53 protein-coding genes and 1 pseudogene (1 of these 54 cut by a window edge) are annotated in these 55,759 nt (G+C 70.9%); 23 read left to right on the top strand and 31 right to left on the bottom strand.

Annotated features, from left to right (window positions below):
* The 3 genes from IG86_RS45190 to IG86_RS0132410 form a co-directional block, all read right to left on the bottom strand.
* Positions 1 to 135: the 5' end (the start) of a DUF4190 domain-containing protein gene (locus IG86_RS45190; protein WP_030901733.1), read on the bottom strand. 1,101 nt of this gene lie to the left of the window's left edge; the window shows 135 of its 1,236 coding nt (coding positions 1-135); it begins with the start codon at positions 133 to 135; its stop codon lies off the left edge, out of view.
* 113 nt (positions 136 to 248) lie between these two features.
* Positions 249 to 1,841 (bottom strand): multicopper oxidase family protein, encoded by a 1,593-nt coding sequence (locus IG86_RS0132415; protein ID WP_030832391.1) that lies wholly within the window; start codon positions 1,839 to 1,841, stop codon positions 249 to 251.
* Positions 1,842 to 1,954: 113 nt separating this feature from the next.
* The gene (locus tag IG86_RS0132410) at positions 1,955 to 2,356 is read right to left on the bottom strand and encodes a hypothetical protein (protein WP_030901730.1); all 402 of its coding nucleotides are present in this window, start codon (positions 2,354 to 2,356) and stop codon (positions 1,955 to 1,957) included.
* Positions 2,357 to 2,428: 72 nt separating this feature from the next.
* Between IG86_RS0132410 and IG86_RS0132405 the strand changes: the two genes are divergently transcribed.
* A complete protein-coding gene (locus IG86_RS0132405) occupies positions 2,429 to 3,130 on the top strand; it encodes a DUF998 domain-containing protein (RefSeq protein WP_037943409.1) in 702 nt (233 codons plus the stop codon).
* Positions 3,127 to 4,023 carry an alpha/beta fold hydrolase gene (locus IG86_RS0132400; protein ID WP_051785541.1) on the top strand — a complete coding sequence of 299 codons (897 nt, stop codon included), beginning with the start codon at positions 3,127 to 3,129 and terminating at the stop codon, positions 4,021 to 4,023. The genes IG86_RS0132405 and IG86_RS0132400 overlap by 4 nt, the downstream gene beginning before the upstream one ends.
* Positions 4,024 to 4,087: 64 nt before the next feature.
* Here the strand turns inward: IG86_RS0132400 and IG86_RS0132395 are convergent, their stop codons facing one another.
* The 4 genes from IG86_RS0132395 to IG86_RS39300 form a co-directional block, all read right to left on the bottom strand.
* Positions 4,088 to 4,507, bottom strand: a complete 420-nt coding sequence (locus IG86_RS0132395; protein WP_030832380.1) for a CBS domain-containing protein — start codon at positions 4,505 to 4,507, stop codon at positions 4,088 to 4,090.
* A 178-nt stretch (positions 4,508 to 4,685) separates the two neighbouring features.
* Positions 4,686 to 5,363: a DUF305 domain-containing protein gene (locus tag IG86_RS0132390; RefSeq protein WP_030901722.1), complete on the bottom strand. Its 678-nt coding sequence runs from the start codon at positions 5,361 to 5,363 to the stop codon at positions 4,686 to 4,688.
* Positions 5,360 to 6,061, bottom strand: coding sequence for a DUF3105 domain-containing protein (locus IG86_RS0132385; protein WP_030901719.1), 702 nt, complete (start codon positions 6,059 to 6,061; stop codon positions 5,360 to 5,362). The genes IG86_RS0132390 and IG86_RS0132385 overlap by 4 nt, the downstream gene beginning before the upstream one ends.
* A gap of 56 nt (positions 6,062 to 6,117) precedes the next feature.
* Positions 6,118 to 6,531 (bottom strand): hypothetical protein, encoded by a 414-nt coding sequence (locus IG86_RS39300; RefSeq protein ID WP_037943407.1) that lies wholly within the window; start codon positions 6,529 to 6,531, stop codon positions 6,118 to 6,120.
* A gap of 172 nt (positions 6,532 to 6,703) precedes the next feature.
* On the opposite strand from IG86_RS39300, the gene IG86_RS0132375 reads away from it, so the two are divergent.
* Positions 6,704 to 8,065 carry a glutamine synthetase family protein gene (locus tag IG86_RS0132375; protein ID WP_030659205.1) on the top strand — a complete coding sequence of 454 codons (1,362 nt, stop codon included), beginning with the start codon at positions 6,704 to 6,706 and terminating at the stop codon, positions 8,063 to 8,065.
* A gap of 75 nt (positions 8,066 to 8,140) precedes the next feature.
* Here IG86_RS0132375 and IG86_RS0132370 read toward each other — a convergent pair whose 3' ends face one another.
* The 13 genes from IG86_RS0132370 to IG86_RS0132310 form a co-directional block, all read right to left on the bottom strand.
* The gene (locus IG86_RS0132370; RefSeq protein ID WP_037943405.1) at positions 8,141 to 9,406 is read right to left on the bottom strand and encodes a tyrosine-type recombinase/integrase; all 1,266 of its coding nucleotides are present in this window, start codon (positions 9,404 to 9,406) and stop codon (positions 8,141 to 8,143) included.
* A 71-nt stretch (positions 9,407 to 9,477) separates the two neighbouring features.
* Positions 9,478 to 9,714 carry a helix-turn-helix transcriptional regulator gene (locus tag IG86_RS0132365; protein ID WP_030901711.1) on the bottom strand — a complete coding sequence of 79 codons (237 nt, stop codon included), beginning with the start codon at positions 9,712 to 9,714 and terminating at the stop codon, positions 9,478 to 9,480.
* A 193-nt stretch (positions 9,715 to 9,907) separates the two neighbouring features.
* A complete protein-coding gene (locus IG86_RS0132360) occupies positions 9,908 to 11,083 on the bottom strand; it encodes a DUF3631 domain-containing protein (RefSeq protein WP_051785540.1) in 1,176 nt (391 codons plus the stop codon).
* A 191-nt stretch (positions 11,084 to 11,274) separates the two neighbouring features.
* On the bottom strand, positions 11,275 to 12,204 hold the full coding sequence (locus IG86_RS0132355) for a bifunctional DNA primase/polymerase (protein ID WP_030901706.1): 930 nt from the start codon (positions 12,202 to 12,204) through the stop codon (positions 11,275 to 11,277).
* Positions 12,201 to 12,929, bottom strand: coding sequence for a DNA cytosine methyltransferase (locus IG86_RS0132350; protein ID WP_030901703.1), 729 nt, complete (start codon positions 12,927 to 12,929; stop codon positions 12,201 to 12,203). Before IG86_RS0132350 ends, IG86_RS0132355 begins: the two co-directional genes overlap by 4 nt.
* A gap of 81 nt (positions 12,930 to 13,010) precedes the next feature.
* The gene (locus IG86_RS0132345; protein ID WP_385872892.1) at positions 13,011 to 13,475 is read right to left on the bottom strand and encodes a hypothetical protein; all 465 of its coding nucleotides are present in this window, start codon (positions 13,473 to 13,475) and stop codon (positions 13,011 to 13,013) included.
* 197 nt (positions 13,476 to 13,672) lie between these two features.
* Positions 13,673 to 15,742, bottom strand: a complete 2,070-nt coding sequence (gene traB, locus IG86_RS0132340) for a plasmid transfer protein TraB (protein WP_051785539.1) — start codon at positions 15,740 to 15,742, stop codon at positions 13,673 to 13,675.
* Positions 15,743 to 15,771: 29 nt separating this feature from the next.
* Complete coding sequence (traA, locus tag IG86_RS43300; RefSeq protein ID WP_157854950.1) at positions 15,772 to 16,416, bottom strand: plasmid transfer protein TraA; 645 nt, start codon at positions 16,414 to 16,416, stop codon at positions 15,772 to 15,774.
* Positions 16,416 to 16,940, bottom strand: coding sequence for a hypothetical protein (locus tag IG86_RS0132330; protein WP_030901689.1), 525 nt, complete (start codon positions 16,938 to 16,940; stop codon positions 16,416 to 16,418). Before IG86_RS0132330 ends, traA begins: the two co-directional genes overlap by 1 nt.
* A 12-nt stretch (positions 16,941 to 16,952) precedes the next feature.
* Positions 16,953 to 17,309, bottom strand: coding sequence for an RRQRL motif-containing zinc-binding protein (locus IG86_RS0132325; protein ID WP_030901685.1), 357 nt, complete (start codon positions 17,307 to 17,309; stop codon positions 16,953 to 16,955).
* Positions 17,309 to 18,304, bottom strand: coding sequence for a hypothetical protein (locus IG86_RS0132320; protein WP_030901683.1), 996 nt, complete (start codon positions 18,302 to 18,304; stop codon positions 17,309 to 17,311). Before IG86_RS0132320 ends, IG86_RS0132325 begins: the two co-directional genes overlap by 1 nt.
* Positions 18,301 to 18,642 (bottom strand): hypothetical protein, encoded by a 342-nt coding sequence (locus IG86_RS0132315; protein ID WP_030901680.1) that lies wholly within the window; start codon positions 18,640 to 18,642, stop codon positions 18,301 to 18,303. The genes IG86_RS0132320 and IG86_RS0132315 overlap by 4 nt, the downstream gene beginning before the upstream one ends.
* Positions 18,642 to 18,917, bottom strand: a complete 276-nt coding sequence (locus tag IG86_RS0132310) for a DUF6284 family protein (RefSeq protein ID WP_030901678.1) — start codon at positions 18,915 to 18,917, stop codon at positions 18,642 to 18,644. The genes IG86_RS0132315 and IG86_RS0132310 overlap by 1 nt, the downstream gene beginning before the upstream one ends.
* Positions 18,918 to 19,618: 701 nt before the next feature.
* Between IG86_RS0132310 and IG86_RS0132305 the strand changes: the two genes are divergently transcribed.
* Both IG86_RS0132305 and IG86_RS0132300 read left to right on the top strand, forming a co-directional pair.
* Positions 19,619 to 20,359 (top strand): helix-turn-helix domain-containing protein, encoded by a 741-nt coding sequence (locus IG86_RS0132305; RefSeq protein WP_030901675.1) that lies wholly within the window; start codon positions 19,619 to 19,621, stop codon positions 20,357 to 20,359.
* A 2-nt stretch (positions 20,360 to 20,361) separates the two neighbouring features.
* Positions 20,362 to 20,835 (top strand): NUDIX domain-containing protein, encoded by a 474-nt coding sequence (locus IG86_RS0132300; RefSeq protein WP_030901673.1) that lies wholly within the window; start codon positions 20,362 to 20,364, stop codon positions 20,833 to 20,835.
* On the opposite strand, the gene IG86_RS0132295 is transcribed toward IG86_RS0132300, so the two are convergent.
* The 3 genes from IG86_RS0132295 to IG86_RS0132285 form a co-directional block, all read right to left on the bottom strand.
* Positions 20,828 to 21,391: an HD domain-containing protein gene (locus IG86_RS0132295; protein WP_030901670.1), complete on the bottom strand. Its 564-nt coding sequence runs from the start codon at positions 21,389 to 21,391 to the stop codon at positions 20,828 to 20,830. The two genes, IG86_RS0132300 and IG86_RS0132295, sit on opposite strands and share 8 nt — an antisense overlap.
* Positions 21,392 to 21,417: 26 nt before the next feature.
* Entirely contained in the window at positions 21,418 to 21,855 is a 438-nt protein-coding gene (locus IG86_RS0132290) for a GntR family transcriptional regulator (protein WP_030901669.1), read from the bottom strand.
* A 468-nt stretch (positions 21,856 to 22,323) separates the two neighbouring features.
* Positions 22,324 to 23,805, bottom strand: a complete 1,482-nt coding sequence (locus IG86_RS0132285; protein ID WP_157854949.1) for a DUF262 domain-containing protein — start codon at positions 23,803 to 23,805, stop codon at positions 22,324 to 22,326.
* Between the two features lie 300 nt (positions 23,806 to 24,105).
* Here IG86_RS0132285 and IG86_RS0132280 point away from each other — a divergent pair, with 300 nt between their 5' ends.
* The 6 genes and pseudogenes from IG86_RS0132280 to IG86_RS0132255 all read left to right on the top strand — a co-directional run bounded on the left by IG86_RS0132280 (position 24,106) and on the right by IG86_RS0132255 (position 28,295).
* On the top strand, positions 24,106 to 25,407 hold the full coding sequence (locus tag IG86_RS0132280) for a restriction endonuclease (protein ID WP_030901663.1): 1,302 nt from the start codon (positions 24,106 to 24,108) through the stop codon (positions 25,405 to 25,407).
* Between the two features lie 134 nt (positions 25,408 to 25,541).
* Positions 25,542 to 25,829, top strand: a complete 288-nt coding sequence (locus IG86_RS0132275; RefSeq protein ID WP_244306195.1) for an Imm32 family immunity protein — start codon at positions 25,542 to 25,544, stop codon at positions 25,827 to 25,829.
* A gap of 214 nt (positions 25,830 to 26,043) precedes the next feature.
* A pseudogene (locus IG86_RS0132270) lies at positions 26,044 to 26,130 on the top strand (glutamine synthetase); the annotation flags it as partial.
* A 120-nt stretch (positions 26,131 to 26,250) separates the two neighbouring features.
* Entirely contained in the window at positions 26,251 to 27,075 is an 825-nt protein-coding gene (locus IG86_RS0132265; protein WP_030832370.1) for an arylamine N-acetyltransferase family protein, read from the top strand.
* A 136-nt stretch (positions 27,076 to 27,211) separates the two neighbouring features.
* Complete coding sequence (locus IG86_RS0132260; RefSeq protein ID WP_234316227.1) at positions 27,212 to 27,466, top strand: hypothetical protein; 255 nt, start codon at positions 27,212 to 27,214, stop codon at positions 27,464 to 27,466.
* Between the two features lie 163 nt (positions 27,467 to 27,629).
* A complete protein-coding gene (locus IG86_RS0132255; protein ID WP_037943402.1) occupies positions 27,630 to 28,295 on the top strand; it encodes a hypothetical protein in 666 nt (221 codons plus the stop codon).
* Positions 28,296 to 28,299: 4 nt separating this feature from the next.
* Here IG86_RS0132255 and IG86_RS0132250 read toward each other — a convergent pair whose 3' ends face one another.
* Together IG86_RS0132250 and IG86_RS44775 are read right to left on the bottom strand one after the other, a co-directional pair.
* Positions 28,300 to 30,369: a PIG-L family deacetylase gene (locus IG86_RS0132250; protein WP_030832363.1), complete on the bottom strand. Its 2,070-nt coding sequence runs from the start codon at positions 30,367 to 30,369 to the stop codon at positions 28,300 to 28,302.
* Positions 30,370 to 30,678: 309 nt separating this feature from the next.
* Positions 30,679 to 33,825, bottom strand: a complete 3,147-nt coding sequence (locus IG86_RS44775; RefSeq protein WP_051785537.1) for a PIG-L family deacetylase — start codon at positions 33,823 to 33,825, stop codon at positions 30,679 to 30,681.
* A gap of 191 nt (positions 33,826 to 34,016) precedes the next feature.
* Here IG86_RS44775 and IG86_RS0132240 point away from each other — a divergent pair, with 191 nt between their 5' ends.
* Entirely contained in the window at positions 34,017 to 37,031 is a 3,015-nt protein-coding gene (locus IG86_RS0132240; protein WP_030901647.1) for a bifunctional [glutamine synthetase] adenylyltransferase/[glutamine synthetase]-adenylyl-L-tyrosine phosphorylase, read from the top strand.
* 66 nt (positions 37,032 to 37,097) lie between these two features.
* On the opposite strand, the gene IG86_RS0132235 is transcribed toward IG86_RS0132240, so the two are convergent.
* Complete coding sequence (locus IG86_RS0132235) at positions 37,098 to 37,877, bottom strand: CAP domain-containing protein (RefSeq protein ID WP_030901644.1); 780 nt, start codon at positions 37,875 to 37,877, stop codon at positions 37,098 to 37,100.
* Positions 37,878 to 38,485: 608 nt separating this feature from the next.
* Here IG86_RS0132235 and IG86_RS0132230 point away from each other — a divergent pair.
* Positions 38,486 to 39,055, top strand: a complete 570-nt coding sequence (locus tag IG86_RS0132230; protein ID WP_030901641.1) for a hypothetical protein — start codon at positions 38,486 to 38,488, stop codon at positions 39,053 to 39,055.
* 8 nt (positions 39,056 to 39,063) lie between these two features.
* On the opposite strand, the gene IG86_RS0132225 is transcribed toward IG86_RS0132230, so the two are convergent.
* Together IG86_RS0132225 and IG86_RS0132220 are read right to left on the bottom strand one after the other, a co-directional pair.
* A complete protein-coding gene (locus IG86_RS0132225) occupies positions 39,064 to 39,918 on the bottom strand; it encodes a hypothetical protein (protein WP_030901639.1) in 855 nt (284 codons plus the stop codon).
* 204 nt (positions 39,919 to 40,122) lie between these two features.
* On the bottom strand, positions 40,123 to 40,605 hold the full coding sequence (locus IG86_RS0132220; RefSeq protein ID WP_051785536.1) for an ATP-binding protein: 483 nt from the start codon (positions 40,603 to 40,605) through the stop codon (positions 40,123 to 40,125).
* Positions 40,606 to 40,697: 92 nt separating this feature from the next.
* On the opposite strand from IG86_RS0132220, the gene IG86_RS0132215 reads away from it, so the two are divergent.
* From IG86_RS0132215 to IG86_RS0132195, 5 genes are all read left to right on the top strand, one after another.
* Positions 40,698 to 41,546, top strand: a complete 849-nt coding sequence (locus tag IG86_RS0132215) for a helix-turn-helix domain-containing protein (protein ID WP_030832342.1) — start codon at positions 40,698 to 40,700, stop codon at positions 41,544 to 41,546.
* A complete protein-coding gene (locus IG86_RS0132210; RefSeq protein ID WP_030832339.1) occupies positions 41,543 to 41,746 on the top strand; it encodes a DUF397 domain-containing protein in 204 nt (67 codons plus the stop codon). The genes IG86_RS0132215 and IG86_RS0132210 overlap by 4 nt, the downstream gene beginning before the upstream one ends.
* A complete protein-coding gene (locus IG86_RS0132205) occupies positions 41,743 to 42,831 on the top strand; it encodes a hypothetical protein (protein WP_030901633.1) in 1,089 nt (362 codons plus the stop codon). The genes IG86_RS0132210 and IG86_RS0132205 overlap by 4 nt, the downstream gene beginning before the upstream one ends.
* Complete coding sequence (locus IG86_RS0132200) at positions 42,819 to 43,328, top strand: GNAT family N-acetyltransferase (RefSeq protein ID WP_030901630.1); 510 nt, start codon at positions 42,819 to 42,821, stop codon at positions 43,326 to 43,328. Before IG86_RS0132205 ends, IG86_RS0132200 begins: the two co-directional genes overlap by 13 nt.
* A 147-nt stretch (positions 43,329 to 43,475) precedes the next feature.
* Positions 43,476 to 45,548, top strand: a complete 2,073-nt coding sequence (locus tag IG86_RS0132195) for a phosphocholine-specific phospholipase C (RefSeq protein WP_030901627.1) — start codon at positions 43,476 to 43,478, stop codon at positions 45,546 to 45,548.
* Positions 45,549 to 45,634: 86 nt separating this feature from the next.
* On the opposite strand, the gene IG86_RS0132190 is transcribed toward IG86_RS0132195, so the two are convergent.
* The 3 genes from IG86_RS0132190 to IG86_RS41760 form a co-directional block, all read right to left on the bottom strand.
* Positions 45,635 to 46,525 (bottom strand): phosphatase PAP2 family protein, encoded by an 891-nt coding sequence (locus IG86_RS0132190; protein ID WP_037849691.1) that lies wholly within the window; start codon positions 46,523 to 46,525, stop codon positions 45,635 to 45,637.
* Between the two features lie 74 nt (positions 46,526 to 46,599).
* A complete protein-coding gene (locus tag IG86_RS0132185; RefSeq protein ID WP_030659145.1) occupies positions 46,600 to 47,640 on the bottom strand; it encodes a LacI family DNA-binding transcriptional regulator in 1,041 nt (346 codons plus the stop codon).
* Between the two features lie 26 nt (positions 47,641 to 47,666).
* The gene (locus IG86_RS41760) at positions 47,667 to 49,706 is read right to left on the bottom strand and encodes a glycoside hydrolase family 13 protein (protein ID WP_051785535.1); all 2,040 of its coding nucleotides are present in this window, start codon (positions 49,704 to 49,706) and stop codon (positions 47,667 to 47,669) included.
* A gap of 222 nt (positions 49,707 to 49,928) precedes the next feature.
* On the opposite strand from IG86_RS41760, the gene IG86_RS0132175 reads away from it, so the two are divergent.
* The 5 genes from IG86_RS0132175 to IG86_RS0132155 are packed head-to-tail and all read left to right on the top strand — an operon-like array spanning position 49,929 to position 55,750.
* Entirely contained in the window at positions 49,929 to 51,200 is a 1,272-nt protein-coding gene (locus tag IG86_RS0132175) for an extracellular solute-binding protein (RefSeq protein ID WP_030832323.1), read from the top strand.
* A gap of 7 nt (positions 51,201 to 51,207) precedes the next feature.
* Positions 51,208 to 52,263: a carbohydrate ABC transporter permease gene (locus IG86_RS0132170; RefSeq protein ID WP_030832320.1), complete on the top strand. Its 1,056-nt coding sequence runs from the start codon at positions 51,208 to 51,210 to the stop codon at positions 52,261 to 52,263.
* Positions 52,264 to 52,265: 2 nt separating this feature from the next.
* Positions 52,266 to 53,108, top strand: coding sequence for a sugar ABC transporter permease (locus IG86_RS0132165; protein ID WP_030659138.1), 843 nt, complete (start codon positions 52,266 to 52,268; stop codon positions 53,106 to 53,108).
* 51 nt (positions 53,109 to 53,159) lie between these two features.
* Positions 53,160 to 54,749 (top strand): glycoside hydrolase family 13 protein, encoded by a 1,590-nt coding sequence (locus tag IG86_RS0132160; RefSeq protein ID WP_030901617.1) that lies wholly within the window; start codon positions 53,160 to 53,162, stop codon positions 54,747 to 54,749.
* Positions 54,734 to 55,750 (top strand): LacI family DNA-binding transcriptional regulator, encoded by a 1,017-nt coding sequence (locus IG86_RS0132155; protein WP_037849688.1) that lies wholly within the window; start codon positions 54,734 to 54,736, stop codon positions 55,748 to 55,750. Before IG86_RS0132160 ends, IG86_RS0132155 begins: the two co-directional genes overlap by 16 nt.
* The last annotated feature ends 9 nt before the right edge of the window (positions 55,751 to 55,759 follow it).

Genomic DNA, 55,759 nt, shown 5'->3' with positions numbered 1-55,759 from the left:
TGCGGCGGCGGGGGTCTTCTCGAGCGAGAGCGGCTGCGCGGGCGCCGGTATCGGGGCCGCCTCGGGAGCGGGCGTGCCCGCCGGTTCCGTCGGCGGGCCGGTGGGGGTGCTGGGCGGGTTCGGCGGGGTGGTCATACCGGCGGAAGCGTCCTTTGTCGCGGCTGTCGTGATCAGAGCAAGGGTGCCATGCCGGTGACGAACGCCCTTCCGAATTCGCGCCCGGCCCCGGGCCGCTCCGGGGGCCGCCCCTACAGCTGGTAGCCGATCACCGTCATCATCCCGGACTCCGAGTGGTAGACGTTGTGGCAGTGCGCCATCCACAGCCCCGGGTTGTCGGCGTCGAAGTCCGCCGTCAGCCGCCCGCCCGGCAGGATGACGGCGGTGTCCTTGCGCGCCCCGCCGGGCGCCGTGCCCACGGCGAAGGTGTGCCCGTGCAGGTGCACCGGATGCCACATCGGCGTCGCGTTGCGGAACTCCAGCCGGACCCGCTCGCCCGCCTTGACCGGGTGCCGCTGGTCCGGCGTGTACGGGGTGCCGTCGAAGGCCCAGTTGTAGCGGGTCATGGAGCCGGTCAGCCGGATCTGCACCGTACGGTCCGGCTCGCGCGGGGCCAGTACGGCCTCCCCTGCGGCCCGCAGCGAGTCCGCCGTCAGCGGCCGTGCCTGAAGCTCGGCCGGCCGGGTCGCCGCCGTGGGCGCCGTGCCCGAACCGGTGCGCAGTACCGCGAGCGCCGACCCGTCCTTGCCCTCCGCCAGCGCGGTGAGCGGGAACACCCCGTCCTGGGCGGTGACCAGGACGTCGTAGCGCTCGCCCATGCCCAGCAGCAGCGAACCGGTCGTCGTGTGCTCGACCGGGAAGCCGTCGGTGTGGGTGACCGTCAGTTCGTGGCCGCCGAGCGCGATCCGGAAGGCGGTGTCCCCGCCGGCGTTGACGATCCGCAGCCTGATCCGGTCCCCGGCGCGGGCGGTGAAGACGGACGGGTCCTCCGGCACCCGCCCGTTGACCAGGTAGTGCGGGTAGACGACGTCGCCCGCGTCCTTGCCGAGGACGTCGCTCTCGCCGCCCATGTGGACGTACTTGCGCCCGTGGGCGCCGCCCGCGCTCTGCGCGCTCATGCCCTTGCGGAGTTCGGCGAGTACGGCGTCCGGGGTGGCGCCGTCCACCCCGTCGATCCAGTCGTCGAGGACCACCACCCACTCTTTGTCGTAGGAGAGCGGCTCCTTCGGGTCCTCGACGATCAGGGGGGCGTACAGGCCGCGGTCCTGCTGGACCCCGGTGTGCGGATGGAACCAGTACGTCCCCGGGTGCGCGACGGCGAACTTGTACGCGAAGGACCCGCCGGGGGCGATGTCCCGCTGGGTCAGCCCCGGAACCCCGTCCATGTCGTTGCGCAGCGCGAGGCCGTGCCAGTGCATGGAGGTCGCCTCGGGGAGGTTGTTGGCCAGGGTGAGGGAGAGGGTGCCGCCGGCGGTGGCGCGGACCTCCTGGCCGGGCAGCCTGTCGCCGTACGCCCAGGAGCGCACCGTGCGTCCGCCGCCGAGGTCGAGCGTCGTGGCGGTCGCGGTGACCTTGACCTCGGTGACCGGGCCGGTGGCCCTGCGGGCGGCCTCGGCGGCCCGGACCTCGGGCCCGGCCGGGTCGACGTACCCCGCGGGCCCGTCGGCCTTCGAGCCGCCGTGATGCATGGGGCCGGAGCCGGAGCCCTGGGCGGAGCCGTGACCGTGGCCCGTACGGGAGCCCGCGGCGGAGCCCTCGGATCCGGAGCAGGCGGCGAGCAGCCCGGAGCCTACGGCGGCCGCGGCGGCGCCGAGCACGGCGCGGCGGGTGGGGAGACAGCGCAAGGGAGCACCTCGGGGGTGTGGTGTGACGGGTTCACGGGCGCGGTTCGGCGTCACCCCGCGCGGAAGACCGGGCGCGAGAAGGTGAAGGGGGCTGCGGCGACGCCGGGGCCCGCCTATATCCGCAGTACCGCCGGCCGCAGGAGCAGATCGCGGGCAGCGGTCGCCGCGGGCGCGGCGGGGCGGCCGGACCCGGGGCACGCACCGGCCTCGGACAGCGCCGCCCGGGCGGCCTGCGCCGGCTCCGGAACCGGTTCCTGGGCCGGCCCCCGCGTCTGCGGCGGGGCAGCCGGAGTGTGGTGAGCACCACCGCGCACAGCCGCACCGGGAGCCCCGGCCGAGGCAACGCACCGGCTCGCCGACACGTCCTCCATGGCGTGGGACTCAGTCGGACGGCCCGGGGACAGCACGGTGACGGCGCCCAGCAGCAGCCCGCCCAGCAGCAGCGCGGCGAGCGGCAGCGCGGCGAGCGGCAGGAGCCGGGACCCCGGGGCGGCTCGCTGAGCACTGCGCGTCATGGCCGGAACCCTACCCGGGGTGGGTATCCGATCGGAGGAACGACCCCGGGCTTGCCTAGGATTAGTCGCACTATGTCCCCACATGGGCTCACCACGCGCACCGCCTGGCCGGTCGCCCTCCTGATCGGCCTCGCCGGCGCGGCCTACACCGCTTGGGTGCTCGAAGTCGTCCTCTCCACGGGCCTCAACCCCATCGAGACGTACGTCAGCGAACTCGCCGCCCAGGACCAGCCGCTCGGCGGCCTCTTCCGGGCCACCGACTTCACCGCCGGGCTGCTCGCCTTCGCCGGCGGCCTGCTGGCCCTGGTACGGCTGCTGAAGTACGCCGAGTCCCGCCGCCTCTGGGCGGTCGTCGGCTGGGCCGGGGTCACCCTCTTCGGCGCGGCCACCGCGGCCGACGCCTGGCTCCCGCTGAGCTGCACCCCCACCGCGGACCCCGAATGCGCCGCCCGCGAGACCGCCGGACTCGTGCCCGCCACCCACCAGGCCCACGCCGTCAGCAGCACCCTCGCCATGACCGGGGCCCTCGTGGGGCTGGTGGCCCTGACCGTCGCCGCCCGCCGCTACGGCTGGTTCGCCCCGCTCGCCCGCTACGGGCCCGCGCTGGTCGCCATGGAGCTGCTCGCCACCGCCTGGACCCTGTCCGCCATCGCGATGTTCACCGCCGGACGCGGCACCTGGGCCCTGGGCGCCGGTCAGCGGCTCCAGGTCCTGCTCGTGGCAATCTGGCTGGGTCTGCTCGCCCACTCCGTCCACAAGGAACGCCGCACATGACCGTGCACGAGCCGCCGCACCCCGGAAGCGGAGGAACGGGCCTGTTCGTCCGCGTCGACGGTGTTCCGCTGCACGTCCTCGTCGAGGGCCGGGGCCCCGTCTGCGTCCTGAGCGCCGGACTGGCCATGGCCTGGTTCGACTGGGACGCGGTCGCCGCGCTGCTCGCCGCCGAAGGGCGTACCGTCGTCCGCTTCGACCGCCCCGGACACGGCCTCAGCGGCCCGTTCACCGCACCGCCCACCACCGCCGGGGAAGCCCACCGGATCGCGGGCCTGCTCGACGCGCTGGGGTACGGCGGGCCCGCCGCCGACCCGGTCACCGTGGTCGGGCACTCCATCGCCGCCTTCCACGCCGAAGGCTTCGCCCGCCTCTACCCGCTGCGCACCGCAGGTCTCGTCCTCCTCGACGCCAGCGTCGAGGAGGACCCCCGCACGGTCCTGCCCGCCGCGCTGCGCACCGGCGCGGCCCGCGCCCTCGGCCGGGCCGTGACCGCCGCCGGACTGCCGGCCGCGCTGGGCCCCACGGCCCGGCGCGCCACCGTACGGGCCTCCCGCACCGGCGGCGGCGATCCGGCCGCGCGGGACCTCGTACGCCGCTGCTACCGCACCGGCCGGGTCTGGCGCGGCGCCCTGCTGGAGAACTCCCGCTACCCGGACATGGCCGCCGAGCTGGCGGCGCTGCGCCGGACCCGCCCGCTGACCGCCCCCACCACCGTCCTCGCCGGTCACGACGGGTCGGCCGGCCGCGGTGCGCTGCGCTGGCTGGGCCGCCAGGCGGACCTCGCCGACCGGATCGGCGCCCGCTTCGAGGTCGCCGAGCCCGCCGGGCACCTGGTCATGCTGGACCGCCCGGACCAGGTGGCCCGGGCGGTCATGGAGACGAGCGAGCGCTGACGGGCGAGCGCCGGCTGGGACGAGCGAACGCCGGAGCGAGCCGGCCGACGGGTCCCGGTCCTGGTCAGCGCCGGGCGTAGACCTTCTCGACGAAGCCGGCCATCTGGTCGTCGGACAGGTGCTGGGCCAGGTCGGCCTCGCTGATCATCCCGACGAGCTTCTTGTCCTTGATCACGGGCAGTCGCTTGATCTGGTGGCTCTCCATCTCGTCGAGCACCGCGGTGACGTCCGCGTCGGCGTCGATCCAGCGCGGAGTGCCCTGGGCCATGTCCCCGCACGTCATCTTCGACGGGTCCAGGCCCTTGGCCACGCAGTTCACGACGATGTCGCGGTCGGTGATGATCCCGCACAACCGCTCTTCGGTGTCACTGATGGGCAGCGCACCCACATTGAGCCGGGCCATCAGCTCGGCCGCCCGGTCGAGCGTCTCGTGCGCCGGTATCCACTGGGCCCCGGGGTGCATGATGTCTGCGGCGGTGGTCATGACTGAACCTCCTGAGCACGCCGTTCACAGCCGGGTGCGGGCGCGCCCGGCCGGCGTCCCCATCGCGGTGCGCCGTCGCGGGGCGGGCCGTTCGGCCGATGCGACGACCCCCGGACGGCGCCAGTACACGCCCGTACGGGTGAGAGGGCGCCTCCCCCCACCGTACGAGCGTGTCCCGTCACCCGCGCGGTGTGGCTCCGCGCTGCTTCAGCATGTCCGCCATCAGGGTGAGCTCCGAGCGCTGCGCGTCGACCATGCCCTGCGCCAGATCCCGCTCGACGGGGGTCCCGCACTGCTGCGCGCACCCCTCGGCCATCGTCACGCCGCCCTTGTGGTGGTCGGTCATCAGCTGCAGGAACAGCACCTCCGCGTCCCGCCCGGAAGCGGCGCCGAGCTGCTCCAGCTCCTCCTTGGTGGCCATGCCGGGCATCAGCGCGCCGGGCTTGGCGGGGCCGTGCCCGGCGTGCCCGCCGTGGCCCGCGGCGCTCCCCATCCACGACATCGGCGGCTCGTCGGCCACCACCTTCGGCAGTCCCCACAGGTCCAGCCAGCCGAGCAGCATGCCCCGCTGGTTGGCCTGAGTGTTGGCGATGTCGTAGGCGAGGGTGCGTACCGCCTCGTCCTGGGTGCGGTCCCGCACGATGAAGGACATCTCCACCGCCTGCTGGTGATGGACCGCCATGTCCCGGGCGAAGCCGGCGTCGGCGGAGTGCAGTCCCGGTGTCCGGGGCGCGGCCGGGGCCGGAGCCGCCGATCCGCCGTTCGCGGCGGCGACCGTGGCCGCCGCCGCGAACAGCAGCGCCAGCAGCACGGCCGTACCCGCGACCCAGTACGTCCGGGGGATCGCGCGGCTCACTTGGCGGCCAGCCCGTTCGTGCAGGCCGCGCCCGGCTCCGGGGTCTGCTCGCCCTGCACGTACTTGGTGAAGAACTGCGTGACGCGGGGGTCGTCCGCGCTGTCCACCGTGAGCTGCTTGCCCCACGCGCTCAGCATGATCGAACCGGTCTGCTCCTTGACCGGGCTCATCAGCGTGTACGGGGTCTTGCCGACGGTCGCGGCGAGCTTGTCCACGTCGGCCGGGGCGGCCTTCTCGTTGTACGTCACCCAGACGGCGCCGTGCTCCAGCGAGTGGACGGCGTTCACCTCGGGCAGCGGGGTCTTGTAGACGTCGCCGTTGCAGTTCATCCAGCGGGGGTGGTGGTCACCGCCGACCGGCGGGTTCATCTCGTACTTCACCGGCGTCTCGACGTGGTTGCGGCCGAGCTTCTTCGCGTCCCAGAGCTGCTCGCCCTCGACCGGCTGCTTGCGGATCTCCTCGGCCTCCTTGCGGAGCTGCTCCGCGGCCTCCTGCTTGCGCTGCTCGGTCTGCTTCTGGTCGATCAGCACCCAGGCGCCGAAACCGACGAGACCGACGACGACGGCCGACGAGACGGTGATCGCGATCGCCTTGTTGCGCCGCTCCCGGGCCTTCTCGGCGCGGCGCATCTCGGCTATCCGCGCCTGGCGGGAGTTCGGGTCGGTGTGCTGGGGGGTCCTGCCGGAGTTGCTGGCCATGTGCCCTGGTTCCTTCTTGTGATGAGGGGGGTGGACGGAACGCAAAACCGGACCCGTCAGGTCCGCAGCACCTGGAGAACGTGCAGGTCGGGGGCGCGCGTCAGCGGCTCGGGCGGCCGGATCCGCCCCGCGGCCGACGCGTGGGCGCAGGGCAGCGGCCCTCCGCCCGTCACGGTCACGGCGGGCGGCGGCACGGGCAGCACGGCCGGGGTCACGTGCGCGAGAGGGGAGCAGCCGGGCAGGTCGTACGGGGACACGCAGACGGCGTGCTCCGTACCGTGCGCCCGAGCCTCGGCGGCGGCGGCGGCGGAGACGGACGTGGATGCGGACGTGGATGCGGAGTGCGGATCACCGGATCGCGCGCAGAGGAACAGCGCGCCGGCCAGCACTCCGAGCACGGTCAGCACGACGGCGCGGCGGAGCACGGAGCGTCCCCGACGCCCCCGCTGCGTGTACTGCCGGCCCCCCATGGGCGCAGATGGTAATGCTCATGACCGGGCCGAGGTCAGTGCGGGGGTGCCGTGAGCTTTCGCGGGTGCGTAATGTGGCGGAAACCACCACTGGCGATACTGGGCCGACCCGACTGTGCCGCGACCCTTCAGGCGGTGGTGCACAGGCCGTCTGAACTGCGAGGATGAAGGCATGGACAAGCAGCAGGAATTCGTCCTCCGGACGCTTGAGGAGCGCGACATCCGCTTCGTGCGCCTGTGGTTCACCGACGTACTGGGCTTCCTCAAGTCCGTCGCGGTCGCCCCCGCGGAGCTGGAGCAGGCCTTCGACGAGGGCATCGGCTTCGACGGCTCCGCCATCGAGGGCTTCGCACGGGTCTACGAGTCCGACATGATCGCCAAGCCGGACCCGAGCACGTTCCAGATACTGCCGTGGCGCGCCGAGGCCCCCGGCACCGCCCGCATGTTCTGCGACATCCTCATGCCGGACGGCTCGCCGTCCTTCGCGGACCCGCGCTACGTCCTCAAGCGCATCCTCGCCAAGACCTCCGACCTGGGCTTCACCTTCTACACCCACCCGGAGATCGAGTTCTTCCTGCTGAAGGACAAGCCGCTGGACGGGACCCGCCCCGTCCCGGCCGACAACTCCGGCTACTTCGACCACACCCCGCAGAACGTGGGCATGGACTTCCGCCGCCAGGCGATCACCATGCTCGAATCGATGGGGATCTCGGTGGAGTTCAGCCACCACGAGGGCGCCCCGGGCCAGCAGGAGATCGACCTGCGCTACGCCGACGCGCTCTCCACGGCCGACAACATCATGACCTTCCGCCTGGTCATGAAGCAGGTCGCCCTGGAACAGGGCGTCCAGGCCACCTTCATGCCGAAGCCGTTCTCGGAGTACCCGGGTTCGGGCATGCACACCCACCTCTCCCTCTTCGAGGGCGACCGCAACGCCTTCTACGAGTCGGGCGCCGAGTACCAGCTCTCGAAGGTCGGCCGTTCCTTCATCGCGGGCCTGCTCAAGCACGCCGCCGAGACGGCCGCGGTCACCAACCAGTGGGTCAATTCGTACAAGCGCATCTGGGGCGGCTCCTCGCGCAGCGCCGGCGCGGGCGGCGAGGCCCCCTCGTACATCTGCTGGGGCCACAACAACCGCTCGGCCCTGATCCGCGTCCCGATGTACAAGCCGGGCAAGATGGGCTCCTCCCGCATCGAGGTCCGCTCGATCGACTCGGGCGCCAACCCCTACCTCACGTACGCCGTCCTCCTGGCGGCCGGCCTCAAGGGCATCGAGGAGGGCTACGAACTCCCGGCGGGCGCCGACGACGACGTCTGGGCCCTCTCCGACGCCGAACGCCGCGCGATGGGCATCGAACCCCTCCCGCAGAACCTCGGCGAGGCCATCTCCCTGATGGAACGCAGCGAACTGGTCGCCGAAACCCTCGGCGAACACGTCTTCGACTTCTTCCTGCGCAACAAGAAGCAGGAGTGGGAGGAATACCGCTCGGAGGTCACCGCCTTCGAACTCCGCAAGAACCTCCCGGTCCTGTAATCGCAGGTCAGCGCCACTGTCAGAATTTTCTGACACTCAGGGCCGGTGGTCATCGACCGCCGGCCCTGAGTCGTCTCACTGGCCCTGGGCCGTCTGTGGGCCGTCAGCCGCAGAATCCGATGCCTCATACATCCCGTCCACGGCCTTCCGGGTCCGCCCCTCACTGCTCGGCATGAGGTGCGTGTAGGTCCGGAGCGTGAAGCCGGGGTCGCCGTGCCCCAGGTAAGTGCTGAGCGCCTTGATGTTCTCCCCGGCGTCCAGCAGCACCGAGGCGTAGAAGTGCCTCAGCGCATGCATTCCGTGCTCACGCGCGGCCTCGTGCCGCTGTCCGGGCTTCGGCTCCTCGATCACCCCGGCCTCGACGAGGGCGGGCTTCCACACACGCGTGTTGAAGTCGGTCCGCCGCACGGCTCCACCGCCAGCGAGCGAGAAGAGTAGTCGCTTGGTGACGGGAGGCCCGTCCGGCCGTAGCCAGGGCAAGGTGACGTCCACGGGCGCGAACTCCTTGCTGTGCTGCTTGAGGACGCGCGCGACACGATCGGGGAGAGGAACATCCCGCTCCTTGCTGCGCTTGGGCGGCGAGAACACAAGGTGCCCGTTGACCACCTTCACCTGGCAATCGACGTGCAGCCATCCTGTCGCGCGGCTCACCGCGTCCTCGGCGAGCCCGAAGATCTCGCCCTGTCGGAGCCCGCACCCGCCACCGACGTCAGCCATCGCCCGGTACCGCGCGGGGAGCGCGGACCGAACGGCGAAGACTCGCTCGGCGGTCCACGGACGTACGCGGGGAGTAGCAGGAAGCGGCGCCCGGACTGATGTGGCGCGGCACGGATTCTTGAGGAGGTGCCCGTCCTCCACGGCCGCGGTCAGCACGGCCGACACGGTGTTGAAGATGACGCGCCGATATGAGGATTTCGGCAGCACGTTCTCCAGGGTGCCGAGCCACTCCCGGATGTGTTCCGGCTTGAACGAGCCGAGGGGGCGTGGGCCGATGTGCGGGAACGCGTGCAGCCGGAGCTGTACCTCCACCGTCGTGCGCGTCGTCATGTCGGTCGTCTGCGCCGCGATCCACTTCTCCCCGTACTGGCGGAACGTGGTGCGGCCGGCGGACGGGTCGACGTAGGCGCCGCGGGACATGTCCGCCTCGATGTTCGCGAGCCACTGTTCGGCGAGGCGCTTCTCACGGTCGCGAAACGACTTGCTCTTCTCGGTGCCGTCGGGCCCGATGTACCGGGCGCGGTAGCGAAGGCCGGTGCCGTACCGGTCGGTCTTTACCCGCGCCGGCTTTCCGGAGGGGCCGGGTTCGGTCTTGTACCAGCGGTCTTGGATGTGGCCTGCCACGTGTGGGCCTTTCTGGGAACGCAGCGAGGGCGGGCTCTGGCGGGCCCGCCCTCGGCGGTTGTGGTGGTCGGTCAGGCGGCTTGGCTGATGTCCGCCTGCATCTGCTCGGCGATCCAGCTGTGCACGGCGTCGGGGTCGTACCGCAGGTGCTTGCCCACGCGGAATCCGGGCGGTCCGGTCCGCTTCTTGCGCCACTGGTAGACGGTCTCCAGCGGGACGCCGAGCAGGGCGGCGATGTCGTCGGGAGTGAGATAGCGGTCGGGGAGCCCGCGCCGGAGGGTGGCGCGGGGGTCGGAGCGATCGGCCATGTGTTCTCCAGCGAGGTCGGGTTCTCTGGGAGGTCCGCTACATCCGCTACATCCGCTACATCGCAGGTCAGAGCCCCGTTGGGTGTAGCGGATGGGTGCTCGTGTAGCGGATCGGTCCGCTACACGAGCCCAGAGGTGTAGCGGATGTAGCGGATGTGGTGAGTGGGTGTAGCGGACGAATTCGCCGCGCCCGCTACGTGTTGCCGCTGGTCAGGGCGGTGTCGAGCGACGACTTAGCGGATGTAGCGGATGTAGCGGATGTAGCGGACGTCCGGGGAGGGCAGTACCGGGTCCACGCGTCGTGGAGGTCTTCGGCGTAGTAGCCGCGGACGACGCCGGCGCCGGTGCGGACGGGGCGGGCGGCGATGGGCTTGTTGCCGCCGGTGGTGTACTCGCGCAGGATCCGGGCGAGGGAGCGGGAGTCGAGCGGCTTGCCGCCCATGTCCGCCCAGGGTGCGTCTTCGAGGGCGTTGAGCCGGTCGAGGATGATGACAGTGGGGAGCTTGTCGGCGTCGCCGAAGACCTGGTCGCGAAGGTCGGTGAGGAGCCGGATCCCGGTGGAGCCCTTGTCGTCGGCGGCGAGTTCGTTGACCATCTCGGAGCACGCTGCGCGGGCCCGCTCGGGCCAAGTCCCGCCAGCAGCCTCGGCGATCGCGAGGAGCGGCTCCCACACGTCGGCGGGCCTGTCGGTGACGCCTTCAGGCATCTGCGGGAAGGAGCCTTCGACGAGGTGGCGGACGCTGTCGGCCCAGGCGGCGAGGCGGTCGCGGAGCGCGTGGCCTTCCTTCTCGTGGAAGCGCTGTCGGAAGGGTTCGACGTGCTCGTTGGGGGCCCGGCGGCGCATGCGGACGATGACGGAGCGGGTGAGGATCGTGTCCGGGAGGGAGCCGAGTCCGGCGACGGCGACCGCGCAGAAGGAGGGGAACTCCTGTACCTGCTGGTTGGATCCGTCGCCGACGCACCGGTACATGACTCCGGAGCGGCGGTGTCCGGCGTTGAGGAAGCCGCGGAGCTGTTCGTTCTCTCCGGCCTTGGGGCCGAAGACGGTGTCGATCTCGTCGAAGAGGATCGTGGGGCGAGCATCCATCCCGGACACGGCGCGGAAGAGGGCGGAGGCGGAGGCGTTCACCGCGACCATCGGGTACGGGGCGAGTGTCTCGACGATCTCCAGGGCCCGGCTCTTGCCGCTGGCGGGCTCCGGGGAGAGGAATGCCAGGCGGGGTGTCGCGTCGAAGCAGTCCAGGAGGTGGGCGTGTGCGTCCCACAGGGTCACGGCGACGTAGGCGGCCTCCATGGGGAAGATGTTGAAGCGGCGGTGGAAGCGCTCGATCTCGTCGAGCAGGGCGGCGCCGTCCATGGGCTCGGGCATGCGGGTTTCCCTCCGTGGGGGAGCGGGGGTGTGGTCCGTGTGGTCGGCCGGGTGCGGGTCAGAGCCAGGAGGGACGCCTTCGGCGACGACCTCTTGGGCGCCCACGGCGTCCTGCGGCAGGGCCGCTTCGGCGGCTGCGGGCCGGGGAGCGGTGGGGGTGGGGCTTTTCAAGGGATAGGTTCCGGGGCTGGTCACGCGGCGGCCGACCGGGGGCGGGCCGTGCGGATGGACCAGTCGAGCGCGCTACGGATCGTGGCCCGGCACTCGGCCGCCGACAGTCCGGCCGCCTCCCCCGCCGCTTGAAAAGCCTCCTCGGCCACGTGCCGGGGGATGTCGCCCCACGCGACGAATCGCCCCACCGCCCGCACTGAGGTGAGCAACTGAGCGTTCCTGCCACCCTCTTGGGTCGCCCTGACGGTGGCCGTCTCGCGCTCCAGCGCTGCCTCGGCGGCGCGGGTCCCGCTGCCCAGGACCACGGCCGGAGCCGGGATCGGGGAGCGGTTGGGCTCGCGCGGGGCGGTTAGTGCGATGTGGAGCCAGTCAGGCAGTGGTACGGGCGGGCGGCTGTCGAGGATCTCGTACGCCCCGTCCGGGGTGCTGCTGCCTGGGGCGACGACGTAGCCGCCCCACCCCCGGGTGTCGATGTGCTTGCCGAGATGTCCGGCCGTGTTCCCGAGCCGGGCACCGGTGGGCTGAGTGAAGTACAGATGCACCCCGCCGCGCGCGGTCCGCACTCGGTGGGTGAGGGGGACGGCGTGCCCGGCTCGCTCGCAGAGCGCTTCGAAGAGGGCGACGCCGTCAGGCGTTCCCTTCTTGTCCTTGGCTTTGAGCGTGTCGAGATCGATCACGAGCAGCCCGGACGGGCCCGTGGCGATACCGATGTTGTACGGGGCGTGGGTCCATGCCGCGGCCAAGAGGTCGGGGTCGGTGGTGGCCCTTTGCTCCGGTGTTCGGTGTCCGTCCGTGCACCGGCCGGTGCGGGGGCAGGCGCGTTCGGGGTGGCCGGCGGGCCGCTTGTCGCGGGGGCGGAGGGGGAAGACGTGCCAGCCGCGCTCGGTGGCAAGGACTGCGTGGGCAAGCAGGTTCAGGCCCGGCAGGTCGATGGACGACAGGTCACTCACGCGGCCACCCCCGTGCGGGTGCGGGTGAGGAACGCGGTGCCGAGCCACTGGGAGAACGCCGGCGGGATGGCCTCGGTCAGCTCCTCGCGGACGTCGGTCCACGTGATGCCCATGGCGGCCTGAAGCTCGGGGACGGTGGGCTTGCCGCCGCCGTTGCCGTAGGGGGCGACGTACGGGCCGTCGTGGTACTCGCCGTGGCGCCACCCCCGTACGCGGCCCCGGTGCTTGGGGTGTGGCGGCTGTGGGGCGGTCCAGCCGCCGAGTTCGAAGTTGCGGTGGCGTAGGACGTCGAGGGAGAACATCTCCCCGCACAGCCATACGTCCTTGCGGATCTCCGCCTTGCCGTTGGGTTGCTCGATCACGTACGGCAGTCCGGACGCCTGGAGCAGCAGGCGCGTGGGGGCCACCAGGTCGACGTGGATGCCGCCCCAGTTACGGGACCGATTGGTGCCGACGGACAGATTGCACTTGGCCTGGCACGGCGGCGAGGAGTGGACGAACGCGAACCGCTCGATCTCCCCCGTGGCGATCAGGTCCGCCAGGAACTCCAGCGCGTCGGCCCAGTGGAAGGTGAACGGGTAGTTGGGACGAGGGGCGATGTCGACTCCGACGACGTCAAACCCGGCTCGGTGGTAGCCCATGGCGGCGCCGCCGGCGCAGGAGAACAGGTCCAACAGCCAGGGGCGGTCGCCGGGCACTCGCCGGATCGGGATGGGATGGGTCATGCTGAAGACCTCCAGGTCATGTGGATCGGGAGAACAGGGCGGCCCCAGGCTTTGGCGAGACGGGGGCCGCCCTTCCGTGTTTCAGCGGTGGTTGATGGTTCCGGTGGCGCGGCCGAAGAGTCCGGTTGCGGTGACGTGCTGGGTGATGTGGGTGGTCGGTCGGTTGGTGGCTCGGCGGGGGCGGGCCAGGACAACGACGGCGCCAGCGGCGATGAGGGCGACGGTGGCCCAGAGGGCTTCGGCTAGGGCAATCAGTCCCGGGGCGGCGTAGGCGAGCCCGGCGGAGGCGGCCGCGATACCTCCACCGACGGTCGGGGCGAGGAGCGCGGTGGTCTTGGCCCATGTGGGGACCGGACGCGCGGGCGGGGTCTGCGGCTGGGGGGTGTAGGCGAGAGTGCGGGTGCCGTCGGGGAGGGTGACGTACTGGACGCCGGGCGGTATCTCGGCGGGCAGCATCCGCCGTTCGACGACGGCCGGCGGGTAGAGGATCGCGTCCTCGTACCGGAGCGGTTCGGGGAGTGTCGGGCGGGCCGGGTAGTCGGGCATGCGGGCCTCCAGGGAAGAGGAGTGGGGCCCGCACCGGTCTGGTGCGGGCCCCACGGGAGGGGGTGTCTGGGGTGTCAGGGCGGGTGTCTGGCGGGGGTGTCTGACGCGTCAGACACCCGTCTGACACCCCTCGCGCGCACGTATGACCTGTGTTTTGGGCTGCTCGCCTGTCAGGGGCGTCTGGCGCGTCTGACGCGTCAGGCCGCTACCTCGTACGGCACGATCCGGTAGCGGCCGACCTCGCTGGTCTCGGCCAGACGGCCCGCCAGGACGAACTGCGCGACCTGTCCGGAGACCCAGGAACGGCCCCGTCCGTAGCGGTCGCAGTAGGCCATGAAGTCCGCCGGGCCGACCACGTCCCGGCCCTCCTCCTCGAACTCTTCGAGGACTTCCTCCATCGCGGCACGCGCGTCCGCGGTGCTGATCTTCGGGCGAGGTTCATCGGCGGGCGGCCGGGCCGCGAGCTGGACGACCTGCTCGACTTGGGGGAGTTCCTGCTCTGCGTCGATGAACTCCCCTTCCTCGTAGTCGTCGTCCTGGTCGGCCCCGTACGGCGGGCGCATGTCGTAGTCGTCCTCGTCGGGGTAGTAGCCGTTCTCCTCGTCCTCGTCCGGGCCGTAGCCGTTGAGCATGGTGGTCTCCGGCTGGTCGGTGGTGCCGGGAATCGGGTACCGGGTGCGGGCGGTGAACGCCCGGTCCACGGTCCGGGCGGCGACTCCGGCGGTGGTGGGGTCGATGCTTGCCCGGATGTCGGCGAAGTTGATGACGGCCCAGTTCAGGTAGTCGACGCCGGTCAGGTAGTCGCGCAGCGGCGTGGCCCACAGTGCGTCGTTGACGCCGTTGGCGACGAGGTAGGAGTAGCCGGGCTTCTTGTCCTTCCACACGTGCGGGGCCGCCCCCGCGTCGAGGACCTCGTCGTCCAGGGCGAAGCGGGCATCTCCCTCGCTGCGGACGCCGTGGACCCAGGAGGAGCCGAGGGAGGCGCGGGTGTCGGTGGAGACCTGGTTGCCGGAAGCACGCTGCATGGAGATGACCAGGGAGACGCCAGCCGAGCGGGCTTCCTGGGAGATCCCGGTGAACACGTCGTCATCGATCTCGCGGATCGCCTTCGCGGCCTCTTCGAACCAGCCGATCAGGTACGGCATGCCCGGCGAGCCGTCCGCCTGGGTCTCGGCGCACGCGGGTTCCCACTGCTTGTAGCCGTACTTGGCCAGCCACGCCGTCCGCACCGGGATCGCGGCCTTGAGAGCTTCGATCATGGCTTTGGTGGACGGCATGTCAAGGGCGGCCCAGTCGATCGCCGGCAGGAGCGGGCCGAGCGTCTGTTCCGCCTTGGCGGGGTCAGACGCCCACACGATCACGTCGCGGCGGGTGACGACTTCGGCGAGGGCGGTCAGGCCGCCCTCGGACTTGCCGGAGCCGGTCATCCCCATGACCAGGAAGTGCGCGGCGTTCCGGCCGGCCTTCGGGTCGCCGGGGAAGTAGATGACGGCCGGAGTGCCGTCCTCGTAGATCCCGACGTGGACCGGGTCGGCGATGGAGCCTCCCGGGTGGGAGGGTCCGGGGCAGGGGACGGTGTTCTTCAGCAGGTCCAGCGGCACGACCGTGAGGGTGACCCGGGACGCGGATTCCGGGTCCTCCGTCATCCGAACCGCCGTCTTCGGCACGTCCAGCGCGCCGGCGATGCGCTCCAGATTCTTCGACACATCGGTACTGGTCAGTTCGCCGCGGGGGAGCTGGAGGTCGAAGGCAGCTTTGTTCGGGCCGACCTCCGTGCGGATGACCTGTGTCTTGGCCAGGCCGACCTTCTCCAGGAACCCGCCATCCGCGCCGGCGGCGAGGCCTTCGACGTTCTTGCGGAGGATCTGGCGGATGTTCCACGAGAGGGCGAGCGCGGGGGCGCCGATGAAGTACAGCTCCCCCAGCGGCCCCGCCCCGGGCCCGGCGATCGCCGCGGCGGTGAACCAGGTGGATGCGGCGGCGACGGTGACGGCGGAGTGCAGACGGCGCTGCTGGGTGGTCGACTTGCCAGCCCACCAGGTCAGGCCGGTCAGCGCGACGGAGGCGAGGGTGAGGCCGGCGGTGACGCCGGGTTCGCCGGACCAGAAGTAGTGGGCGGGCAGGGAGGCCAGGCCCGCACCGGCTCCGGCGAGCCACGGCGGCAGATGGGGCTTGGCACGGTGGAGCAGGTACTCGCCGATCCCGCCGCCCTCGCCGTGGACGTCGTACTGCTGCCGGGTGTCGTCGGTCGTGATGGTGCGGGGCATGTTCTGACCTCCCTACGTATCGGTGTCGGTTAGCCGTTGAAGTCGAAACGGCGGCCCTGGCGCGGGCGGGCGTGCGGGGCGAGCTGGGGATCAAACTCCCGCTGGAACGCCGCATACGTCGCAGCGAGGTTCTTCGCGGTGCCGAGGGCGTCCTCGGCGGCCTTCTTCATCCGCTTCGACACCCGGCGCGCCCTCGCCCGGGAACCGAACGGGCGGCCCTCGGGGTCGGGGACCTCCTTCAGCACGGCGTTGAGCATCTCGGCGGCGTTGGCGAGCTCGAACGACATCTGCAGGAACAGGCCGCGGCCGGACTCGCAGTAGTTGCGGATGTCCACGTTGGAGAAGAACTCCGGGTCACCAAGCGGCGAGTGCATCCGCCCGCCCCGCTGTCCCTGGCCCTGTCCGCCGCCCTGCTGCTGGCCACGGCCGTTCCGCGGCCCCCCGCCACCGGCCTGCACGCCCGGGTCGCTGATGTGGAAGTGGTACGAACGCGACCTGTTGCGGTTCGTCGTCCGGGACCGACTCGTCCCACCCTGCCCGCCGCTGGCAGGGCCGGCCTGGCCGGGCTGCTGCCACGGGCCCTGTTGCCAGCCACCCTGCTGCTGACCGGTGGCGTTCTGCGGACGGCGAGGCCTGGGGGTGCTGTTGTTGGGCATCCAGGTGTTGTTCGACATCAGCGGGTCCCCTTAGCGGTGAGGGTGGAGCGCAGGCGGGCGAACAGCCAGGTGATCTGCGCGTCGAGGGTGATCAGCGACCACAGGCCCATCAGGACCGGCTCGGCCGGCCCGAACCACAGCGCCAGGCACAGCCAGGTCAGCGCGGCCAGCGCGAGGACCGCCGACGCGATCCGGCGGGCGCCGGCGGCGTGGTTCAGGACGGGGCGGCCCTTGGCCTTCCACCCCAGGACTGCCAGCGGGATGGCGGCGGCCGGGCCTGCGACGAGCGCGGCCCACGGGGTGATCAGGTGGACGATGCCCGTGACGGGCAGGAGAAGGATCGCGAGGGCGGTCGGGGCCCAGGTCCGGCGGTGCTTCCACACCCAGCGGCCCGTCGCGGCCGCGGCCCGCTGGGTCAGGGTGGGCGGCTCGTCAGAGACGACCACGATGACCTGCGGCCCCTGGCGGTTGCCGCGCTGGCGGGGGACGTGGATGGTGGGCGCGGCGCCCCTCGCGGTGTGTGTGCGGGTACGGCGAGACACAGCAGAACTCCTTCAGGCGGCAGAGAGGGTTCGGGCGGCGCGCTGTTCAGGGAAGTCGTGGCAGGCCACGCACATGCCGAGCGAGGTCGGAATCACGTACGGGAGGTGATCGCGGCAGACCGGGCACCGGCGGCGGGCGGCATCCGCCTTGGCGAGGGCCGCCCACCGGTTCGGGGTCATCGGCCGGACCGGCTTCGCGAGATCGATCCGGTACAGGTAGGCGACCAGCGGGCCCCGCCGCTGGCGGGGCCGCTCCAACTGGGCGACGACGTCCTGACCGCCGGGCCGGAGGCCAGCGGCACGGAGCTGACGACGGGTGGCCAGACCCTCAGGTGCAAGGCGCCACCGGTAAACGGGCAGCGTGCTCATCAGCCGACGGCCGGAGCGGAGGTGATGGCTTCGCGGTGTTCCTGGTAGCGGGCGGAGGCCCAGCCGACGGACCAGCCGGACAGCTCTGCGGCGACCCGCACCGGCACCCCGGCTGCGAACGCTGCGGCGACCGTGGCACGGGCCTGATCCTCGGGCAGCTTCACCGGTGGCGGGCCAGCGGCGAGGAGGGCGGCCCGTTCACGCTCCATCCGCTCCTGTTCAAGGGCCTTCTCACGGCGTTCACGCTCGGCCTGCTGCTGTGCCTCCAGGTCGCGTTTCTGGGCGGCCTGGCGGTCAAGGCGTTCACGCTCGGCCTCGGCCTGTTCACGCTCGTGTTCACGGCGTTCACGGGCCTCGCGCTCCGCCCGCTCCGCCGCCTCGGCCCGCTCCCGATCTTCACGCCGGATGCGGTCTTGTCGGTCGGCTTCCTCGGCGGCCAGACGGGTCTGGTGTTCACGCTGTTCACGGGCGAGGGCTGCCTCGTGCTCGCGCTGTTCACGAGCGGCGCGGAGCTGGTTTTCCTCCCGCTCCGCCGCCGCGCGGTCCCGGGTGTCCTGCTCGGCCTGCTTACGGGCTTCGACAGCCAGGACAGCCGCGGTCAGGGCTCGCCGGTAGGCGAGTCCCGCTTCGGCGGTGACGATGAGGAGGAGCGGGGCGACGGAGTGCACGGCGACCCCGACCAGGTCTCCGGCCAGGGCCGATACGCCGACGTTCAGGGCCAGGGTCATGGTGCCGGTCATCCACCGCAGGGCCACCGGCCAGGCCCCGCCGTGCCCTCCGAGACGGGCCAGGACGGAGTCGAGCCGGACCACGATGACCACCGCGGCGTCCACGACGAGCGGCAGGATCGGTGCCGTCCACCCCCATGCGGCGGGAGTGTGTGCGGCCATCAGGGGTGTGACGGTGAGGACGGAGTAGAGCATCGCCCCGCCCACGATCAGCCACGTCCCGACCGACAGGGCACGCTCGGATGAACGGATCTGAACGCGGTTCACGAGGCGACCTCCGCCCATGAACGCGCCTCCTCCGAGGCGGGGATCGTGGTGAAACAGATCAGCTTCACCGGGCCGCCGGAGTAGTTGGTCACGGCCTTCATGACGCTGGTGTGACCGTCGGCGTGAACGCTGTGCGCCACCTTCCCGAGCGGGATCCCGAGGGCCTGGCACCACGTCTCGAACCCGTCGGCGTCCTCATAGAAGGACAGCTCCAGGAGGTTCGGGCAGACCGTGGAGATTGACACACACGGCGCCGGCAGGTGCCGGTACATGCCCTCGAAGATCCGCAGCGCCATCAGCGGCGAGGCCATGGCCGCGAGGGGCATCTCCCGGGTCATCACGCGGCACCGCCCGGCATGCTCGCCGCAGCGGCGGCGGACTGGTTCAGCAGGGCCCGGCGGGCGGCCAGCGCCTTGCGGCGGGCCCGGCGGATCCGCCGCTCGTCCAGCTCGGACGGAGTGCGGTCCAGGACGGCGATCTCCGCGTCGAGCAGGTCGAGGTCCGCCTCGATCAGCGGCATCTCCCACTCGATCGCGTCCAGGTCCGCGTCCGTTGGCTCCAGGCCGTCGGACCACGGGGTAACAACGTCGTGAAGTGCGGCGATGGACTTCATGGGTCTTGCTCCTTCTGCAGAGGAACGGGACTCAGCAGCTCCCGGCGTTCGAGCGCCGGGGGCTGTACTGCGTTGGAGGGGTGGAGCGGATGTACTCGGCTCCCTGCGACCCCGCCCGTACGGCCGCAGGCCGGACGGGCGGGGAGGCAACCGCCGCGGCATGCGCGGCAGATCAGGCGACGCGATGGGCAACGCCGCAACGCCGGTCCAGCGCGGTGGCGGCCAAGGGTCTTAAGCGGATCACTTCGAACCTCCAGAAACGGGTGGGCACAGGACACTCACTGCAAGGGGGAACTCGTCCCCACACGCCGGCCGTTGCTCGCGGTCACCGGGCCACCTCGCCAGTCGGGCCGAAGCCCTGTCCCCTGGCCTTTAGCGGGATTGCAGCGTCCCCGCCCTCAGCTGTGAGCCCACGCAGTTCCGGGCCCCTTGCCTTGCGCACACAGCTCGTTGCAGGCATCCATGCAGGTCAGCGCGAAATAGCCGCCCTCGAAGCATGAGATACATGCTTGAACGTGTATCTCACAGTGGCGGTTCTGGTTGAGGCTGTCAAGCTCCGCGCCTCAGCCAGTCCGCCGTGCGATGTGTCATCAGAGTGCCGTCGAACGATGGGACGAAGTCACCGCGTCGCTGGACGACTTGGGACGTCCTCGATAGCGTTCTGACGGGCGAATGCGTCCCTAGACGTCCCTGGGGGTTGGATGGCGAACGAGCGGTTAAGGTCCGCGATGCTGACGCAAGGCGTCACGGCGGATTCCCTAGCGGAGCACCTTGGGGTCGATCCCAAGACAGTGGAGCGCTGGATCACCAAGGGGCGAGCACCGTACAGGCGACACCGCCTTGCCATCTCGGCCTTCCTGCGGGAAGACGAGGGATATCTCTGGCCGGACGGCCTGCCGGACGGGCAGCGTAAGGACGCTGCCGACGCCGAGGTTCTGAAGGTCTATCCGCATCGCTCTTACGTGCCGGCGGACCTATGGCTCCAGCTGTTCGGGCGGGCGGAACGCGAGATTGGTGTGCTGGTCCACGCTGGCGTCTTCCTCGCCGAGAATCCTCGCTGGGCCCAGTTGCTCAGGTTGAAAGCGGCTGGTGGCGTTCGGTCCCGCATCCTGCTCGGCGACCCGGAGAGCCCGGAGATCCGGCGCCGAGGCGAGGAGGAGGAAATCGGCGAGGGGGTGGCCTACAAGGTCCGCGAGGTAATGAAGCTCTATCGCCCCCTCTATTCGGTTCCGGGGATCGAGTTCCGTCTCCACCGGTCGACCCTGCACAACTCGCTCTACCGGTCGGATGACGAGTGGCTGGTGAACACGCAGGTGTACGGGGTGAGCGCACCCCTGACACCGGTTCTCCACCTGCGCAAGGTCGCCGGTGCTGAGCTGGTTTCCACGTATCAGCAGAGCTTCGAAAAGGTCTGGTCCGAAGCTGTCTCCGTCGAAAGGTGAGCATGAGTCGCCGCACTGACTACTTCAACGATCCCGACGCGCCGAAAGCCAACAGCATCGTGCCCGCGGTCACGGCGTTCGTCGTGAACGATGCGGGAGATGTGCTGCTGGAGCGGCGATCGGACAACGGCCGCTGGGGCATGCCGGGGGGCGTTCAGGAGGTCGGGGAGAACATCGCAGGAACGGTGGTCCGCGAGGTCCTGGAGGAAACCGGGATCCTGGTCGAGGTCGTCGGCCTGGTGGGCATCTTCACCGATCCCGGGCATGTCATCGCGTTCGCGGACGGCGAGGTGCGGCAAGAGTTCTCGCTCTGCTTCCGGGCCCGACCGGTCAGCGGTGAGATCAAGGTGAGTTCGGAATCCCTGGAGGTTCGGTGGATTCCGAGGGCCGAAATCGAGTCCCTCGACGTATCGCCCACTACCCGCCGGCGGATGGAGGAAGGCTTCCGCGACTCACCGATTCCCCGAATCAGCTGAGCTTGGACCGCTCTGTCGCGAAGCTGCGCTGACGCACCCGAGCAACACGGGCCAGCAGCTCCGGCCGCGCCGCGGACACGGCCCGGAACACGACGTGATCCGGGCCGTACCGGTCCAGAACCTCAGCCAACCGGTCCGCTGGATCCACGAGAGCGCCCACTGGGCTGCTGGTCAGATCGCAGTACGTGATCGCGTCCACCAGGTCAGGCTCTGCGGGGCCGAACTCCGCCAGTGCCTCGCTCAGTGCCAGTTCGGAGGCTTCCCAAGGGGAAGACGTATGGAAGGCCACGACACTGCACAGCCGGGGATCGGCACCCACCACGTCGCGTAGGTAGCGCGCCCCGTCGATCATGTGTTGCCCCGTGTCGACCGCAGCCTGCGCGTACCCGACGTCATGCGTAATGGCCGCCGCAGCTAGCAGCTCCGCATCCTCGCCCAGAGCCGGGGCCAGCATCAGGGCTTGCGAATAGACACGCTGCGAATGAGCCCACCGCTTTGGCAGACTCTCGGCGAGCAAGGACTCTGCGAGGTCGTGAGCCCACTTGGCCAAGTGCATGTCAGTGCCTTCCCAGCTGTCGAGGTTCAGGACGTCGGGCTCACGAACCGCCCGACTCCGTGCCTAGCTTGAATGTGTCCTGCGGCTTCCAGCTCGTGCACGGCGCGACGAACAGTGCCCCGCGCGACGCCGTAGGACTCGGAGAGTTCTGCCTCGCTTGGGAGACGAGCGCCGGCGGGCAGTTCGCCCGTCCGGATGCGGTCCAGCAGGTCCGTCATGATCCGCTTGTACGGCGCCACCTGTGTCCCACCGCCGACCTGGCGGCCGACCCCGGCGACGGTGGTCACGTCGCCGGCTTCCTCCAGAGTGCGAAGCGCGCGACGGACGGTCGTCCGGGCCACGCCGAACTCCCGCCCGATCTCCGCTTCGGACGGAAGGCCATCGGGGTATGCTCCCTCGGCGATTCTTGCCCGCAGAGCCTCAGAGATCGTCAAGTACGTCCCGCGAGGGCTGGGGTTCGTCACGCTTTCCTCCTTCTTCCGCCGCATGCGCGGTGGCGCCTGGTCGCATTCGCGCGCTCCAGCTTCGCACGTCACTGTTCAGAGGGAAGAACGCCGATTGTGGGCCCCTTCTTAGAGGCTTCCAGAGATCACGGTTGACCGCCCACAACGGTTGGGTTGATGGGCAGGAAGAAACACGACGCGACCAGGATGGGTCTGCGAGGTGCAGGGCAGGACGATGCCTCCGGTGGCGGGCTCAGGCTCCGGAATGGAGGAGCCATGGGCGACTGGGGGCAGCATCGTGGTGAAGGTAGGGCCCCCATCCCGCCTGCCGTCGACCCAGGCAGAGCGAGCAGATACGGGTCCTGGCGTCCTGTCGTTCGGGTCGGCGGCAGACGGGATAGGGAGCAGGGGTCAATTCTGGGCGGGACCGTGGGATCGAAAGCTAAGGTTCCACCGAATCGCTACCCGCTGGCCGGCGGGAACTCGCGCCTAGAGCACTTCTACGTCAAGCGCTTCAAGGTCGTCGGCAATAGCCCGAAGGAGCGCAGCCTGGACTAGAGGGAATCGTTCGGGAGCTAGCGCGCCAGGAGCCGTTTCCCCGGAGGCGTAGCGGGCAAAGGCTTCGCCGATTTTCCGCCGCTTACTGGCAACCGCTCCCGCCTTACCGTGGTCGACATCGTGCTGGAGGCCAGTGCGCAGGAGATTCACATCGATGAATGATGCAGGCGCGACATCGTTGGGGAGCCTACTCCCAGGACCCTCTCGCAGTGTGAAGTATAGATCTCCGATGAGCTTCGAATATGCCTCGAAGTTCTCGATTGGTTGGCGAATTGAAGTCATCGCGCCAAAGGTCCTATTTGTGGGCTTGAAGAAGTCGCTCCCATTTTTGGCGGAGTACTGATCGTTCTTGAGTGAGATGAGGTCGCTAATCCGCTTCCCCAGGTTATCGATCTCTTCACGCAGGGTCGTGGCCGATGTCTCCTGCAAGGACAGGATGTTCATCCATGACGGATCGGAGATCAGCAGCTTTCGCAACAGGATTTCATGCCGTTCCTTTGCGCCAGACTTGACGTTGGCGGAAAGTGTGCGCTGGTATTTAAGGTACGAGGTATCTGTCGCCTTCGTTCCCAGCTCGTTCTGCTTAGCCAGCTCCGTAATGAAGTCATTGCAAAACGCGTGGAGCTTCTGCTCGGTTCCCGTAGAATTCCCCCGGGCCACGATTACGGCTGCCAAGGTGATGAACGACTGAATTGTGCTTCTGTTGCGAAGCGAGGAACTCTTTTCGGGGAAGGCGCGGTTCAGGTAGTCGAGTGTGTTGAGAAGCCTCTTGGCTACTTCGGAGGTCTCCCCGAAGCTGCTCTGCGAATCAGAGAGGGCCTTAAGTTCGTCGTAGCGGAGGCTTACGTCGAATCCCTCAAGCTCAAGAGCGAGGGCCTTCAGTGACATGTCGAAGTAGGCTTTCCGCGTGTTGTTGCTCGCCACCTTTTTGGAGAAGAATTCATGGGTGGCCAACTTGCGCGCGAAACGCGTCAGATTGCTGTTTACCGAGTTGAGTCGCTCGGCGGCCGTAAGGCTCTTTCCAGCCTGGAGTCGCTGGAAGAATTCCTGGATGTCATTATCGGAAGCTTCGGTGATCTCGTCGTACTGGATCTCGAAATCATCGAAGTCGTCGGTGATGGTGTCGGGGAGGCCTGAGTAGGTGGAACCTCCGAAGCGCTTAGCGGAATCCTCCGAGAGTTGCAATTTGTCCTCGAAGAACTCCCAGATCGTAGCAAGACGCTGCTGCCCATCCACGACATCGAACTCATCGGGATCGCTAGACGTCTTGGCGAAGTAGAACTTCGGGAGCTTCCAGCCGTTCAGGATGGAGTCGATAAGCAGTCTCTTTTGCTGAGGCGACCACACCTCATCCCGCTGCCAGTCAGGGATGTCGTATCGGCCGCGGCGCTTAAATACCTTATCGAGCGCCATGCTGCGCGGCTCCATTTTCATTTACTCTCCCCGCCCTGAAGGTGCGTTCGCAACCTGCGCGACTGCTTGGTGGGGTGAATGGTAGTCATCCACGGAGCTGCTTGCAGGTAGTTGCTGAACCCAGCCTGGCTGCGTCTGTGTGCCGTGCGAGGGAACTCGGAGATGACCGAGAGGCACAGCAGCCCCCGCATCTATCCGCACGTATCACCGTCCGTAGCGACAGGCGCGGCCTCAGTGCGCTCTTGTCAGTGAGGGCCACTACCGTGTCGACGATCGTCATATCACTGCCAAGGGGGACACGTGGGTGGTCAGTTGCGTGTTGGTCAGGTCTTTCGGTACGCCACGGGGAAGGACCCGAAGCCAGCGGAGCTGGAGGGATACCCCAACTTCCACCACGTGACCCACTCACCCAACCTGCCACGGGCTCTGCTGGAGGCCGGCATCAACGGCATGGCGAAGGTTCGTGCTCCTGATGGAGAGAGGCGACCTGTGATCCTTGTGCGGTCAAGCCCCTGGAAGGCCGGTACCGAGCAGACGCCCTGGCACGACGTGTTTGACATGGACAACGGGCACGTCCGCTACTTCGGCGATCAAAAGGCCACCACCACAGTCGAGCCGGGTAGGACCATCGGGAACGCCGCCCTGCTCGATGCTTTCGCAGGACACCAGGGGCACACCCCTGAGGAACGAGCTGGCGCTGTCCCCCTGCTGCTGTTCCGGGCAGTGTCGCGCAGCGGGAAGGTCAAGGGGCACGTCGAGTTCTGCGGGCTGGGCATCATCGAGCGTGCCGAACGCCTGGTGCAGTGGGGTGGCAGTGACCACACCACGTTCACCAACTACGTGTACGACATCGCCCTGCTCGACCTCACCGACGAGGACGACAAGGTCTCTTGGGAGTGGATCCACTCCCGCCGGGACAAAGATCTGAGCGACGCCAAGGCGCTCGAACTGGCTCCACGAGCATGGCGGGAGTGGGTCAAGAATGGTAGCTCGGAGCTTCCGCGACTCCGCCGGCGGGTTGCTCGGGCCAAGGTGACCAAGGTGCCCGAGCAGCGGCCGAAGCCGGGTACTGCCGAAGCCAAGGATCTGGAGCTGATCTATAAATACTTCGACGGGCGCAAGCATGATTTTGAGGCTGTTGCCTCCGCGGTCGCCGCGCGCGTTCTGCGGGGTGCAGGGAACAGTTATCTCGAAGGGTGGCTGACCCAGCGGTCTGGTGATGGAGGGGCTGACTTCGTCGGAAGGCTCGACATCGGCAGTGGACTGGCTGGCACGAGCCTCGTTGTCCTTGGTCAGGCGAAGTGCGTCCGTCTCGACCACGTCGTGTCTGCCGACCAAATCGCTCGTGTCGTGGCCCGCCTCCGGCGCGGCTGGATCGGCGTCTACGTCACGACCGGGGCCTACTCCGTACCGGCGCAGACCGAGATGGTTGAGGATCAGTACCCGATCGTTCTGGTCAACGGGCTGGACTTGGCGCGAGAGCTGAGGAGCATGGCCCGTGACGGTCACGGTGGCGACCTTGAAGCCTGCATCGTGCACATACTGCGTGTCCGTGAAACCTCGGTCACCAACCGCCGGCCAGAGGAGATCCTGCTGGAGTAGGTGCCGATGCGGCGCGCGGCCTGTCCGTGGACTGGGGAGCCCATCCAGGCCATCGCAAAGCCGCTCAACTGCTGCTATGCCGTGAGCGTACGGGGCTTCTGGAGCCGTGTCTGGGAAGCAGCATGATGTCTGGCATGACCTTCGAACCTAGCGTGCCAATCGAGAGCACTCACGTCAGGGCCCTGACCGACGGTGTAGCGCAGGTCTTCACGTGGGAGGAGGATGCGCGGATCGAGGTACGGAACCTAGGCAGCGAGATCGTCATCGAGGCGAACGCCGCTGGGCTCAGGACGCTGGCCGGCCATCTGCTCGTGTTGGCCAAAGACGGCGTTCCCGATGGAAGCCATCTCCACCTTGAGGACAGCAACGGTCTGGAAGACGGGTCCGTTGGCTTGGTTCTGGAGCGCAGCGACGCCGAGTGATGCGGGGCGCGTGCCCTGGCGTGCTGTGATCGGCAGGCTGTCTTGTCACCTGAAATCCGCCGACGAGGCGGTTGATCCCGGGCCGTCCCCGGGCCGTCCCCGGGCCGTCGAGAGGCGGCCCGGGGCCACCACCAACGACCAACAGCGGACAGCTTGACCCTGGTCCGCGGGGAGCCGGAGGCCGACCTCGCAGGTGGCCAATGCGCCGTATGACTTCCTGCGCAACAAGAAGCAGGAGTGGGAGGAATACCGCTCGGAGGTCACGGCCTTCGAACTCCGCAAGAACCTCCCGGTGCTGTAGGGGCAGGGCATCCGATGCTCCGGGCCGGTGGTCGTCGACCGCCGGCCCGGAGTCGTTCGGGGCGGGGCCTAGGTCCAATGGCGCATGGTGTCGGGGCCGTGGGGTGGGGAGAGTGGGGGCATGGAGCCTCTCGACGACGTCCGGACCGATGCCTACCTGCGGCGACTGGGGGTGGCGCGGCCCGCGCGGGCGACGGCCGCATCGCTGCGCGAGCTGCACCTGCGCCATCTGCGCACCGTGCCGTTCGAGAACCTGGCGATCCACCTCGGCGAGGACATCGCGCTCACCCCGGACGCCGTGTTCGACAAGCTCGTGACCGGCGGGCGTGGTGGCATCTGCTACGAACTGAACGCCGGGTTCGCCCGGTTGCTGGGCACCCTCGGGTACCGGGTGGAGCTCCTCCAGGCGCGGGTGTACGGCAAGGACGGTGTGCCGGGCATTCCGTACGACCACCTCGCGCTGCGCGTCGACGGGCGCTGGCTCGCCGACGTGGGCTTCGGCGAGCACAGTGTGCACCCGCTCGACCTGGACGATCCGGGCGAGCAGAAGGACCCCGGCGGGGTGTTCCTCGTCAGGGCGGCGGCCGGGGACGCTGCGGCGGGGGATCTCGACGTGCTGCGCGACGGCGTGCCCGCGTACCGGCTGGAGGCGCGCCCCCGGGTGCTCGCCGACTTCCGGACCGGCGCCTGGTGGCACGGCACCAGCCCGGAGTCCGGTTTCACCAGGGGCCCGGTCTGTTCCCGGCTCACCGAGGACGGCGGCCGGATCACCCTGCGGGACCGCACCCTCATCAGCACCTCCGCGGACGGCGAGCGCACGGAGGAGGAGCTGGCCACCGACGAGGAGGTACGGGCCGCCTACCGCGCCGAGTTCGGCATCGCGCTCGACCGGCTGCCGGTGGCGCTCCACCCCCGGCCCCAGGGGGCGCACAAGGGGGGCGCGTAGGGGGCGCGAATTGTCGAAACGATAAAGCCGCAGGCATTGGAGTGAACTGCCGTTCCCGGCGGTGCCCCCAGGCGTTGGACCGGCCGACGCGCACATCGACCAGCGCGTCGTCGTTCCACAGATCCTTAGGGGAGTCATGCGTATTCGTTCTGCTGTCACCGCGTCCGTCCTGGCCGCCGGCATCCTGCTGGGCGGGGCCGGTGCCGCTCTGGCCAACGACGGGGTCGACATCGACTACTTCTCCGGCGGTCGCGCGGGCTTCTCGTCGAACTGCTCCTCGCTCGCCGCGGTGCCCGCCACCAAGCCCGGCTTCACGGGCCCGGTCTACACCTCCAGCTGCGTCACGGACGGCGAGCACGAGTGGGCGAAGGGCAACCACCTGGGTGCCTGATCCGGCGGCCCGTGGCGCGGGGGCGGCCCGACGGAGACGTCGGCCGCCCCCGCGGCGTGCCCAGACCTTGGGGAGAACTTTGCCCGGTACGTCGCATACGATCCGCCCGGCGCGTGCAGGCGAACGGGTGGAAGCCGTACCGCGCAGCCCCGAGGACCCGTGCATGGCCGTACACACCGTTCGTCCGCTCACCCGGGCGATCCCCGCCCCCGAGCACGTCTGGTACGCCTCCTACGGCTCCAACATGCACATGGACCGCCTCGCCGCGTACATCGCCGGCGGCACCCCGCCGGGGGCGACGCACGCCCACCCGGGCTGCCGCGACCGGCGGGCGCCCGAGCGCTCGGTCCCGGTCGAGCTCGACGGCCGGCTGTACTTCGCCACCGAGTCCCTGGTGTGGACCGGCGGACGCGGCTACTACGACCCCACCGCCCCCGGCCGGCTCCGCGGGCGGGCCCACCTGGTGACCACCGGCCAGCTGTCCGACATCGCCGCGCAGGAGATGGCCCGGGAACCGTGCGCGGACCTCGACCTCACGACCGTCCTGCGGGACGGCCGCCACGCCCTCGGCCCCGGCCGCTACGAGACCCTCGTCTGCCCGGGCACGATCGACGGGATCCCCGTGGTGACCTTCACCGCGCCGTGGACCCTCCGCGACGTCGAACTGCGCACCCCGTCCGCCGCGTACCTGCGCCACCTGGCCACCGGCCTCCTGGACTCCGGCCCCTGGACGCGACAGGACACCGCCGAATACCTCTCCACCTGCCCCGGCGCCGCCGGCACCTGGACCCCCGACCGCATCCACGCCCTCCTGCCGGCCGCCAGCTAGGCCGTCAGCGGGTCGCGCGGTGCCAGGTGGGGCGGGTGGGGGTGGCGGGGGTGGTGGAGGTGTGGAGTTCGGCGTCCAGGCCGAGGACCGTCGTGGTGGTGGTGCCGTCGGGTTCCCGGACGGCTGCCGGGGCGCCCGCGAAGAGCATGCGGGATTCCGCCCAGGCCGGCGGGCCGCCGAGGCCCGAAGTGCTGACCGTGCCGCTGTCCGCGCGGCCCGCCACGTGGCGGCCCGCCGCGCCGACCGCGCCGTAGCCGGCCCGGCCGCCCGCCTCCGTGACGCTGGACACCTGCGGCCTGGTCGCGGGCCCCGCCGTGACCACGGCGGTACGCACCACACCCGAGTCGGGCCGCCGGAAGTACAGGCGGACGCCCGCGCCGTCCGGGGACGCCGTCAGCGGGACCGTCGTGGCCGGCAGGCCCGTCGGGGAGGGCCCGCGCAGCGGGCCGTCCGGGCCGGCCTGGGTCCAGGCCAGCACCGATGTCGTGGTCGTCGCGTACACGTGCCGCCGCCCGGCGGAGTCGACCGCCGTGACCGGGTCGCTCTGCAGGTCCTCGCCGCCCAGTCGCTGCCAGGGCGAGAAACCGCCGTCCGGCTGCTGGGCGGTGGCGCGCAGCGTGCGCCGCGAGTCGCGGAGGTAGACCGTGAGCAGGCCCCGTCCGTCCACGCCGACCGCGGGCGCGCTGATCGCCGAGGTGCCGTCGTCGTCGCCCTTCTCGGGGGTGCCGAGCGACTGCCACGCGCCGAACGGCCCGTCGGGCGCGACCTGGACGGCGTACACGACCTCGCGCCGGTAGTCCGAGGGGGCGGGGCCGAGGACGGTACGGGTGGCGAGGACGGCGACGCGGCCGTCGGGCAGCCGGGCGGCGGTCGCGCCCGGGTCGATGCCCGTGCCCGCGAGGAAGACCGGCTTCTCCCAGACGCCGCCCGCGCCGCGCGTCCAGTACGCCATGCGGCCGTCCAGCACCGTGAACGCCCAGAGCCGGCCGGGGGTCCCCTCCGTCAGCCAGGACGCGTTGTCGGCGCGGGTGTAGCGCAGCGACTGGGCCCAGTTGCGCCCGGTCGGGTTGCCCGCGACCTTGCGGTCGCCGCAGCCCGAGGGGCTGCCGCAGTAGTCCTGGTGGTCCTGCCAGGCGTAGGTCCGCAGGTAGCCGGTCTTCGTCTCGGCCGTCTGCGGGTCCAGCGAGTGCGGGAGCGTGCTGTTGTGGTAGCCGAGGTAGCTCTGCACCGAGAAGTGCGGCCGCCGCTGCACCTGTTGGGCGTAGGCGGCGGTGGCGGCCTGCACGAAGCGGGCGCCGTACATGTGGTCCTGGTGGTCGGTGTAGCGGCCGTTCTCCCCGTACCGGCCGGGCGTCGGGTCCTGCATCCGTACCGTCGTGGGCCGGTACTGCTCCAGGACCCCGGCTATCGCCTGTACCAGCTGGTCCTTCGTGTACGAGAAGCCCTGCTTGACCGGGGTCCCGGTGGTCAGCTGGGACTCCAGCGCGGGTATCCGGCCGTTCCACAGGCCGCGCAGGCTCTCGGGGGTGTCCTCGCCGGTGGTGCGGGCCTCGCGCAGCATCAGCCACACCAGGTTGACCTGCGGCTTCGCTATGAGGACGTCGACCTCGGCGCGGCCACCGCCGGCGGTGGGCACGACCGTACGCCGCCACGCGCTGGTGCGGTCGCCGGTGGCCATCTGGGCGTAGGCGGAGCGTATGCCGTTCTGCCGGGCCTCCGCGTAGTGGGCGCGGTCGGCGGGCTGTTCGGGGTCCTTGGCGGCGTTGCCGTGCGCCTCGTTGCGGCCGTCGGACTCGCCGGACGTGAGGTAGGCGGTGGTGACCTGGGTGCCGGAGCTCAGGGAGCGGCTGAGGTCGGGGTTCATGAAGAACAGGTCGTCGTCGGGGTGCGCGACGACCTGGACGACCGACCCGGAGGTGACGCTCGCGGGCTGGACGACGGTCGGGTTCTTCTCCTGGGCGGCCCCGGCGGCGGTCTGCTGGCCGGAAGCCACGGAGAGTACGGAGAGCACGCCGGTGGTGCCGGCTGTCAGCACGGTGAGCAGGGCCGCGAAGCGGCGGCGGGTCACGGGCATCGGGCACGCCTTGGGTTCGTTCCGGGCAGGAGAAAACGCTGAGCAGTCAGAGAGAGGCGGAATCGGCGAACTTGGTTCACCGAAGCGGCCGATGACTCCTGCTTTCCGGAAAAGACCGGGTAAGTGCCGCCAAAGTGGAGGCAATTCGTCCGCCCCGGGCGTGGCGCGGGTGCGGGGTGCTATGGCGCGCCGCTACGGAAATCCCGCCCCGCTCCAGAAAATCCCGCCCCGCTACGGAGCCGTGTTGCCGAGCCGCGCGACGGAGCCGCGCTACGGAGCCGCGCTACGGAGCAGCGCTACGGAGCCGCGCTACGGAGCCGCGTTGCGCGGGCCCACCGGCTGCCACGGCGCCAGGTACGCGTCCGGGGCGTCCGCCGACGAGGTCACGTACAGCCGGGCGTCGAGCCCCACCACCGCCAGGCTGACCATGTTCTTCCCGGTCATCGTCGACGAGGGCGCACCGACGAACATCAGCGGTGACCGCCCCCACGGCCGTCCCGGCCCGACTTCCGAGCCCAGCTGTCCGCCCGCCGCGCGGCCCGCCAGCACGTGCCCGCTCGCCGTCACCGAGCCGAAGCCGTTCAGCCCGCCGAGGTCGGTCATGTGGTTGACCTTCAGCCCGCCGTCGGCCGTCATCAGGGCCGTACGCACGTTGCCCGAGCCGGGCTTGCGGAACCACAGCCGTACCCCGCCCTCGCGCCCCTCCGCCGTCAGCGGGAGCGTGGTGTCGGGCAGCCCGGTGGCCGTGACCCGGCCCAGCGGGGCGCCCGGCTTCGGCTGCGCCCAGCCGACGACCGACTTCGACGTCGCGGACAGCACCATGCGCCGCCCCGCGCCGTCGGTCGCGGTGACCGGCGCGCCGTGCAGGTCCTCGCCGCCGTGCTTCTCCCAGGGACCCCAGCCGCCGTCGGCCTGCTGCACCCGGCCGCGCAGGCCGTACGCGCCGTCGCGGACGTACGCCGCCAGCTGGCCGGTGCCGTCGACCGAGACGGCCGGTGCGCTGATGTCGGAGGTCCACGTCTCGTCCGCGGTCTCGGGGGTGCCGAGCGACTGCCATTCCCCGAACCCGTCCGTCCCGGGGCCCTTCTGGACCGCGTAGACGACCTCGCGCTCGTAGTCGGCGGGCCGCGCCCCGAAGGAGGTACGGGTGCTGAACACCGCGATGCGGCCGTCCTTCAGCGTCACGGCGGAGGCACCGGGGTCCATTCCGGTGCCGGGCAGCAGGTCAGGGCCCCGCCAGGCGCCGACCGGGCCGGGCCGGTGCCAGACGGCGATCTGGCCGTCGAGCACCTTGAAGGCCCACAGGCCGTGGTCCTTGTCGGAGGTCAGCCAGTTCGTACCGGTGCCGCGGGCGTAGTTGATGGAGTCGGTCCAGCGGTTGCCCGCCGGGTGGTCGGAGACCTTGAGGTCGCCGCAGCCGGCGTCGCTGCCGCAGTGGTTCTGCCGGTCGAGCCAGGCGTAGGTGTCGAGGCTGTCCAGCTTCTCCTTCGCCTCCTTCGGGTCCAGTGCGCTGGGGAGGGAGCCGTTGAAGTAGCCGACGTAGTTCTGCACCGCGAAGTGCGGGCGGTCCTTGACGTCCTTCGCGTAGGCGGCCGTGGCCATCTGCACGAAGCGGGCGCCGTAGAAGTGGTCCTGGTGGTCGGTGTACTGCTTGGTGTCCGGGTAGCGGCCGGGGGTCGGGTCCTGGAAGCGGACGGTGGTCGGCGTGTACTGCTCCAGGACGCCGACGAGGGTCTGGACGACCTGGTCCTTCGAGTACGCGAACCGCTGCTTGACCGGGGTGCCGGAGGAGAGCATCGACTCCAGGCGGGCGACCTTGCCGTCCCAGAGCCCGTGCAGGCTGTCGGGTACGTCGGCGTAGCCGTGGCCGGCTTCGCGCAGTTGCAGCCAGACCAGGTTGACCTTGGGGTTGGCGACGAGGACGTCGACCTCGGCGTGGCCGCCGCCCTTCGTCGGGACGACGGTGCGCTTCCAGGCGCTGCTGCGGTCGCCGGTGGCCATCTTGGCGTAGGCGGCGCGGATGCCGTTCTGGCGGGCCTCGGCGTAGGCGGGCTTGTTGGGTGCGGTGGTCGCGCCCTTGGCGGGGGTGGCGTTGACGCCGTCGGCCTCGCCCGCGGTGAGGTAGACGGAGGTCACGGGGTGGCCGGCGGATATGGAGTAACGCAGGTCCGGATTCATGAAGTACAGGTCGTCGTCGGGGTGCGCGACGATCTGGACCACGCGGCCGGGGTCGGGCACGGCGCCGGCTCCGACGGCCACGGCTGCGCTGCCCGGGCCGCCGCCGCCCGGGTGTGCGGGGGAGCCGCCCAGGCCTTCGACGGCTGCGCCGGCCCGGAGTACGAGCATCCCGGCGGCGGCGACGGCCGCGCAGAGGGCGACGCCCTTGACGAGGCCGGCCCACCGGTGGTTCCGCTGCGGCCCCTGCCCGCCGCCGCGCCGCGGTCGCGCCCCGGCCGCTGGTACGGCCCCGTCGGGAGCCGCCCCGCCCTTGCGGGCCATCCGCGCGGCCTTGCGCCCCTGCGGTGTTGCCCCGCCGGCCGGGCGCGTGGCCGAATCCCGGGCGGCGGTGGATGCGCCGGTGGGGCCGTCCGGGCCCCCGGCCTCGCGGGCGAGTCGCGCGGCCTTGCGGCCCAGTGGCGTTGCCTCGCCGGTGCGGCCGTCGGCCGCGCCCCGGGTGGCGGTCGATGCGCCTGGGGCGCGGTCCGGGACTCCGCCCTTGCGGGCGAGGCGCGCGGCCTTGCGGCCCTGCGGCGTTGCCCCGCCGGTGCGACCGTCGGTTGCGCCAGGGGCAGCGGTGGATGCGTCGGGGGTTCCGGCTCTGCGGGCGAGCCGCGCGGCCTTGCGGCCGTCGGCCGCGTCAGGGGCCGCGGTGGATGGGTCCGTGGGGCCGGCCGGGGCGTCCGCCTCGCGGTCGTGGTTCCGGGCAGGGGCGGGCCGGACCGCGGATTCGGCCTCGGCCGGGTGGAGGTGTTCCGGGGACCCGGGGTGCCCCGGGTGCCGAAAGCCGTGGGCCGGCTCCGACTGCCGGGGCGAGTGCGCCTGTGCCTGCTGCGGCACGAAGGGGGCGGGCGGCCCCGCGGCCTCGGGTTCGCCGAGAGCGCGGGCGGGGTCGGCGTCAGCCGTGTGCCGGAACTCGTAGGCCTGCTGCGGCACGACGGGGGCGTACTGCTCGGGCGGCCAGCCGTTCCAGCCCTGCTGCGGGGCATGGTGAAACTCACGTACGGGCTCGGGGTGTTGGTGCTGGTGGGGCAGGTGCGCCTGGTGGTACTGCTGGGGCTGCTGGTTCCCCGCGTACTGCCCGTACGGCCCGTACTGCCCGTACGCATCGGGCTGCGCGTACGCATCGGGCTGCCTGTACTGCCCGTACTGCCCGTACAGGTACGTCGGGTCAGCGCCCGGCCCGGGGCCCGGCGCTCCGCCCGCCGGGGGGCCGGGGCGGGGGTGTCCGTCGGACATGGGGCTCCTCGTGGCCGGTCGGCGGGGAGCGGGCCCCATCACGCGATAAGTATTCAGATAATCCGATAATCCACGCCATGGTACGTCCCGGTGAGTCGAACGCCTGCTCCGGCTAGGCTCGACCCAGGCAGGTCAGGGCAGTGCAACGCAGAGCCAAGGCAGTGGCAGCGACGACCGCGGGAGGCGGCGGGATGACGGTCCCGGGACGCAGGAGCAGCACCTTCATCCGGCTGCTCCGCAGCGGTTTCACCGACCCCTCCGCAGCCGCCCGGCTGCTCGACTCCGAGGCGCTCGCCGCCGTCCGCGCCGATCCCGTGCTGCTCGACGCCCTCGGGGCGACCGCCGATCCCGACCTGGCCCTGCGCGGGCTGGTCCGGCTCGCCGAGGCGCAGCCCGACGGCGAGCTGCCCGGGCTCCTCGACACCCTCGTCAGCGCCAAACCCCTCCGCGACCGCCTCCTCGGCGTACTCGGCGCCTCCGAGGCCCTCGGCGACCACCTCGCCCGCCACCCCCGCGACTGGATCGACCTCGTCACGTACGAGGCCGCCGACCTGCACCCCGGACTCCCCGAGTTCGAGCGCGGCCTCGCGGACGCCCACGACCCCGTCGCCCTGCGCGTCGCCTACCGCCGCTGCCTGCTCTCCATCGCGGCCCGCGACGTCTGCGGCACCATCGACGTCGCCCAGACCGCCGCCGAGCTGGCCGACCTCGCCACCGCCACCCTCCGCGCGGCCCTGCGGATCGCCACCGCCGCCGCCCCCGAGGACGCGGCGCTCTGCCGCCTCGCCGTCATCGCGATGGGCAAGTGCGGCGGCAACGAGCTCAACTACGTCTCCGACGTCGACGTGATCTTCGTCGGGGACGCGGCCACCACCGCCAACGGGGCCGGCGGGGCCGGCGGCGCGGACGAGGGCAAGGCGCTCCAGGCCGCCACCCGCCTCGCCTCGCACCTGATGCGGATCTGCTCCGAGACCACCGTCGAGGGCACCATCTGGCCCGTCGACGCCAACCTCCGCCCCGAGGGCCGCAACGGACCCCTCGTCCGCACCCTCGCCTCCCACCTGGCCTACTACCAGCGCTGGGCCAAGACCTGGGAGTTCCAGGCGCTCCTCAAGGCCCGCGCCGTCGCCGGCGACGAAGCCCTGGGCGCCGACTACATCGACGCCATAACGCCCCTGGTCTGGCAGGCGGCCGAACGCGAGAACTTCGTCCCCGACGTCCAGAAGATGCGCCGCCGCGTCGTCGACAACATCCCCGCCGCGCAGGTCGACCGCGAACTCAAGCTCGGCCCCGGCGGCCTGCGCGACGTCGAGTTCGCCGTCCAGCTCCTCCAGCTCGTCCACGGCCGCAGCGACGCCACCCTGCACTCCGGCACCACCCTCGACGCCCTCCACGCGCTCGCCGCCGGCGGGTACGTGGGCCGCGCCGACGCCGCCCAGCTGCACGACGCGTACCGCTTCCTGCGCGCCATGGAGCACCGCATCCAGCTCTACCGGCTGCGCCGCACCCACCTCGTCCCCGAGGACGAGAACGACCTGCGCCGCCTGGGCCGCTCCATGGGCCTGCGCACCGAACCGGTCGCCGAGCTCAACAAGGCCTGGCGCCGGCACGCCTCCGTGGTCCGGCGGCTGCACGAGAAGCTCTTCTACCGGCCGCTGCTCGACGCCGTCGCCCAGCTCACCCCCGGCGAGACCCGGCTCTCCCCGCGCGCCGCCGGCCAGCGCCTCGAAGCCCTCGGCTACGCCGACCCGGCCTCCGCCCTGCGCCACCTCGAAGCCCTCGCCTCCGGCGTCACCCGCAAGGCCGCCATCCAGCGCACCCTGCTGCCGGTGATGCTGGGCTGGTTCGCCGACTCCGCCGACCCGGACGCCGGCCTGCTGAACTTCCGCAAGGTCTCCGACGCCCTCGGCAAGACCCCCTGGTACCTGCGCCTGCTGCGCGACGAGGGCGCCGCCGCCGAGAACCTCGCCCGGGTACTGTCCGCCGGCCGCCTCGCCCCCGACCTGCTGATGCGGGCCCCGGAGGCGGTGGCCCTGCTCGGCGACCCCGAGGGCCTGGCGCCGCGTACGTACGAGGCCCTCGTCCAGGAGGTCCTCGCCGCCGTCGGCCGCGCCGAGAACCCGGAGACCGCCGTCGCCGCCGCCCGCGGGGTACGCCGCCGCGAGCTGTTCCGCACCGCCGCCGCCGACATCATCGGCTCCTACGGTACGGAGGACAGCCCGGCCGAGGAGGACCACGGAGCCCTGGTCGACCGGGTCGGCGGGGCCGTCTCCGACCTCACCGCCGCGACCATCGCGGGCGCCCTGCGCGCCGCCGTGCAGGCGCACTTCGGCGACACCCTGCCCACCCGCTTCGCCGTCATCGGCGTCGGCCGCTTCGGCGGCCACGAACTCGGCTACGGATCCGACGCCGACGTCCTCTTCGTCCACGAACCCCGCGAGGGCGTCGACGAGCAGGAGGCCGCCAAGGCCGCCCAGACCGTCATCGCCGAGATGCGCAGGCTGCTCCAGCTGCCCACCGCGGACCCGCCGCTGCTCATCGACGCCGACCTGCGCCCCGAGGGCCGCTCCGGCCCGCTGGTGCGCACCCTGGCCTCCTACGCCGCCTACTACCGGCGCTGGTCGCTGACCTGGGAGAGCCAGGCGCTGCTACGGGCCGAGCCGGTGGCGGGCGAGGAGGAGCTGGGCCGCCGCTTCATCGAGCTGATCGACCCGCTGCGCTACCCGGCGGAGGGCCTCGGCGAGGACGCGGTACGCGAGATCCGCCGGCTGAAGGCACGGATGGAGTCGGAGCGGATGCCGCGCGGCGCCGACCCGACCCTGCACACCAAGCTGGGTCGCGGCGGTCTCAGCGACGTCGAGTGGACCGTGCAGCTGATGCAGATGCGGCACGCCTGGGCCGAACCGGGCCTGCGGACCACCCGGACCCGCGAGGCCCTCGCGGCCACCCACGCGGCCGGGCTGATCCCGACCGACGAGGCGCAGATCCTGGACGAGGCCTGGGTACTGGCGACCAGGGTCCGCAACGCCGTGATGCTGGTGCGGGGCCGCGCCGGGGACACCTTCCCCTCCGAGGCCCGCGAGCTGGCGGCGGTGGGCCGCTACCTCGGCTACGCCGAAGGCACGGTCGGCGAGCTGCTGGACGACTACCGCCGCATCACGCGCCGCGCCCGCGCGGTGGTCGAGGAACTCTTCTACGGGGGCTGAACCCGCAGCGGCGGAGCGCGGACCCGTGAAGGGTCAGCGCTCCGCCGCTGCGGACTGGCGCGGGCTTCAGCGGGCCGTGCCGAAGTCCTGGGTCCAGTAGTAGTTCGGCTGGGCGAGGCCGATGCCGATCTCCTTGAAGGAGCAGTTCAGGATGTTCTCGCGGTGGCCGGGGCTGTTCATCCAGCCCTCCATGACCTTCTCGGGCGTGCTGTAGCCGTAGGCGACGTTCTCGCCGTACGTGCTCCACGCGTAGCCGGCGCGGGTGATGCGGGCGCCGGGGTCCGAGCCGTCCGAGCCCGTGTGGGACATGTTGCCGTTGGCGGCCATGTCCGCGCTGTGGTCCTGCGCGGCCTTCGTGAGCTTCGCGTTCAGGGTGACGGCCTGGCATCCGGCGGCGGCGCGCTCCTGGTTGACCAGGGCGAGGACGGCGGCGACGGAGCCGGAGGCGGCCGGCGCGGGCGAGGTCTTCGGCGGCTGGGGCGCCTGGGGCTTCTTGGTGACCGGCGGCTTCGCGGGCTGCGGCGCGGCCTGCGGCGGCTGCGCCTGAGAGGGCTGCGCCTGCGGGGGCTGGGCGGCGGGCCGGGAGGCTTCCGCGGCCGGCTGCTCGGGCGCCGGGGTGCTGCTCGGCGTCGTCGGGACGTCCACCGGGACCGCGGTGTTCGGGACGGCCGTGGGGACGTAACTCCACGGGCGCTGCGCCTGGTGGCTCGCGGTGCGGGTCCGGCCGGTGTCGTCGCCGCCCGTGTCGAAGCAGGCCATGGCGGCCGTGGGGACACCCACGATTCCGAGAGCGCTGACGCCGATGATTATTTTCCGGTACTGCTTCTTCTTCCGATGCTTCTGCATGCGTGACCTCATTCGGTGATCGCGAAGCTTCCGGCGCCGGAACTGCGGGACGCCGGAATGGTCGACATTCTTAGAAGCCCGCCATTGGCCTGGCAAGTTTCCCTTTCGCGCTCACACGGGGGATTCGGCACGCGGCTTGAAACGGGCCGTTGATCGTGCATGGTCACGATCTGGTCACTGGCACAACCATGTGATGCGTATTCAGGAGCGGCCGTGACCAGGGAAGTAGGGGGCAGGTAAGGCGGTAGCCGGGATTCCGTTCCCGTAGGAGAGGGGAATGTCGAATCCAAAACGGACAAATGTCGAAATGTCGATGGGGTGGCGCGCCCGGGAAGCCCTCCGGCGCCGAGGTTCCCGTCGTGACGCATGTCACGCAACCGGGCGCCGGATCGTGGCGTCGGGGCCCGCACCATCCGCGAAGGGTGCGGCGAGAACCTGCCCGCATTCCCCGCGGCCCATTCGGAGGAATTGCCGAACCTGAGAATGATCAGGGCGAGGGTGAGGGTGGGCGTGATCGCCCGGGGTAATTCGTTCGAGCGGTCCCGGCGTGTTCGTGCCTCCAGGTGGTTGCAGGTGCCGGGCCGGGTCGGCCGCGGTACGGGTAATGCATGACGCAGAAGAAGGACAAGGCCGATGGCGGGGCGAATGGGCGCCGGAGGCAGCCGAGTACGACGACCGCCGCGCTGGCGGGGGCGCTGATCGGCGCCCTGGCCGGCCTCACCGGGAGCACGCTCGCCTACTTCGAGGCCAAGGACACGCGCCGGGAGGAGGCCCAGGCCCGCCGGTCGGACATCCGCCGGGCCGCCTACGTGGAACTCGCGGCGACCGCGAACAAGTACGTGCAGCAGGCCACCCAGCTGCTGACCGTGAGCCTCGACCCGGCCAAGACCCCGCAGGAGAGGCGGCGCCAGTTCGAGAGTGGATACGCACCGGCCAATACCGACCTCGCGCGGGCCGTCACGACGGCGCGCCTCGTGGCGCCGCCCGAGGGCAGGAAGGACCTGGCGGCGATCGGCGCCCGGTCCGCGCGCGTGGGGGAGCTGGCGACTGACTGGTACGGCAAGGGCCCCGAAGGTGTCGACACGGCGAAGGCCGATGCCGAATTCGCCGAAGCGGTACGGGCGCAGCTGGCCGCGCTCCAGTCGTTCATGGACCGGGCCGCCGACGAAGCGCTCTAGCGCACGGCTCAAGCGGCGGCGGTGGTCGTCCCGGCCGTCGGCGGTGGCGCGCAGCTGCGGCAGTGGCCGGGGGTGGGGGAGCGGAAGGCGCGTTCGCAGCCGTCGCACGTGCGGAGGGGGTGGACGGTACGGTCCGGGCCGGCCGGGTGGGGTGCCCAGGGATCCGGCAGGCGGGGCGGCAGCAGTTCCCGCAGGCGGTGGGCGAGCAGCGCGGCGGGGGAGTGGATCGTCTGCGTCGGGAGCGAGCGCGTGAGGGCCGCGGTGACGGCGCTCGGGGCCAGCCCGCGCTCCAGCCATTCCGCCGCGGCGGGCGCCAGTCGTACGGTGTCCCGCTCGGACAGCGTCAGCCGCGGATCGCGCAGGCGCAGCCGGGCCAGCAGTTCCCGCGCCTCCGACTCGGCCTCGGGGGTGACGCTTTCGGCCGCGGGTTCCGGTTCGGGCTCAGGCTCCGGGTCCGGCTGGGGGGTCGGCTTCGGCTCGGGCCGCCGGGGTGGGTCCCGCCGTTCGCGGCTCGCCTCGGCCATCTCAGGCGGGTTGTTGTACGAGACCGTGCAGGTCACGACGCGCCCCGTCGGCAGCCGCTCCTGGAAGCGGGCCAGGTAGCCGTATCGCTCCAGCTCGCGCAGGGCGGCGGCGATGCGGACCTCGCCCTCCGGGAAGCGTTCGGCAAGGGCCTTGATGGTCACCCTGGAGCCGGTCGGGAGCGACTGGATGTGCGTGGCCAGGCCGATCGCCGCCAGGCTCAGCGCGCGGTGCTGGGCGAGATGGTTGCCGATCTTGACGTAGCCGCGGCGGTGGTCGTGGTTGACGTGCCGGATACCCGACGGGACGCGCGAGGGCGCGCTAAGCTGCTGGTCAGCCATGGGGAAGGTGTCGCTTCCGCTGTGGTCAGGCCCTCGCCCGGGATTGCCGTCCCGGCCGGGGGCCGAATGCGTTTTATGGGGTTGTCGGGAGTCAGAGTGCCCGGCGAATTGGCTTATGCGCCAGTCCGGTTGGGGTGATTCACCCGACCGTGTGAGAGGGGAGGGGGGGAGGTGTGGAAGGTCGTTTCTCCCGGTGGTTAGTCTTTAGGTGTCGTGCGGGACCGGATATTGATCCACCGGGTCGTGGAAACCTCGATCCGGTGAAATCGGACTCGCCACATCAATTTCCGCCCACACCGTTTTCAGCGGCGCCGGACCAAGATCCGTCCCCCACCGCGAGGCGAGCGCGGACACCAGCACCAGCCCCCGCCCCGACTCCACCTCGGCATCGGGCGCCTGGCAGGCGACGGGCGGCGCGAACTCCCTTCGTGTGTCGGACACTTCGATACGGAGCGTAGGGCCCTGCGTGAGGAGCAGCGCGAGCCGGAAGTCCCGCCCGCGCACCCTGCCGTGGGTCACGGCGTTCGCGGCGAGTTCGGCGACGACCTGGGCCGCATCCTCGAACGGAAGCTTGCGTTCCATGAGTTGGGCCACCGCGAGGGCGCGGGCGGCGCGGGCGCCGCGCGGGGTGGAAGGGAGCGCGGCGACGAGGGAGATTTCCTGATTCACGTGACTCAGAGTGGCCATCCGTGCGTACCCTGAACAGAGTTGAGGGCCCTGTGTACGACGGTTGTCCAGAGCGGTCCCGTGGTGTCCTCGCGGTCCAAGGGGAGGCGGATGTGAACACGGACGGGGCCGACGAGTCGAGCTGGGAACTCGACCCGGAGGACGAATCCGGAGCGGTCATCGCCACGGTGGGACGCCAGCTGAAGATGTGGCGCGAGGCGGTAGGCCTTGACCGGGCCAAGTTCGGTGAGCGGATGGGATACGGGGCGAACCTGATCTACAAGATCGAACGCGGAGCCCGTATTCCGCGCCCGGAGTTCCTGGACAAGGCGGACGAGGTCCTCGGGGCGGGCGGGAAAATCGCCGCCATGAAGGCCGATGTCGAAAGGGCCCGCTATCCCAAGAAGGTCCGGGATCTGGCCAAGTTGGAGTCCCAGGCGGTGGAGATCGGGTCGTACGACAACGGCGTGGTGCCGGGCCTGCTCCAGACCGAGGAGTACACGCGAGCGCTCTATGCGGTGCGGCGCCCCGCCTACTCGGAAGACGAGACCGAGCGCCTGGTCGCGGCGAGGCAGGCGCGTCAACACATCCTCCGGCAGCATCCTGCTCCCTTGCTGACCGTGGTGCAGGACGAGGCTGTCCTGCGGCGGCCCATCGGAGGCAAGATGGTCATGCGTCGCCAACTGGAACACCTGCTGGAGGTCGGCCAGTTGCGCAACGTGGAAATCCAGGTGATGCCTACCCTCGTCGAGGAGCATGCTGGGCTCGCCGGGTCCCTCACGGTCATGCGGCTCAGGGATGGAACGACCGTCGGGCACAACGAAGTTCAGCTGGTCAGCCGCTTGATCACTGAACCGAAAGAGGTCCAGATCCTGGACATGCGCTATGGCATGATCCGGGCACAGGCTCTGACGCCTCGCGCATCGCTGACGTTCATCGAGAAGGTACTAGGGGAGACATGAGCATCAAAGCGTCGGCCGCTGACCTCTCCGAACTGGTATGGGTCAAAAGCAGCTACAGCACCAACGACGGCCCGAACTGCGTCGAGGTCGCCCACACCCCCGGCACGGTCCTCGTCCGGGACTCGAAGCGGCCCGAGGGCGCGCGCCTCGCCGTCACCCCGGACGCCTGGACCGGTTTCGTGGCGCACGCCACCGCGTGAGCCCACTCGGCGAAGCCACCGAGGCCGTCTACCGATACCGGCGGCCCGAGCCGTGGTGTTGGGAGGTCGTGGTCAAAGCCGTCTGCGGCGATGCGCACACCAGCTGGGCCGCCGACCACGCGGTGTTCCAGGCCGACGGAGACATCGCCGCGCACGCCGACCTGATCGCCGAGTCCCTCGGCCACGGCTCCGCGTACACCGACCGACTGCTCACGCTCGCCCTCGCCGGGATGGGCGATCTTCGTGCGCTGCCCGCCCTGCAGCGGGTTGCCGACGACAACCGGCTGCCGTCCGACCGTCCCCGCGCACGCATCTTGGCCGTCCTACCCGCAGCGGAGCTGCTCCCCGTGGTGCTGCCCGTCCTGCGGCAGAACCCGGAGCAGCACGACTCCACCACTGCCCTCCTCGAACTCCTCGCCCTCTGGGGCCCGGCGTCCGCGCCCGCCGTGTCCGAGGTGATCCGGTTCCTGGGGACGGCCGACACCTACGACGCCCTGCGCGTGCTCGGGCGGATCGGCCCGCCGGCCGCCGCCACGGCGGACCGGCTGGCCGCGTACGCCACCGGTCGGGACCCGGGAGCCCGCCGACCCCACACGCGGGTGGCCGCCTGGGCGCACTGGAAGGTGACCGGCGACCCCACCCTCGCCCTCGACGTGTGCGGAACCGCCGTGCGATCCGGTACGGCGAGCCACGGCCTGCCCTTCCTCGCCGACCTCGGTCCCCTGGCTGCCGCACACGCGGACGCCGTGCGCCGCCTGATGGAGTCGCCCGGAGCGTGGACCAGGACCTACGCCGCGCACGCGTACTGGCGGATCACCGGCGACCCCGGGCCCGCGATACCGGTGCTGCTCGCGGAGGCGGACCCGGCCTGGGCCGGCGATCCCGCCATGCCAGTGCGGGAGGCCGTCCGGATCCTCGGGAAGATCGGCGCCCCGGCCGTTTCGGCGGCGCCGCTGCTGCGCAGGATCCTGGCGCAGGAGGAACGGCTCAGCCGGCCCTGGCGCGGCGTACGGATCCTCGCCGACCAGGCCTGCGTCCGTACGCTCACCGAAGCGCTGGAAGGGATCGACGGGTGGGGGAAGTGAAGTTCGCGGTGCGTCGCGCGGGCCCGGGTGACGGAGACGTCCTCGGCGGGATCCACGCCGCCGCCTGGGAAACGGCGTACGCACCCTTCTTCGCTCCCGGGTTCGCCGCGGCGGGGATTTCGAGCAGACGTACCCGCTGGCACGCACGGCTCGCGGCGCAGGACTCCACGATCCTGCTGGCCGAGGGGGACGGCCGGCCGACGGCCATGTCCGTCTACCGCTCGTCCTCGACCCGGCCCGGCCTCGCGGAGATCCTCTCCTTCTACAGTCACCCCGACAGCTGGGGAACGGGCGTCGCCGCAGTCCTGATGACCGGGACGCTGCGGCACCTGCGCGGCGACGGTTTCACCACGGCGCACCTGTGGACCCTGCGCGACACCCACCAGTCCCGCCGCTTCTACACCAAGTGCGGCTTCGCCGAGAGCGGCGCCGCGCGCACCTACGACTTCGGCGACGGCAACCCCCTCGCCCAGGTCGAGTACGAACGGGGGTGCTGAGGGCGGCGCGCCGAACTCCGTGGGAATCCGCCTGCCGTTCGCCCTGCGTACCCGCCGACGTCACGTCCGGCTCCCTCTCCGGTCCTCCGGGCGCGCTGTTCTTGGGAGCGCTCGAACACCCGCGAACGAAGCAGAGGTCGTCACCCCATGGCAGAACTCAACCGCCGCCGGTTCCTCCAGCTCACCGGGGGCGCAGCCGCCCTGACCCTGCTGGGCGACAGCATCGCGCGCGCCGCCGCCATCCCCGCGCAGGGGACGACGGGCACCATCGCCGATGTCGAGCACATCGTGGTCCTGATGCAGGAGAACCGTTCCTTCGACCACTACTACGGCGCTCTGCGCGGCGTCCGCGGCTTCGGCGACCCGCGCCCCGTGACCCTGCCCAGCGGCAAGTCCGTCTGGCACCAGGCCGACAACGCGGGCAAGGAGACGCTGCCCTTCCGCCCGCCGTCCGACGACCTCGGCATGGAGTACCTCCAAGGCCTCAACCACGACTGGGCCGGCGGACAGAGCGCCTTCAACAAGGGCAAGTACGACAACTGGGTGCCCGCCAAGACGCCCGCCACCATGGCCCACCTGACGCGCGAGGACATCCCCTTCCACTACGCCCTCGCCGACGCGTTCACCATCTGCGACGCCTACCACTGCTCGTTCATCGGCTCGACCGACCCCAACCGCTACTACCTCTGGTCCGGCCACACCGGCAACGACGGCAAGGGCGGCGGCCCGGTCCTCAACAACGCCGAAGCCGGCTACGACTGGACCACCTACCCCGAGCGCCTGGAAGCGGCCGGGATCTTCTGGAAGGTCTACCAGGACATCGGCGACGGCCTGGACGCCGCCGGCTCCTGGGGCTGGATCAACGACGCCTTCCGCGGCAACTACGGCGACAACTCGCTGCTCTACTTCAACAAGTACCGCAACGCCCAGCCCGGCGACCCGCTCCACGACAAGGCCCGCACCGGCACGAACGCCAAGGCCGGCGAAGGCTACTTCGACCGGCTGCGCGCCGACGTCGCCGCCGGCACCCTGCCGCAGGTGTCCTGGATAGCCGCCCCGGAGGCGTTCAGCGAGCACTCGAACTGGCCGTCCAACTTCGGCGCCTGGTACATCGCACAGGTGCTGGACGCGCTGACGTCCGACCCCGACGTGTGGGCCCGTACCGCCCTGTTCATCACCTACGACGAGAACGACGGCTTCTTCGACCACGTCGTCCCGCCGTACGCCCCGGCCGACGCGGGCCAGGGCCTGTCGACCACGCCGACCGCCCTCGACGTCTTCCCCGGCAAGGCCGGCTACGTCGCCGGACCGTACGGACTGGGCCCGCGCGTCCCGATGCTCGTCGTCTCGCCCTGGAGCACCGGCGGCTACTCGTGCTCCGAGACCTTCGACCACACCTCGGTGGTCCGCTTCATGGAGAAGCGCTTCGGGGTGCAGGAGCCCAACATCTCGCCCTGGCGGCGCGCCGTCTGCGGTGACCTGACCTCGGCCTTCGACTTCGCCCGGAAGGACACCGCCACGGTGTCGCTGCCCGACACCGGCCCGTGGGAGCCGCAGGACCGCGAGCGGCACCCCGACTTCCGGGCCACCCCGCCGGCGGTGGGGGCCATGCCGCGCCAGGAGAAGGGCCAGTGCCGCACCCGCCCGCTGAAGTACGCCCCGTACGTCGACGGCGCGGCCCGCACGGCCGAGGGCACGTTCCGGCTGACCTTCAGCGGCGGCGCGGACCTGGGCGCGCAGTTCTACGTCACCTCCGCCAACCGCACCGACGCCCCCTGGACGTACACCACCGAGGCCGGCAAGTCGATCTCGGACACCTGGAACACCCGCTACTCGGCCGGCGTCACCGACCTGACCGTCCACGGCCCCAACGGCTTCCTGCGCGGCTTCCGCAACCCCGGCACCACCCCCGGCCCCGAGGTCACCGCCCGCCACAACGCCACCACGGGCAACCTGGACCTCACCCTCACCAATGCCGGGGCGTCGACGGCGACCCTCACGGTCACCAACGCCTACGGCGGAGGAGCCAAGCGGCTCACCGTCGCCAAGGGCGCCACCGTCACCCACAGCGTCTCCCTGAAGAACACGCGGCGCTGGTACGACGTGAGCGTCACCTCGTCCGAGACCGCGGACTTCGGCCGCCGCTTCGCCGGCAAGGTGGAGACCGGCGCGGCCGGCCTCTCGGACCCGGCGATCCTCACGGACCAGTCCTCCTCCTGACGCGAGAGCGCCCGTGCCCCGGAAGGTTCCGGGACACGGGCGCTCGGACGCGGGCGGCGACGGGCGTGTGGCAGGGCGGATGCGCCCTAGCGGGGGGTGCGGAAGCGGTTCAGCAGCTGCGCCGCGGGGTGCGGGCCCGTGTGCTCGGGGTGGCGGGGCAGGCGGTGCGGCATCGCGCCGTACCAGGTGCGCGAGACGGTGTAGCCGAAGGCCAGGCAGATCATCCCGCCGACGGCGTCGAGCCAGAAGTGGTTGGCGGTGGCGACGATGACGACGAGGGTCGCCGTCGGGTAGAGCAGGCCCAGGATCCGGGCCCAGGGGGCCGAGGCGACCGCGAAGATCGTCAGGCCGCACCACAGCGACCACCCTATGTGCATGGACGGCATCGCAGCGTACTGGTTCGACATGTGCTTGAGGTTCCCGGAGGCCATGGAGCCCCAGGTGTGGTGGACCAGCACGGTGTCGATGAAGTCCTGCCCGTTCATCAGCCGGGGCGGCGCGAGCGGGTAGAAGTAGTAGCCGACCAGGGCGACGCCGGTGGTGGCGAAGAGGACCAGGCGCGTGGCGGCGTACCGGCCCGGATGGAAGCGGTAGATCCACACCAGCACGCCGATGGTCACGACGAAGTGGAGCGTGGCGTAGTAGTAGTTCATGCCCACGATCAGCCACGTCACGGAATTGACGGCGTGGTTGACCGACTGCTCGACGGCGATGCCGAGGGTCCGCTCGACACCCCAGATCCAGTCGGCGTTGGCGAGGGCGATCGACTTCTGCTCGGGCACGGCGTTGCGGATCAGCGAGTAGGTCCAGTAGCTGACCGCGATCAGGACGATCTCGAACCAGATCCGCGGCCGGCGCGGGACGCGCAGCCGGGAGAGCAGGGCGCGGTCGGACGCCGGGCGGGTCTCGGTCTCGACCACTTCGGGTGAGGAGACGTCCGTCCGGGTTTCCAGTGTCTTCACGCTCGATTCACCCATGGGGAGAGAGTCTGCCAGATGAGCTCTCGCCTCCGATCATCCCTCGGGACGGTCTTCGGCGCAGCCGGTCCGTCTCAGGTACGAGACGGGCCGCGCCGCTGACCGGGGCCCGAGGCCGTGGAGCCGCGCACCACCAGTTCCGGCAGGAACACGAACTCACTGTGCGGGGCCGGCGTACCGCCGATCTCCTCCAGCAGGGTCCGAACCGCCGCCTGCCCCATCGCCTGCACGGGCTGGCGGATGGTGGTCAGCGGCGGGTCGGTGAACGCTATGAGCGGGGAGTCGTCGAAACCGACGACGGAGACGTCCTGCGGCACCCGCAGTCCCTGCTGGCGGGCCGCCCGGATCGCACCGAGCGCCATCATGTCGCTCGCGCACACCACGGCCGTGCAGCCGCGCGAGATCAACGCGGACGCGGCCGCCTGGCCGCCTTCGAGGGAGTAGAGGGAGTGCTGGATCAGTTCCTCGGTCTCGGCCTCGTCGAGTCCGAGGCGCTCCTTCATCCCGGCACGGAAGCCCTCGATCTTGCGCAGGACCGGAACGAACCGCTTCGGTCCGACCGCGAGGCCGATCCGGGTGTGGCCGAGCGCGGCGAGGTGGGTGACGGCGAGGTGCATCGCGGCGCGGTCGTCGGGGGAGACGAAGGGGGCCTGCACCTTGTCGGAGAAGCCGTTGATCAGGACGTAGGGGACGCCCTGCCCGCGGAGTTGGTCATAACGGCCCATATCGGCCGTGGTGTCGGCGTGCAGGCCGGAGACGAAGATGATCCCGGAGACCCCGCGGTCGACGAGCATCTCCGTCAGCTCGTCCTCGGTGGACCCACCGGGCGTCTGCGTGGCCAGTACCGGCGTGTACCCCTGGCGGGTCAGTGCCTGGCCGATGACCTGGGCGAGCGCCGGGAAGATGGGGTTGTCCAGCTCGGGCGTGATCAGTCCGACGAGGCCGGCGCTGCGCTGGCGCAGCCGGACGGGGCGTTCGTAGCCGAGGACGTCGAGCGCGGCCAGCACGGACTCGCGGGTGCCCGCGGCCACACCGGGCTTGCCGTTGAGCACGCGGCTGACTGTGGCTTCGCTGACCCCCGCCTGGGCTGCGATGTCGGCTAGCCGTGCGGTCACGGGATTGGACTGTACCGGCCGCCACGTCAAAATGCCCACCACGTGCACGAATCCGGGGGAAGACGGACGGTGCGGCCGTCGGTCTCGACAGGGGCGCTGGAGAGTACGGGGCGACCGGGCGCGGGGAGTTCGACGGGCTCGGGGCGGGTGTTGAGGGTGCAGGCGAAGCCGGGGCGGGTGAAGAGGAGGACCCCGTCGGGGGAGGGGAGCCAGCGCATCCCGCAGGGGTCGGGGGACGGACCGGCCTCCGGGGCGCCGAGGCCGGGCATGGCCCGGCGCAGTTCCAGGGCGGCGCGGTAGAGCTCCAGCGTGGAGTGGGGGTCGCCGGTCTGGGCGGCGACGCTGAGGCCGGCCCACTCGGGGGGCTGCGGCAGCCAGCTGCCGACGGGCCCGAACCCGTACGGGGGCTCGGCCCCCGCCCAGGGGATGGGGACGCGACAGCCGTCACGCAACCCGTCCTGCCCGTCCGCCTCCGGCGCGGTCAGCGGATCACCCCCGGCCCCGCCCCCCATTTCGGCCTCCGGCCCGGCCCCTGTTACGGCCTGCGGCCCGCAGCACGCTTGGGCCTGCGGCCCGGTGCCGGTTTCGGCCTGCGGCCGGGTGGGGCCGTGCGCCTGCGGCGCGGTGCATGGTTCGGGCGCGGGCCCGGCCCCTGGTTCGGCCTCCGGCCCGGTGCCGGCCTGGGCCTGCGGCACGCAGCACGCCCGGGGCTGCGGCCCGGCGCCGGATTCGGGCTGGGAGTGGGGGCTTGGCGCCGACTGCGGTGGGGTGGGTTCGCCTGGGCGGGGGGCGATGATGCCGGGGGCCGCAGGCCCCGGTCCGGGGGCGGGGTCAACCGCGGGCACGGGGATCTGCTGGCGGCGCCCGCGGCGGAAGGCCGGGTCCTGGCGGGATTCCGGAGGGAGGTCCGCCACCTCCGGGAGGCCCAGTTCCTCGCCCTGGTAGAGGTAGGCCGAGCCCGGCAGGGACAGCATCAGCATGGCCGCGGCCCGGGCTCGGGCCAGGCCCTGGGCGCCGCCGCCGTAGCGGGTGACGTGGCGGACCACGTCGTGGTTCGACAGGACCCACGTGGTGGGGGCGCCCACTGCCGTGGTGGCGGACAGGGACTCGTCGATCACCGTCCGCATCGCCCCCGGATCCCACGGACAGTTGAGGAACCGGAAGTTGAAGGCCTGGTGGAGTTCGTCCGGGCGCACGTACAGGGCGAGCCGCTCCGACGACGGGGCCCAGGCCTCGGCGACCCCGATGCGCGCCCCCTCGTAGGAGTCGAGGAGGCGCCGCCACGCGCGGTGGATCTCGTGGACCCCGTCCTGGTCGAAGAACGGCAGCGGCTCGGTGCCGATCAGCGTGGCCTGGGCGCCGCGGCCGATGTCCGGCAGGCCGTCGGCCTTGACCATGCCGTGGGCGACGTCGATGCGGAAGCCGTCGACGCCCAGGTCGAGCCAGAAGCGGAGGACCGAGTCGAATTCCGCCGTGACCTCCGGGTGGGTCCAGTCGAGGTCCGGCTGCTCGGGCGCGAAGAGGTGCAGGTACCACTCGCCGTCCGCGACCCGCGTCCACGCCGGGCCGCCGAAGATCGACTCCCAGTCGTTCGGCGGGAGGCTCCCGTCCGCGCCCCGCCCGCGGCGGAAGAGGTAGCGCTCCCGGGCCCCCGGCTCCCCGGCGAGCGCGGCCCGGAACCACGGGTGCTGCTCGGAGGTGTGGTTCGGCACCACGTCCACGATGACCCGCAGCCCCAGCTCATGGGCGGCGCGGACCAGCTCGTCGGCGTCGGCGAGGTCCCCGAAGAGCGGGTCGACGGCCCGGTAGTCGGCGACGTCGTAGCCGCCGTCCGCCTGCGGGGAGACGTAGAACGGGGTGAGCCACACGGCGTCGACCCCGAGGCGGGCGAGGTGGGGCAGGCGGGAGCGGACCCCGCGCAGGTCGCCGATCCCGTCGCCGTCGCTGTCGGCGAAGGAGCGTACGTACACCTGGTAGATGACGGCATCGCGCCACCAGTCACCGCTCGCAGTCGTCGCGTTGCTGTAAGCGCTTGCAAGGCCGACGGCCGTCGACTCGTGGGTCATATCGGGGTCAACGCGGCTACATGCCCCCTGGTTGCGGGCCCGAGCAGTCGAAGAACATTCGAACTAACAGCAAGCTGCGGCAACCGTACGGACACACGGATGTAACGATCCCCTCCGCTTGCAGAAAGTTTGCGCAAGGCCTTTCGGTCCTCTTTCAGTCTTGTTACGTTCCTGGCAACTCGGGACCGCGAGGGCGCGGCCGGGATCATCGAAGGAGTTCATATGCGGCGTGGCATAGCGGCCACCGCGCTGGTCGCGGCCCTGGCGCTCGCGGCGACGGCTTGCGGCGGTGACGACAAGGGCGACGGCGGGACCGACGCCGGTGGCGAGCTTTCCGGCACGGTCACGTGGTGGGACACCGCCAACGACGCCGAGAAGGCGAGCTTCCAGAAGATCGCCGAGGGCTTCACCGCGAAGCACCCGAAGGTGACCGTCAAGTACGTCAACGTCCCGTACGGCGACGCGCAGAACAAGGTCAAGAACGCCTTCAGCAGCGGTTCCGACGCGCCTGACGTGATCCGCGCCGACGTCGGCTGGGTCGCGGACTTCGCCTCCCTCGGCTACCTCGACGAGGTCCCGGCGGACATGGCGAAGAAGGTCGACAGCGAGTTCCTGCCGCAGGCCGCCGCCAGCGGCAAGTACGAGGGCAAGACCTACGCCGTCCCGCAGGTCATCGACACCCTCGGCCTCTTCTACAACAAGAAGATGCTCGCCGACGCCGGCGTCCAGCCCCCCAAGACCCTGGCGGAGCTGAAGACCGCCGCCGAGGCCATCAAGGGCAAGACCGGCAAGGCCGCCCTCTACCTGCGCGGCGACGACTCCTACTGGTTCCTCCCGCTGATCTACGGCGAGGGCGGCGACCTCGTCGACGCGAAGAACAAGACGGTCACCGTCGACAACGAGGCGGGCGTCAAGGCCTTCAAGACCGCCCGCGACCTGGTCGCCTCGGGTGCGGCGGTCACCAACGCCACCGACGGCTACGCGAACATGCAGACGGCCTTCAAGACCGGCGAGGCCGCCATGATGATCAACGGTCCGTGGGCCGTCGCCGACACCTACGCCGGCGACCAGTTCAAGGACAAGGCCAACCTCGGCATCGCCGCCGTCCCGGCCGGCTCGGCCAAGGCCGGCGCCCCGCAGGGCGGCCACGACCTCGGCGTCTACGCCGGCTCGAAGAACCGCGCCGCCGCCCACGCCTTCGTCGAGTACATGACCTCCCAGGAGGTCCAGGTCCAGTCCGCCAAGGAGCTGAGCCTGCTGCCGACCCGTACCGCCGCCTACGAGCAGCCGGACGTCAAGAGCAGCGAGATGGTCCAGTTCTTCAAGCCGGCCGTGGACAAGGCCGTCGAGCGCGCCTGGATCCCGGAGAACGGCTCCCTCTTCGAGCCGCTGAAGGTCGAATACACCAAGGCGATCACCGGGGCGTCGAGCCCGGAGGACGCGGCCAAGGCGGCCGGCATCGAGTTCCGCAAGATCCTCAAGGGCTGGAAGTAACGAAACGATGGCTGCTGACACCAGCCAGTCTGTGGTGAAGGCCGCGGACGACGGAGTCGGGAACGACTCCGCCGTCCGCGGCCGGAGCCGCTGGACTGACAGCGGGAACACAGGGAACACGGGGAACACCCGGAACACAGGTGGCCTGAGGCGCGCCCTCGCCACCCACTGGTACGCCTGGGCCATGGTCGCCCCGGTGGTGCTCGTCCTCGGCGTGATCATCGGCTGGCCGCTGGTGCGCGGCGTCTACCTGTCGCTGACCGACGCCAACGAGCGCAACGTCGCCCGTGACATCGGCGCCCGCCACATCGACGCCACGTACGAGTTCATCGGACTCGACAACTACACGGCGGTGCTCGGCGACCCGGTGTTCCTGCAGCGGCTGGTGTGGACGGTGGTCTGGACCGTCGCGTGCGTGTCCATCACGTTCGTGCTCGGACTGACCCTCGCCAACATGCTGAACCGGCAGTTCCGGGGCCGTGCCGCCTACCGCATGGCGCTCATCCTGCCCTGGGCCGTGCCCGGCTTCGTCTCCGTCTTCGCCTGGCGGTTCCTCTTCAACCGCGACAACGGCATCCTCAACAAGGTCCTCGACGGCGGCGGCATCGCCGCCGTGCCGTGGCTCGACGACCCGACCTGGGCCAAGTTCTCGGTCATCGCCGTCAACGTCTGGCTGGGCATCCCCTTCATGATGGTCGCCCTCCTCGGCGGCCTGCAGTCCATCCCCGGCGAGCTCTACGAGGCCGCCGAGATGGACGGCGCCAGCGCCTGGCAGCGCTTCCGGCACATCACCCTGCCCGGACTGCGCGCGGTGAGCATGACCGTCATCCTGCTCTCCACCATCTGGACCTTCAACATGTTCCCGGTGATCTTCCTGCTCACCCGCGGCGGCCCGGGAGACTCCACCGAGATCCTGGTGACCCAGGCCTTCCGGGAGGCCTTCATCACGAGCCCGCGCGACTTCGCCGTCTCCGCGACGTGGGGCGTACTGATCCTCCTGCTGCTCATGATCTTCGCGCTGGTCTACCGGCGCTCGCTGCGCAAGCAGGGAGAGGTGTGGTGACCATGACCAGCACGCGTACCCGGGGCAGCCGCTCCCCACTCGCCTCCGTCGGCCTGCACGCGACGCTCGTCGTCGCGTCCGTCATCGCCGTCTTCCCGGTCCTGTGGATCCTGCTGACCTCGCTCAAGCCCGCGCAGCACGCGATCACCACGGACTTCGTCAAGGAACCCACCCTCAGCAACTACACGTACCTGCTGGAGTCGAGCCACTTCCTCGACTGGTTCCTCAACTCCGTCCTGGTCGCCGGCGTCACCACCGTCCTCGGTGTCTTCATCGCCGCCACCACCGGATACGCGGTCAGCCGCTTCAAGTTCCCCGGCATGAAGCCGCTCATGTGGACCCTGCTCATCACGCAGATGTTCCCCATGGCCATCCTGATCGTCCCGCTCTACAACCTGATGGGACAGCTCGGGCTGCTCAACCAGCCCGTCGGCCTGATCATCACCTACCTCACCATCGCCGTGCCGTTCTGCGCATGGATGATGAAGGGCTTCTTCGACACCATCCCCGTCGAGATCGACGAATCCGGACGCGTCGACGGACTCAACCCCTTCGGCACCTTCTGGCGGCTGATCCTCCCGCTCGCCAAGCCCGGCCTCGCCGTCACCGGCTTCTACGCCTTCATCACCGCCTGGGGCGAGGTCGCCTACGCCTCCGCCTTCATGGTCGGCGACGAGAACCTCACCCTGGCCGGCGGCCTGCAGACCTTCGTCACCCAGTACACATCCAACTGGGGAGCCATGAGCGCCGCCTCGGTCCTCATCGCCATCCCCGCGGCGATCTTCTTCGTATTCGCCCAGCGTCACCTCGTCGCCGGGATGACGGCAGGCGCCACCAAGGGCTGACCACCCGAGCCTGCCCGTTCCACCTCCCGGCCCGACCTCTTCAAGGACGACATGACCCAGCACCTCGCCGACGCACTTCCCACCACCACCGGCACCCTGCCCGGCTGGTGGAGAGACGCGGTGATCTACCAGGTCTATCCGCGCAGCTTCGCCGACTCCAACGGAGACGGCATGGGGGACCTCGAAGGCATCCGCAGCCGCCTGCCCTACCTCAAGGAGCTGGGCGTCGACGCCGTCTGGCTGAGCCCCTTCTACGCCTCCCCGCAGGCCGACGCCGGCTACGACGTCGCCGACTACCGGGCCATCGACCCCATGTTCGGCACCCTGCACGACGCCGACGCCGTGATCCGCGAAGCCCACGAACTCGGCCTGCGCATCATCGTCGACCTCGTCCCCAACCACTGCTCCGACCAGCACGAATGGTTCAAGCAGGCACTGCGCGAAGGCCCCGGCAGCCCGCTGCGCGAGCGGTTCCACTTCCGCCCGGGCCAGGGCGAGAGCGGCGAACTCCCGCCCAACGACTGGGAGTCCATCTTCGGCGGCCCCGCCTGGACCCGCGTCGCCGACGGCGAGTGGTACCTGCACCTCTTCGCCCCCGAGCAGCCCGACTTCAACTGGGAGCACCCCGCCGTCCAGGACGAGTTCCGCTCCGTACTGCGCTTCTGGCTGGACCTCGGCGTCGACGGCTTCCGCATCGACGTGGCCCACGGCCTCGTCAAGGCGCCCGGCCTCCCCGACCTCGGGCGCGACGAGCAGCTGAAGCTGCTCGGCAACCAGGTGCTCCCGTTCTTCGACCAGGACGGCGTCCACGAGATCTACCGCACCTGGCGCAAGGTCCTCGACGAGTACGCCGGCGACCGCATCGGCGTCGCCGAGGCCTGGACCCCCAGCGCCGACCGGACCGCCCTGTACCTGCGGCCCGACGAGCTCCACCAGGCCTTCAACTTCCACTACCTGACCACCGGCTGGGACGCGCCGGCGCTGCGCGCCACCATCGACGAATCCCTCGACTCGATGCGGACGGTCGGCGCGCCCACCACCTGGGTGCTGTCCAACCACGACGTGGTCCGCCACCGCACCCGCTTCGGCGGTCTGGACCGTGCGCGGGCCGCAGCGCTGCTGATGCTGGCCCTGCCCGGATCCGCGTACGTCTACCAGGGCGAGGAACTCGGCCTGCCCGAGGTCACCGACCTGCCCGACGAGGTCCGCCAGGACCCCTCCTTCTTCAAGGAGAACGGCCAGGACGGGCTGCGCGACGGCTGCCGCGTGCCGATCCCGTGGTCCGGCGACCAGGCCCCGTACGGCTTCGGCACCGGCGGCAGCTGGCTGCCCCAGCCCGCCGAATGGGCCGGCCTGAGCGTCGAGGCGCAGACCGGCGACCCGGCCTCCACCCTGGAGCTGTACCGCTCGGCCCTGCGGGTGCGCCGCGCCCACCCGCAGCTCGGCGCCGGCGACGCCGTCGAGTGGCTGCCCGCGCCCGAGGGCGTCCTCGCCTTCCGCCGCGGAGACTTCGTCTGCACGGCGAACACCACCGGCGAGCCGGTACGCCTGCCCGCCCCGGGCACCGTCCTGCTCACCAGCGGTGAACTCGCCGAGCCCGACGTCCTGCCCGCCGACACCACGGTGTGGTGGCAGGGGTGACCTCCGCGCTGCGGCTGACGGACATCGCTGCGCAGGCCCAGGTCAGCGAGGCGACGGTCAGCCGCGTGCTCAACGGCAAGGCGGGCGTCGCGGCCGGCACCCGGCACAAGGTGCTGGCCGCGATGGACCTGCTCGGCTACGAGCGGCCCGTCCGGCTCAAGCGCCGCAGCAACGGCCTGGTCGGCCTGCTCATCCCGGAGCTGACCAACCCGATCTTCCCGGCGTTCGCCCAGGTCATCGAACAGGCCCTGGCCGGGCACGGTTACACGCCGGTGCTGTGCACGCAGACACCGGGCGGGGCCACCGAGGACGAGCTGGTGGAGCAGCTGGAGGAGCGGGGGGTCACCGGCATCGTCTTCCTGTCGGGGCTGCACGCGGACTCCCACGCCGACCCCGCCCGCTACCAGCGCCTCGCCTCGCGAGGGCTGCCGTTCGTGATGATCAACGGCTTCAACGAGCATGTGAACGCCCCCTTCATCTCCCCGGACGACCGGGCGGCCGCCGAGATGGCCGTACGGCACCTGCAGGACCTCGGTCACGAACGGATCGGCCTGGCCATCGGGCCGACCCGCTACGTGCCGTCGGCCCGCAAGGAGCAGGGCTTCCGGTCCGTCGTACCGGACGCGGAGGACGAGGGGCGCATCCAGCGCACCCTTTTCACGGTCGAGGGAGGGCACGCCGCGGGCGGCGCGCTCCTCGACCGCGGCTGCACGGGCATCGTGTGCGGCAGCGACCCGATGGCGCTCGGGGTGATAAGGGCCGCGCGCGAGCGCGGCCTGCGGGTGCCGCAGGACGTGTCGGTGGTCGGCTTCGACGACTCGCCGCTGATCGCCTTCACGGACCCGCCGCTGACCACGGTCCGCCAGCCGGTACGGGCGATGGCGACGGCCGCGGTCGGAGCCCTCCTGGAGGCGGTCTCGGGAACCCCGGTCCAGCGCACGGAGTACGTCTTCCAGCCGGAACTGGTGGTGCGGGGCTCGACGGGCCAGGTGCCGGGGTAGGGCGGGGGC

It is taken from the genome of Streptomyces virginiae (assembly GCF_000720455.1).
In the GTDB taxonomy this organism is placed as follows: Bacteria; Actinomycetota; Actinomycetes; order Streptomycetales; family Streptomycetaceae; genus Streptomyces; species Streptomyces virginiae.
This window is presented reverse-complemented; position numbering and strand designations above follow the sequence as displayed.

Coding starts and splice junctions, on each gene's coding strand:
- IG86_RS0132410 (WP_030901730.1), bottom strand. CDS start 2,356: ATGACGCGCAGTGCTCAGCGAGCCGCCCCGGGGTCCCGGCTCCTGCCG.
- IG86_RS0132405 (WP_037943409.1), top strand. CDS start 2,429: ATGTCCCCACATGGGCTCACCACGCGCACCGCCTGGCCGGTCGCCCTC.
- IG86_RS0132400 (WP_051785541.1), top strand. CDS start 3,127: ATGACCGTGCACGAGCCGCCGCACCCCGGAAGCGGAGGAACGGGCCTG.
- IG86_RS0132395 (WP_030832380.1), bottom strand. CDS start 4,507: ATGACCACCGCCGCAGACATCATGCACCCCGGGGCCCAGTGGATACCG.
- IG86_RS0132385 (WP_030901719.1), bottom strand. CDS start 6,061: ATGGCCAGCAACTCCGGCAGGACCCCCCAGCACACCGACCCGAACTCC.
- IG86_RS39300 (WP_037943407.1), bottom strand. CDS start 6,531: ATGGGGGGCCGGCAGTACACGCAGCGGGGGCGTCGGGGACGCTCCGTG.
- IG86_RS0132375 (WP_030659205.1), top strand. CDS start 6,704: ATGGACAAGCAGCAGGAATTCGTCCTCCGGACGCTTGAGGAGCGCGAC.
- IG86_RS0132365 (WP_030901711.1), bottom strand. CDS start 9,714: ATGGCCGATCGCTCCGACCCCCGCGCCACCCTCCGGCGCGGGCTCCCC.
- IG86_RS0132360 (WP_051785540.1), bottom strand. CDS start 11,083: ATGCCCGAGCCCATGGACGGCGCCGCCCTGCTCGACGAGATCGAGCGC.
- IG86_RS0132350 (WP_030901703.1), bottom strand. CDS start 12,929: ATGACCCATCCCATCCCGATCCGGCGAGTGCCCGGCGACCGCCCCTGG.
- IG86_RS0132345 (WP_385872892.1), bottom strand. CDS start 13,475: ATGCCCGACTACCCGGCCCGCCCGACACTCCCCGAACCGCTCCGGTAC.
- traB (WP_051785539.1), bottom strand. CDS start 15,742: ATGCCCCGCACCATCACGACCGACGACACCCGGCAGCAGTACGACGTC.
- traA (WP_157854950.1), bottom strand. CDS start 16,416: ATGTCGAACAACACCTGGATGCCCAACAACAGCACCCCCAGGCCTCGC.
- IG86_RS0132325 (WP_030901685.1), bottom strand. CDS start 17,309: ATGAGCACGCTGCCCGTTTACCGGTGGCGCCTTGCACCTGAGGGTCTG.
- IG86_RS0132315 (WP_030901680.1), bottom strand. CDS start 18,642: ATGACCCGGGAGATGCCCCTCGCGGCCATGGCCTCGCCGCTGATGGCG.
- IG86_RS0132310 (WP_030901678.1), bottom strand. CDS start 18,917: ATGAAGTCCATCGCCGCACTTCACGACGTTGTTACCCCGTGGTCCGAC.
- IG86_RS0132305 (WP_030901675.1), top strand. CDS start 19,619: ATGGCGAACGAGCGGTTAAGGTCCGCGATGCTGACGCAAGGCGTCACG.
- IG86_RS0132300 (WP_030901673.1), top strand. CDS start 20,362: ATGAGTCGCCGCACTGACTACTTCAACGATCCCGACGCGCCGAAAGCC.
- IG86_RS0132295 (WP_030901670.1), bottom strand. CDS start 21,391: ATGCACTTGGCCAAGTGGGCTCACGACCTCGCAGAGTCCTTGCTCGCC.
- IG86_RS0132285 (WP_157854949.1), bottom strand. CDS start 23,805: ATGGCGCTCGATAAGGTATTTAAGCGCCGCGGCCGATACGACATCCCT.
- IG86_RS0132275 (WP_244306195.1), top strand. CDS start 25,542: ATGACCTTCGAACCTAGCGTGCCAATCGAGAGCACTCACGTCAGGGCC.
- IG86_RS0132265 (WP_030832370.1), top strand. CDS start 26,251: ATGGAGCCTCTCGACGACGTCCGGACCGATGCCTACCTGCGGCGACTG.
- IG86_RS0132260 (WP_234316227.1), top strand. CDS start 27,212: ATGCGTATTCGTTCTGCTGTCACCGCGTCCGTCCTGGCCGCCGGCATC.
- IG86_RS0132255 (WP_037943402.1), top strand. CDS start 27,630: ATGGCCGTACACACCGTTCGTCCGCTCACCCGGGCGATCCCCGCCCCC.
- IG86_RS0132250 (WP_030832363.1), bottom strand. CDS start 30,369: ATGCCCGTGACCCGCCGCCGCTTCGCGGCCCTGCTCACCGTGCTGACA.
- IG86_RS44775 (WP_051785537.1), bottom strand. CDS start 33,825: ATGTCCGACGGACACCCCCGCCCCGGCCCCCCGGCGGGCGGAGCGCCG.
- IG86_RS0132240 (WP_030901647.1), top strand. CDS start 34,017: ATGACGGTCCCGGGACGCAGGAGCAGCACCTTCATCCGGCTGCTCCGC.
- IG86_RS0132235 (WP_030901644.1), bottom strand. CDS start 37,877: ATGCAGAAGCATCGGAAGAAGAAGCAGTACCGGAAAATAATCATCGGC.
- IG86_RS0132230 (WP_030901641.1), top strand. CDS start 38,486: ATGACGCAGAAGAAGGACAAGGCCGATGGCGGGGCGAATGGGCGCCGG.
- IG86_RS0132225 (WP_030901639.1), bottom strand. CDS start 39,918: ATGGCTGACCAGCAGCTTAGCGCGCCCTCGCGCGTCCCGTCGGGTATC.
- IG86_RS0132220 (WP_051785536.1), bottom strand. CDS start 40,605: ATGGCCACTCTGAGTCACGTGAATCAGGAAATCTCCCTCGTCGCCGCG.
- IG86_RS0132210 (WP_030832339.1), top strand. CDS start 41,543: ATGAGCATCAAAGCGTCGGCCGCTGACCTCTCCGAACTGGTATGGGTC.
- IG86_RS0132195 (WP_030901627.1), top strand. CDS start 43,476: ATGGCAGAACTCAACCGCCGCCGGTTCCTCCAGCTCACCGGGGGCGCA.
- IG86_RS0132190 (WP_037849691.1), bottom strand. CDS start 46,525: ATGGGTGAATCGAGCGTGAAGACACTGGAAACCCGGACGGACGTCTCC.
- IG86_RS41760 (WP_051785535.1), bottom strand. CDS start 49,706: ATGACCCACGAGTCGACGGCCGTCGGCCTTGCAAGCGCTTACAGCAAC.
- IG86_RS0132175 (WP_030832323.1), top strand. CDS start 49,929: ATGCGGCGTGGCATAGCGGCCACCGCGCTGGTCGCGGCCCTGGCGCTC.
- IG86_RS0132170 (WP_030832320.1), top strand. CDS start 51,208: ATGGCTGCTGACACCAGCCAGTCTGTGGTGAAGGCCGCGGACGACGGA.
- IG86_RS0132165 (WP_030659138.1), top strand. CDS start 52,266: ATGACCAGCACGCGTACCCGGGGCAGCCGCTCCCCACTCGCCTCCGTC.
- IG86_RS0132160 (WP_030901617.1), top strand. CDS start 53,160: ATGACCCAGCACCTCGCCGACGCACTTCCCACCACCACCGGCACCCTG.